Below are 40,680 nucleotides of genomic sequence, written 5' to 3'. Positions count from 1 at the left end.
CGGAATGCCGAAGACAACCGCTTTTCCTGCCGCGCCGCGACCGCGTCTGCCTTTACGCCGTCCGCCGAAATAGCTTCCGCCCGGCCCGGCGGGGCACTCGAAAACCTCATCGGCAGCCAAGGCCAAACGATGGTTGGTAACCGTGCGGATTTTACGGTAAAACAGTGCCGCCGAATCGGGATGGATACCCAAAATATCGGCTGCAGAACGGGCGGTAACTTCCGGTACAAAAGAACGGAGCGGTTCTTTTTGTACTTCTTTCTTTAATTTGCAGTGTGTTATCTTCATATTTCGAGGGTAACATATCTGCTAATCTAGTACAGACCCTTATCAAATCAATATCCCCCTTCCGACAATTAAAAACGGCTTCCGCAAGGAAAAAAGCGGCAAATCTGACAAACAGGTACAATTCCTGATAAAATCTAACACTTTGCTACATTAATTTATTCAATGCTTTTGATGCCACGCGACACGGTATCAAAAACACGCCGTTTTTACCTTAACCATCACAAGTAATGCAAATCTATGATTAAAATCAAAAAAGGTCTAAATCTGCCCATCGCGGGCAGACCGGAGCAAGTCATTTATGACGGCCCGGCCATTACCGAAGTCGCGTTGCTTGGCGAAGAATATGTCGGCATGCGCCCCTCGATGAAAATCAAGGAAGGTGAAGCCGTCAAAAAAGGCCAAGTGCTGTTTGAAGACAAAAAGAATCCGGGCGTAGTATTTACTGCGCCGGCTTCAGGCAAAATCGCCGCTATTCACCGTGGCGAAAAGCGCGTACTTCAGTCAGTCGTGATTGCCGTTGAAGGCAACGACGAAATCGAGTTCGAACGCTACGTACCTGAAGCGCTGGCAAAATTGAGCAGCGAAAAAGTGCGCCGCAACCTGATTCAATCAGGCTTATGGACTGCGCTTCGCACCCGTCCGTTCAGCAAAATCCCTGCCGTAGATGCCGAGCCGTTCGCCATCTTCGTCAATGCGATGGACACCAATCCGCTGGCTGCCGACCCTACGGTCATCATCAAAGAAGCCGCCGAAGACTTCAAACGCGGCCTGTTGGTATTGAGCCGCCTGACCGAACGTAAAATCCATGTGTGTAAAGCAGCAGGCGCAGACGTGCCGTCTGAAAATGCTGCCAATATCGAAACACATGAATTTGGCGGCCCGCATCCTGCCGGCTTGAGTGGCACGCACATTCATTTCATCGAGCCAGTCGGCGCGAATAAAACCGTGTGGACCATCAATTATCAAGACGTGATTGCCATCGGACGTTTGTTCGTAACAGGCCGTCTGAATACCGAGCGCGTGGTTGCCTTGGGCGGCCTGCAAGTCAACAAACCGCGCCTCTTGCGTACCGTTTTGGGTGCGAAGGTGTCTCAACTTACCGCCGGCGAATTGGTTGACGCGGACAACCGCGTGATTTCCGGTTCGGTATTGAACGGTGCGATTGCACAAGGCGCGCATGATTATTTGGGACGCTACCACAATCAGATTTCCGTTATCGAAGAAGGCCGCAGCAAAGAGCTGTTCGGCTGGGTTGCGCCGCAGCCGGACAAATACTCCATCACGCGCACCACTCTCGGCCATTTCCTAAAAAACAAACTCTTCAAGTTCACGACAGCCGTCAACGGCGGCGACCGCGCCATGGTACCGATCGGCACTTATGAGCGCGTAATGCCGTTGGACATCCTGCCTACCTTGCTTTTGCGCGATTTAATCGTCGGCGATACCGACAGCGCGCAGGCTTTGGGTTGCTTGGAATTGGACGAAGAAGACCTCGCTTTGTGCAGCTTCGTCTGCCCGGGCAAATACGAATACGGCCCGCTGTTGCGCAAAGTGCTGGAAACCATTGAGAAGGAAGGCTGATTATGGGCTTAAAACATTTTCTGGAAAAAATCGAACCGCACTTCCTGCCGGGCGGCAAACATGAAAAATGGTATGCCCTCTATGAAGCTGCGGCGACGATTTTCTATACATCCGGCGCGGTAACGCGCAAAGCGGCGCACGTCCGCGACGCGCTCGACTCCAAACGCATGATGATTTTGGTGTGGCTGGCTTTGTTCCCCGCCATGTTTTACGGCATGTACAACGTCGGCGCACAGGCATTCGGTGCCTTAACGCCCGATTTGCTGCAACAAAGCATCGCCAACGACTGGCATTACGCCCTTGCCAACGCTTTGGGCATCAATATGTCGCCTGAAGCGGGCGTGTTGGGCAAAATGCTGTTCGGCGCGATTTACTTCCTGCCGATTTACGCGACCGTATTTATTGTGGGCGGCTTCTGGGAAGTCTTGTTCGCATCCGTACGCAAACACGAAATCAACGAAGGTTTCTTCGTTACTTCGATTCTGTTTGCCTTAATCGTTCCGCCCACGCTGCCGCTGTGGCAGGCGGCTTTGGGTATTTCTTTCGGCGTTGTGGTTGCGAAAGAAGTATTCGGCGGTACAGGTAAAAACTTCATGAACCCTGCGCTGGCAGGCCGCGCCTTCCTGTTCTTCGCCTACCCCGCCAACTTGAGCGGCGATGCGGTTTGGACGGCGGTTGACGGCTATTCCGGCGCAACCGCGCTGGCGCAATGGGCGGCACACGGTGCAGACGGCCTGAAAAACGCCGTAACCGGTCAAACCATCACTTGGATGGACGCGTTTATCGGCAAACTGCCCGGCTCCATCGGCGAAGTCTCCACTTTGGCACTCTTAATCGGCGGCGCGTTTATCGTGTTTGCCCGCATCGCTTCTTGGCGCATTATTGCCGGCGTGATGATCGGTATGATTGCGATGTCTTCGCTGTTTAACTTCATCGGTTCTGACACCAACGCTATGTTTGCTATGCCTTGGTACTGGCACTTGGTGGTCGGCGGCTTCGCCATCGGTATGCTGTTTATGGCGACCGACCCCGTTTCCGCTTCCTTTACCAATGTCGGCAAATGGTGGTACGGCGCGCTTATCGGCGTAATGTGCGTGTTAATCCGCGTGGCCAATCCGGCTTACCCCGAAGGCATGATGTTGGCGATTCTGTTTGCCAACCTGTTTGCCCCGATTTTCGACTATTTCGTCGCACAAGCGAACATCAAACGCAGAAAGGCGCGCAGCAATGGCTAAGAAATTCGATAAAGACAGCTTCAGCGGCACGCTGATTGTCGTGTTGGCGGTCAGCCTGATTTGCTCGGTCATCGTTGCCGGTGCGGTCGTCGGCTTGAAACCCATCCAAGAAAAACAAAAACTCCAAGACAAACAAGGCTATATTTTGAGCGTGGCCGGTTTGATGGATAAGGACACCGACATCGGTAAAACCTTTGCCGAGCGTATCGAGCAACGCGTGGTCGATTTGGCGACCGGCGAATATGTGAAAGACGCGCCGAAAGACTTCAGCGCGCGCATCGCAGGCAAAGACCCCGCGCAAAGCATCCGCATCAAACCTGAAGACGATTTGGCAGGCATCAAAAGCCGCGCCAAATACACCGAGGTTTATTTGGTAAAAGGCGAAGACGGCAAAATCGGGCAAATCATCCTGCCGATGCACGGCAACGGTTTGTGGTCGGTGATGTACGGCTTCGTCGCCATCCGACCCGACGGCAACACCATCAACGGCATTACCTACTACGAACAAGGCGAAACCCCGGGCTTGGGCGGCGAAATCGGCAATCCTTTGTGGCAGCAAAAATTCGTCGGCAAAAAATTGTTTGACGGACAAGGCAAACTCGCCCTGCACGTGGGCAAAGGCGCGGGTTCGGACAAAGAACACGGCGTAGACGCCCTCTCCGGCGCGTCGCTGACTTCCAAAGGCGTGCAAGGTTCGTTCGCCTACTGGTTCGGCGAAAACGGCTATATCCCCTACCTGAACAAATTGAAATCAGCAGGAGTGCAATAATGGCTGATATGAAACGCTTGAAACATTTGATGTTCTCACCCTTTATCGACAACAACCCGATTGCCTTGCAGGTTTTGGGTATTTGTTCGGCTTTGGCGGTTACCACCAAACTTCAGACGGCCATCGTAATGGGTATTTCCGTAGCTTTGGTAACCGGTTTTTCCAGCTTCTTCATTTCGCTGGTGCGCAACTACATCCCCAACAGCATCCGCATCATCGTGCAAATGGCGATTATCGCGTCGCTGGTTACGCTGGTCGACCAACTGCTTCAGGCATTTGCCTACGAATTGTCCAAGCAGCTTTCCGTATTCGTCGGCCTGATTATTACCAACTGTATAGTGATGGGCCGTGCCGAAGCATTTGCGATGAAAGAGCCGCCGCTGGAAAGCCTGATCGACGGCATCGGCAACGGTGCGGGCTACGGGATGATGCTGCTTGTCGTCGCCACCGTCCGCGAACTGATCGGCTCAGGCAAACTTTTAGGTTATACCGTCTTTCAAACCGTACAGGACGGCGGCTGGTATCAGACCAACGGCCTCTTCCTACTCGCCCCCAGCGCGTTCTTCATCATCGGCTTTTTGATTTGGGGACTGCGTACTTGGAAACCCGAACAGGCGGAGGAATAAGCTATGGAACACTATTTGAGCCTCTTCATCAAATCCGTCTTCATTGAAAATATGGCGCTATCCTTCTTTTTGGGTATGTGTACGTTTTTGGCGGTATCCAAAAAAGTATCCACCGCATTCGGTTTGGGTGTGGCGGTAATTTTCGTACTCGGGCTGTCCGTCCCCGCCAACCAATTGGTTTACTCGCTGCTCAAAGACGGCGCGATTGTCGAAGGCGTGGATTTGACCTTTTTGAAATTCATCACCTTTATCGGCGTGATTGCCGCTTTGGTGCAGATTTTGGAAATGTTCTTGGACAAATTCGTCCCCGCCCTCTATAACGCGCTGGGCATCTACCTGCCTCTGATTACCGTAAACTGCGCGATTTTCGGCGCCGTATCGTTTATGGCGCAACGCGAATACGACTTCGGCGAGTCCGTCGTGTACGGCTTCGGCGCGGGTTTGGGCTGGATGTTGGCGATTGTCGCTTTGGCGGGCATTACCGAAAAAATGAAATATTCGGACGCTCCCAAAGGCCTCAAAGGCTTGGGCATTACCTTTATCGCCGCCGGCCTGATGGCAATGGCGTTTATGTCGTTCTCCGGCATCCAGTTATAAGAAAGGGACCGGTATGGAGATTATTTTAGGTATCGTGATGTTTACCGTCATCGTCTTAGCTTTGGCACTGATGATTCTGTTTGCCAAATCCAAGTTGGTCAGCGAAGGCGACATCACCATCAAAGTCAATGATGAAAAAGAACTGACTATGCCCGCCGGCGGCAAACTCTTGGGCGCGCTTGCCAGCCAAGGCATCTTTGTCCCCTCCGCCTGCGGTGGCGGCGGTTCGTGCGGACAATGCCGCGTTGTCGTGAAAAGCGGCGGCGGCGACATTCTGCCGACCGAGCTGTCCCACATCAGCAAACGCGAAGCACGCGAAGGCTGCCGTTTGTCCTGCCAAGTCAATGTCAAAACCGACATGGACATCGAAGTACCCGAAGAAGTGTTCGGCGTGAAAAAATGGGAATGCACCGTCATTTCCAACGACAACAAAGCAACGTTCATTAAAGAACTCAAGCTTGCCATTCCCGAAGGCGAAGAAGTTCCTTTCCGCGCCGGCGGCTACATTCAAATCGAAGCCCCGCCGCACACCGTTGCCTACAAAGACTTCGACATTCCCAAGGAATATCACGAAGACTGGGACAAATACAATCTGTGGCAATACGTTTCCAAAGTGGACGAGCCGATTTTGCGCGCCTACTCTATGGCTTCGTATCCTGAAGAAAAAGGCATCATTATGCTGAACGTGCGTATCGCCACGCCTCCCCCGCGCGTACCCGATGCGCCTCCGGGACAAATGTCGTCCTACATCTGGTCGCTCAAACCCGGCGACAAAGTTACGATTTCCGGCCCGTTCGGCGAATTTTTCGCCAAAGACACCGATGCCGAAATGGTATTTATCGGCGGCGGTGCGGGTATGGCCCCGATGCGTTCCCACATTTTCGACCAGTTGAAACGTTTGCACTCCAAACGCAAAATCACCTTCTGGTACGGCGCACGCTCCAAACGCGAAATGTTCTATGTCGAAGACTTCGACCAACTCGCGGCAGAATTCCCGAACTTCACTTGGCACGTCGCCCTGTCCGACCCATTGCCTGAAGACAACTGGGACGGCTACACGGGCTTCATCCACAACGTGGTTTACGAAAACCACCTGAAAAACCACGAAGCACCGGAAGACTGCGAATTTTATATGTGCGGCCCGCCGATTATGAACCAGTCCGTCATCAAAATGCTCAAAGACTTGGGCGTGGAAGACGAAAACATCCTCTTGGACGATTTCGGCGGTTAAATATTCGGCTTCAAACACAAAAGGAAGAAACCCCGGTTTCTTCCTTTTTTATCCGATGCCGTCCGAACACCCTTCAGACGGCATCCGCCCATACCCGTATCAATATCGTTTTTTTACCCTGCGGCGGATGTGCGGCTAAATATTTTGACGAAAAAACAAAGAAGTATACTTCTTTTTAGTTATGGTTGATTCCATAACTAAAAAAGTATCGATCAACCCATTTTACGAGGTACGGATAATGTCTGACAGCTTTGAAAACAGCCCCGAATACGATGATTGGATTGAATCGGGCGGTCGTGATGAAGATTACGAATACTACTACAACAAATGGCAACGCAGGACGCGCTGACCATTAAACCCTGACAAACCGGTTTGTAAAACACCGGTTTGTTTTTTATTACCGCCACCCAAACGACGGGCGATGCCGCCCGAACGCCCTTCAAACGGCATCGGCATAGAAACATACCGGCCGTTTTGCGATATAATTCAAGCCATTTGCCAAAACCGTCAAACACTATGCCGTCTGAAACACGCCTGCCGAACCTTATCCGCGCCTTGATATTTGCCCTGGGTTTCATCTTCCTGAACGCCTGTTCGGAACAAACCGCGCAAACCGTTACCCTGCAAGGCAAAACGATGGGTACGACCTATACCGTCAAATACCTTTCAAATAATCGGGACAAACTCCCCTCCCCTGCCAAAATACAAAAGCGCATTGATGATGCGCTTAAAGAAGTCAACCGGCAGATGTCCACCTACCAGACCGATTCCGAAATCAGCCGGTTCAACCAACACACAGCCGGCAAGCCCCTCCGCATTTCAAGCGATTTCGCACACGTTACCGCCGAAGCCGTCCGCCTGAACCGCCTGACTCACGGCGCACTGGACGTAACCGTCGGCCCTTTGGTCAACCTTTGGGGGTTCGGCCCCGACAAATCCGTTACCCGTGAACCGTCGCCGGAACAAATCAAACAGGCGGCATCTTATACGGGCATAGACAAAATCATTTTGCAACAAGGCAAAGATTACGCTTCCTTGAGCAAAACCCACCCCAAAGCCTATTTGGATTTATCTTCGATTGCCAAAGGCTTCGGCGTTGATAAAGTTGCGGGCGAACTGGAAAAATACGGCATTCAAAATTATCTGGTCGAAATCGGCGGCGAGTTGCACGGCAAAGGCAAAAATGCGCACGGCGAACCGTGGCGCATCGGTATAGAGCAACCCAATATCATCCAAGGCGGCAATACGCAGATTATCGTCCCGCTGAACAACCGTTCGCTTGCCACTTCCGGCGATTACCGTATTTTCCACGTCGATAAAAACGGCAAACGCCTCTCCCACATCATCAATCCCAACAACAAACGACCCATCAGCCACAACCTCGCCTCCATCAGCGTGGTCTCAGACAGTGCAATGACGGCGGACGGTTTATCCACAGGATTATTTGTTTTAGGCCAAACCGAAGCCTTAAGGCTGGCAGAACAAGAAAAACTCGCTGTTTTCCTAATTGTCCGGGATAAGGACGGCTACCGCACCGCCATGTCTTCCGAATTTGCCAAGCTGCTCCGCTAAACATACAAACCGATTAGGAAACACCATGAAAACCCTGCTCCTCACCTTCGGCATCTTCCTGACCGTCATCATCGGTATGGCGGTCGGCTATATTTTCTCCAAACGCACCATCAAAGGCAGTTGCGGCGGCATTACCGCTTTAGGTATGAAAAAAATGTGCGACTGCGACACACCTTGCGACACCCTGCAAAAAAAGCTGGATGAAGAAAAACAGGCAGGCGGCATACGGGTTGACCGTTAACGCCGAAACAAAATGCCGCCTGAAGCCCGGCCGGCGGGTTCAGACGGCATTGCCGCTTTACTTCGATCGGTTTATACGCAAAACGCGCTTCAGGAAATAAATCAGATTATTCCCCAGACGCCTTCAGGCTTCCTTCCGTGCCACCGTAACCATAGCCGGGCGCAACACACGGTCGGACAGGGTATAACCCTTCTTCATCACACCAACCACGGTATTGGGTTCCTGCTCACTGGCCACCGCCTGCATCGCCTGATGGATATTCGGATCGAGCTTATCGCCCGCTTTAGGATTGATTTCCTTGATTTGCGTGGCATCAAACGCCTTCTGCAACTCATTCAAAGTCATCTGCACACCCATTTTCAGCGCATCGAAATTACCGCTCTGATCCAAAAGCGCCATTTCCAGATAATCCTTGACCGGCAACATTTCCACGGCAAACTTCTGTCCGGCGAACTTGTGCGTATCGGCAATTTCCTGCTGGTGGCGGCGGCGCAGGTTTTGCTCGTTTGCCAAAGCGCGCAGTTGTTCGTCTTTCAACTGCGCTTCCAGCTCGGCAATCCGCGCCTGCAAATCCTCATAAGCCGGCTCGGCGGCAGCCTGTTCCTGTACACCGTCCGCATTTCCTACTGTCTCGACGGTTTCCACCGCCTCCACATTTTCAACCGCTTCTTCACTGTTTTGCTGCTGTGTCTGTTCGCTCATATCGTATCCCTCAAAACAAATTGGAAATCAAAATCCGGTTATTACCCGAGCAAGATAAGGACATTTTCAAGAAACTTCAAGCAAAGGCAGGAAATTTCACATCCGCCGCCGAATACCCTACCGCAAAAACCATATAAACGGTAAGATACCGCCGACCTTATGCTTTTCAGACGGCATCCATTATGAAAAAAAACCATTTGAACACAACCGGTTTCGACCTCTGGCACACCATCCGCGAAGAAACCGCGGCCGCTGCCGCCGCCGAACCGATGCTGGCAAGTTTTTTGCACCAAACCGTGTTGCGCCACGAGTCCCTCGGCTCCGTCCTTGCCTACCACCTTTCCAGCAAACTCGGCAGCCCGATTATGGACGTGCGCGCGCTGTTTGAAATTTACCAGCAGGCATTGGGCAGCGACACCCAAATCAGCAAATGTGTCGAAGCAGACTTAAAAGCCATCTACGAACGCGATCCCGCCTGCGACGAATATTCGCTGCCGCTTTTATATTTCAAAGGCTTCCACGCGATTCAGGCACACCGCATCAACCACCGGCTGTATCTCGACGGACGCAAAACGCTGGCGTATTTCCTACAAAACCGTATGTCCGAAGTATTCGGCGTGGACATCCATCCCGCCGCCCGTTTAGGATACGGGCTGATGCTCGACCACGCCACCGGCTTTGTTGCCGGAGAAACCGCCGTGTTGGGCAACAATATTTCGATTTTGCACGGCGTAACGCTCGGCGGTTCGGGCAAAGAAGGCGGCGACCGCCACCCCAAAATCGGCGACGGCGTGATGATCGGCGCAAACGCCTCGATATTGGGCAATATCCGCATCGGCAGCAATGCCAAAATCGGCGCGGGCAGCGTCGTGGTTTCAGACGTGCCGCCGTCCATCACGGTTGTCGGCGTACCCGCCAAACCCGTGGCGCGATCGCTCAAAACCCCGTCGGCGGATATGGATCAAAATATCCAGTTTGCCGAAATCGACTTTATGATTTGAATATCCGCACCAATGCCGTCTGAAACGCCAAACGGGCTTCAGACGGCATTGCCCGCTTCAAGCCTGCGCCTTAATATGCCGCCGATGCCGGCACTTATCAGTCGGACAAAATGCCTTTTATTCGATACGCCCGATTCCCACGCAACCGGAAATAACCGGTTTCCTTGTAAACGGGCGGAGTCGGGCAATGATTCGGACAAAGCCTATTTCAAAAGCAAAATCAGCAGCAAAACAACCGCTATCGCTGCCAGCCACAGGCTTTGCCGCTGCTGCACTTTGACCAAATGGATATAGGCATCGCGCATTTCCTGCCGGCGCGCCTCATCGACCAAGGCATTGATTTTGCGCGGCAGGGAAGGGATGATTTGCGCCCAGTCTGGGGCTTCGTTTTTGAGGTTGCGCCAAAGGGCTTTGGGACCGACCTGCCCGTTCATCCATTTTACCAAAAACGGTTTGGCGGTTTTCCACAAGTCCAAATCGGGATCGAGTTGGCGGCCCAAGCCTTCGATGTTGAGCAGCGTTTTTTGCAGCAATACCAGCTGCGGCTGGATTTCGACATTGAAGCGGCGGCTGACTTCAAACAGGCGCATCAGTACCAAGCCGAAGGAAATCTGCGAAATCGGTTTGTTGAACACAGGCTCGCACACGGCGCGAACCGCCGCTTCCAACTCTTCCGCACGCGTGTCGGCAGGCACCCAGCCCGATTCGACGTGGGCGGTGGCGACACGTCGGTAATCGCGGTTGAAAAAGGCGAGGAAATTGATGGCGAGATAGCGTTTGTCGTAATCGGTCAGCGTACCGACGATGCCGAAATCAAGGGCGATATAGCGGTTGTCGGCGGCAACCAAAATATTGCCGGGGTGCATATCCGCGTGGAAAAAGCCGTCGCGGAAAACTTGCGTGAAAAAGATTTCCACGCCGTAATCGGCAAGTTTGTGCAAATCGATGCCGTCTGCTTTGAGTTTGGCGATGTCGGAAACCGGCGTGCCGTCCATCCATTCAATCGTCAGCACGTCGCTTGTGCAGTAGTCGTAAAACACCTTGGGCACAATCAGCATATTGCTGTTTTGGAAATTGCGCCCGAGTTGTCCTGCATTGGCGGCTTCGCGCATCAAATCCAATTCGTCGTGCAGGTATTTGTCGAACTCCGCCACCACTTCGCGCGGCTTCAGACGCTTGCCGTCTGAAAACAAGCGTTCGACCCAAGCCGCGCCGAAACGCATCAGCGACAAGTCTTGTTCGATAAGGGGCAAGAGGTTGGGGCGCAAAACTTTGACCGCCACTCGTTCGCCCGAATGCAGGCGGGCTTTGTGTACTTGGGCGATGGACGCGCTGGCGACGGGCTCGGTTTCAAATTCCGCATACAGCTTTTCGATGGGCTGACCCAGCGATTTTTCGATTTGTTCACGCGAAAGCCGCGCGTCAAAAGGCGGCACTTTGTCTTGCAGCTTTGCCAGTTCGACGGCGTAATCGTGCGGAATCAAATCGGGGCGTGTGGACAAAACCTGCCCGAACTTGATGAAAATCGGCCCCAGGCTTTCCAAGGCAAGGCGCAGACGGACGGCAGGCGGTTCGTTTTTCAATTTGGACGACTGCGGCATCATTTTCAGCAGAGCGCATATCCAACCGCTACCCATCAGCGAAACGCACAGACCTGCCAGCCGATAGCGGTAAAAAGTCCCGACAATGACCGTCAGGCGTTTCAACCATTTCATATATAAAATCCCGAATACAGCATTTATCGGACAATCAAAAAATCTTACCGAGCAGATAGCCCAAAAAGGCAATCAGCAACCCGAAAACCAGCGGTTTGATATTGCGGGGCGGCGGCTCGGGTTGCGAAGATGCGGAAATATCATCTTCCCGCCCGCCGTGAAGTTCAAGATATTCGGGCATTTCCCCATCCGCGCCTCCTCCTTCGCCCTCCCCCTCCTCCGGCGGCACGACCGTTTCCAACTCCATATACGGGTAATAATATCCAAACCCAAATAGCTGAAATAATCATGCAACTCTTCCCGTTTCGCCCAAGTGCATTTTTCCTCAACCAGCACTTGCGGTTTGGAATCGAGCGATTCGATCAATCCTTCCGCCTTTTCTTCGCCGAGATTCTCCTTAAGGCACTCCCGGATAAGCCCGCGATCCACTTGGGGCGGGTAGGAAACATATACATCGTACAAATCGTTTCGGTAATCTTTACTCATCTCAATCATAAGGGAACAAATACGCCTGATACCGTTCCGCCCGTTCCTTTCGGGAAACCCGATTCATCTTCAAGCAATCGGATTATATGTAAATTCATCCCGATAATATATTTTCCAAAAGTAAAAATGCCGTCCGAACGTTCAGACGGCATAACACAAACCAGCCGGTCACACGGAAAACGACGATCCGCAACCGCAGGTTGTTTCCGCATTCGGATTGCGGATGACGAACTGCGAACCCTGCAGACTTTCCGTATAGTCGATTTCCGCACCGACCAGATATTGATAGCTCATCGGATCGACCAAAAAGACCAAACCGTTTTTCTCAATTTCAAAATCGTCGTCGTTTTTGATTTCGTCAAAAGTAAATCCGTACTGGAAACCCGAACAGCCGCCGCCGTTGACAAAAACCCGCAATTTCAAATCGGGATTGTTTTCTTCGGCAATCAAATCGGCAACTTTGGCACAGCAGCTGTCAGTAAAAATAATAGGGCTTTCGTCCGACATGGTGTTATTCCTTAATATAATATTTTCTGCATTCTCTCTCAACCCCCCTTCAAAGGCAAGCAGGGCTTCGCCTTTGAAAAAGGAATTGTCCCAATAGATAAGTTTGACCGCCTGCAATTTCAAGCCCCAAACTCAAACCGTCCTGCCGAACCACTCGACACGCCCGATAATCTCCACATCATCGGTCAAGTCGTTCAAATTGATTTCAAAAGCAGGATAAGCCTCGTTGGCGGAAATGACATTGATAATCCCGCCGGGGACGATTTGCAGGCGTTTGACCAACAGATTTTCATTAATCCGCAACACATACAGTCCGTCTCTCGGCGTATTTTCCCCATGATTGACCAAAATCGAATCTCCGTCATTCAAAACCCCCTCCATCGAATCCCCCTTGACGGAAATTACAGACAGGTTTTTCGTATCTCGGGTAACATAATTCTCAATCCAATGCCGTCTGAACGCCATTGTAAATACCGGTTCCTCATGACCGACAAACTGCCCGTATCCCGCAGCCGCCCGAATATCATATCTCGGCACAAAGACAAACTCGTCCGTATCAACTTCATTTCCCAAGGTATCGTAAGCAAGGGATTTTTTTGGGGCTTCATCCGGAAACGGATTACCCTCCCCTGTCAGCAGCCAATCGATACTACACCCCTTCAACTGCTTAATTTTTTTCAATGTTTCAGACTTCGGCAGACCGCCTTCATTCCATATTCTGCTGAAGCCCGCAATCGTCATTTCAATATCGGATGCGATTTTTGCCTGCCTCGCTTCACTTTTCCATAAAAAAACCAGTCTGTCTTTAAAGGTTTCCATAAATATCCTTCCGCTCCCCTTCATTCAATCATCTAAAGTAAACATGAAATATATTTTACATTAGCTATCCCAAAAACGGAATAACTATGATAAACTAAATTTAAATTATGATTTTTCTTATCCAATACATAATTTTTCAGATTTTCCATAGGTTTAATCCCGAATTGACAGAAAAAGGATAGAAAAATGAAGAAAACCAGCAAATATCTTATCTATACTGCGGCATTTACCTCATTCTGCTTTGCCTTCCAAGAAAACCGTTCTGAAGCCAAACAGCCCGACATCACTTTATCCGCATCCCTGTGCGAACAATTCAACATGCTGAACGCCAAAGATATGGATACAGAACAAGTCTCCCTTTCCAAAGAATGCGACATCATCGAGTCTTCACACGACTGGGAAAAAGAGTACGGCAACTTGAACGAACAGGAAATGCTCGCCGGCGTCGTCTATGAATAAACCTGCCTGCCATTTGAAACATTATGCTTGAATGCATTGGAGCCAAATGTATTAAATCAAATATAAAACCAATATATTCATAAAGTTATATACTTATAGCCATGCTGTAGCTTGAAACAGCCCGCCGCCCGCCCTATTTACAGCCCATCGGGACAAAATGTTCCAACATATTTCTCAAAATAAGCAAAATCAAATAGGAGTATCCACATGGCAAAAGTAATCGGTATCGACTTAGGTACAACCAACTCTTGTTTGGCCATTTCCGAAAACGGTCAAACCAAAGTCATCGAAAACGCAGAAGGCGCACGCACCACGCCGTCCATTATCGCTTATTTGGACGGCGGCGAAATCCTCGTCGGCGCGCCTGCCAAACGCCAAGCGGTAACCAACGCCAAAAACACTATTTACGCCGCCAAACGTTTGATCGGTCACAAATTTGAAGACAAAGAAGTCCAACGCGACATCGAATCTATGCCTTTCGAAATCATCAAAGCCGACAACGGCGACGCATGGGTAAAAGCACAAGGCAAAGAGCTGTCTCCTCCTCAAATTTCCGCAGAAGTCCTGCGTAAAATGAAAGAAGCCGCCGAAGCTTACTTGGGCGAAAAAGTAACCGAAGCCGTGATTACCGTCCCTGCCTACTTCAACGACAGCCAACGTCAAGCCACCAAAGACGCAGGCCGTATCGCCGGTTTGGACGTAAAACGCATCATCAACGAGCCGACCGCAGCCGCTTTGGCATTCGGTATGGACAAAGGCGACAACAAAGACCGCAAAATAGCCGTATATGACTTGGGCGGCGGTACCTTCGATATTTCCATCATCGAAATCGCCAACCTCGACGGCGACAAACAATTTGAAGTATTGGCTACCAACGGCGATACTTTCTTGGGCGGTGAAGACTTCGACCAACGCTTGATTGACTACATCATTGACGAGTTTAAAAAAGAACAAGGCATTGATTTGAAACAAGACGTAATGGCTCTGCAACGTCTGAAAGAAGCTGCCGAAAAAGCCAAAATCGAATTGTCCAGCGGCCAGCAAACCGAAATCAACCTGCCGTACATTACCATGGACGCAACCGGCCCGAAACACTTGGCAATGAAAATTACCCGCGCCAAATTCGAGAGCCTGGTTGAAGACCTGATTGCCCGCTCTATCGAGCCTTGCCGCACCGCATTGAAAGATGCCGGCTTGAGCACCGGCGACATCGACGACGTGATTTTGGTCGGCGGTCAGTCCCGTATGCCGAAAGTACAAGAAGCCGTTAAAGACTTCTTCGGCAAAGAACCGCGCAAAGACGTGAACCCTGACGAAGCCGTTGCCGTAGGTGCAGCGATTCAAGGCGAAGTATTGAGCGGCGGCCGCAGCGACGTATTGCTGCTGGACGTAACCCCTCTGTCCTTGGGTATCGAAACCATGGGTGGTGTGATGACCAAGCTGATTCAAAAGAACACTACTATTCCGACTAAAGCGTCTCAAGTGTTCTCTACTGCCGAAGACAACCAAAGCGCAGTAACCATCCACGTACTGCAAGGCGAACGCGAACGCGCTTCTGCCAACAAATCTTTAGGTCAATTCAACTTGGGCGACATCGCACCCGCACCACGCGGTATGCCGCAAATTGAAGTTACTTTCGACATCGACGCCAATGGTATCTTGCACGTTTCCGCCAAAGACAAAGGCACTGGCAAAGCGGCCAACATTACCATCCAAGGTTCTTCAGGTTTGAGCGAAGAAGAAATCGAACGTATGGTGAAAGATGCCGAAGCCAATGCCGAGGAAGATAAAAAGCTGACTGAATTGGTCGCTTCCCGCAACCAAGCCGAAGCCCTGATTCACTCCGTGAAAAAATCTTTGGCGGACTACGGCGACAAACTCGACGCTGCCGAGAAAGAAAAAATCGAAGCCGCGCTGAAAGAAGCCGAAGAAGCCGTGAAAGGCGACGACAAAACCGCCATCGATGCCAAAGCCGAAGCACTGGGCACAGCCAGCCAAAAACTGGGCGAAATGGTTTACGCGCAAGCGCAAGCCGAAGCCCAAGCCGGCGAGGGCGCACAAGCCAATGCTTCTGCAAAGAAAGACGATGATGTCGTAGATGCCGACTTTGAAGAAGTAAAAGACGACAAAAAATAATTGATGCCGTCTGAAAAAAACGCGAACCATTCGGTTCGCGTTTTTTTCAATTGAGATAAAAGACAATAGCATGACAGAGATTCCAAATTCATCTACCGTGATATTCCCAAGCCCAAGTTCCAACTGTTGCATCGGTTATCTGGAAATTTTTCATATCATTTTCTTATTTACTTAAATTTTTTAATAAGATAATAAATAATAATTATTATCATGAGCTAAGAAATGAAACTAAATACTCTCACATGGGCTTTGATGACCGTTTTTTCCGTTGCGCCATCTTGGGCAGAACAACCGGCAAATACTGAAGAAATACAACCCGTCAAAACCTTCTCCCCGCCCAAACCGATTGCACCGACCGCCGCACAAGGCTATTTCCCCGAAAACCAATTCGACCGCTCCGACCGCAGCGATTATTACTTTGTTACCGAAAACATAGACCAAGCCTTCCGTCCGCTGAAGGCAAACAGCAGTTTTTACGGCAAAAGCTTTTACAACTCCGTTACCGCGCAAGCACTCGGGGCGAAGGTATACGGCGTAGCCAACCTCAATCGCACCAAGGCAAACGGCTACAAAGATGGCGGTGGGCGCGACACCGATTGGAAATACAGCCGCTTCAATCAGGCTTTGGTACTCGGTTTCGTGCCGTCTGAAAATCAAGAATACCGCCTCACTTATCTGCACGACGACATCAACAACGACCGCCAGCCGCAGGTCGTCAACGACGCATTGGACACCGAACGCCACATCTCCAAACTCAACGTGCGTTGGGGCAATGCCGATTTGAGCAATACGGTCAGCGCGGAAGCAGGCGTCATCAAACTCAAACGCCATGCCGACAATTACTCCTTGCGACCAAACAACACGCCGCAGCAAGTGTTCGTAGAACTTGACCGCAAAGTGTATGATTTCTCGCTCAAACACGATGCGGATTTCGGCAAATTCCACAACACGGCAGCCGTCAGCTACCGCAACGACAGCCAAAACGGCGAACGCAACACCCACACTGCCATGTGCGATTTCCTCAACGGCTACCGTTTCGCCGATGTGCACATCGACCGCTGGTGCATTGCCGATACCTTATCTTACAAGTTTGACGACCGACACAAACTGGGCTTGGGCTTGGGCTTAAGCTACGAACTCAACGAAGCGGACATTCGCAAAAATACGGCACAGCCTGAAAACCCAATAAAACCCGGTTTCCCCTTCGCCTCATCACAACAAATCTGGAAAACCCATTACGGCTACGACTTCAACGGCAAAGTGCGCCGTCATGCTTTGTCGGGCGAACTCAAATACGATTTCACGCCGTCTGAAACGCAAAAATACAGCGTTTCCCTCGCGCATTTGGAACGCATCGGCGACAACACCGAACGCTTCAACTCGCTTGCTGCCATCGTGCAAAACCGTATGAGCGGCATGCTGATGAACCAAAATCCAGCCGCCGCCATTGCAGGCAATCCCCCTGCTGAAAACTGAAAAACACAACCGCATCAGGCTCACCGCCGACAGCCGCAACGACTACTACAACGGCTACATGAACTCGCTCGCAGGCGCGGGCTGGAACGTGGGCGGCACGCTTGTGGCGGACAAAGTCAAAGACCTGATTATTTTTGACCGCGCACACGGACAAAGCGGCACAGCTTCCAAAGACGGCGGCATCATCACACGCAACGTGGACGCACGATTGTTTACCGCGCAGGCCTACGCGCGTTACAACTTCAATCCACATTGGGCGGCAGGCATCAAAGCCGCCTACAACTACGGACACAACGAAACCGACGGCAGGCCGCCCTATCAAATCCGTCCGTTTGAAGCCGCCGTCCAAGCCGACTACAAAAACTACTTTGCCCACGGCAGCTACAACATCGGCGCGGCAACACGCTTTGTCGCCAAACAAACGCGCGGTGATTTTGATATGGCAAGCGGTCTGGGCATAGACAAACGCGAAGCCGCCAAAGGCTTTACCGTTGCCGACGTGTACGCAGGCGTAAACATCAAAGACAAATACGGCTTGCGCTTGGGCGTGAACAACGTATTCAACAAAAAATACGTCGAATACATCAGCGGCGACCACGTCCTCGCCCTATCCCCCAGCGTAGTGTATGCACCGGGCAGGACATATTGGTTGAGTTTGCATGCGGCATTTTAAAACCATGCCGTCTGAAAAATACCTGCATTGGCTTATTAAGAATTAGGAGATAAAAAATGGATATGAAAAGACGCGATTTCTTAAAAATGACCGCCGCGCTGGCAGCCGCAGGCGTTTCGCCTTCTCTGCTTACTGCCGGTAAAGAGCAATTTACCGTGTACGGCGCACCGGCAATGCCCAGCGTTACCATTGCCGTAACGGCGTTGCAAGGTAAACTGGCGAAACAGGCGGACGTGTCGCTGAAAATCTGGCGTTCGCCCGACCAACTGCGCGCGGGCGTGGCAAGCGGGCAATTTAAAGTGATGATGAGTCCGAGCAATGTCGGCGTAAACCTGCGCAACCAAGGGCAGAAAGTCGGCATGGTGAATATTTTGACCAACGGCATCACGCAGTTGGTCTGCAAAGGCAGCGCGATTGCCTCGCCGCAGGATTTGGTCGGCAAAAAAATCCTCGTGCCGTTTAAAAACGATATGCCCGACATCGTGCTGCAAGCCTTGTTGAAAAAACTGAAAATCGACGCACACAAAGTCAGCATTACCTACGCTGCCACACCGCCCGAAGCAGTCGGACTATTTCCAAGTAAAGGTTACCATGCCGTCATCCTGCCCGAACCGATGGCAACCGCCAGCCTACTGAAAGGCAAAACCATAGGTATAAACGTCGTGCACGGTTTTGATTTGGTAAAAGCATGGGGGCAGGCGTTTGACACCAAACCGCTGATTCCGATGGCAGGTATCATCGCCAACGAAGAATATTTCCACGCACACAAGGCGCAGTTCGACATCTTCCATCAAGATTTGAAAAACGCGCTCAACTGGATATTGGCCAACCGCCAAAACGCGGCGAAAATCGGCAAAAACTACCTACCCGCCCCCGAACCCGCCCTAGTCATGGGCTTGGACGGCGCACGGCTGACGGTAAGCAAAGGCAGCGAAGTGAAAAACGAGATTTTGAAGTTTTACGAAATCCTGATGCAGTTCAACCCGGAACTTTTGGGCGGCAAGCTGCCGGATAACGGGTTCTTCTTGGCTTAAAGGGAAAGAGGCCGTCTGAAAAGGGTAGGGTGGTTGTGAATACCTGATTTATCATTTTTCAGACGGCCTATTAAGGCATTGTCAGCGGCGTGGGTCGGATTCTTGAATCCGACATTTCGGCTAAACGGGGCTGTCGGATACAAGTATCCGACCTACTCTTTTCAGACGGCCTATCAGATAATAGTTCGAACAGTACACAAAGAGCCGTCGGATTGCCTGAAATGTTGGGTCATGACCCAACCTACGCTTACTGGGGAAACGGGATCGAAGTGTGAGGTATGTGGCGGGGTTGTTTAATAATGAAATTTTATAACTATTTGATAGGGTGGTAATGCTATGAATGAAGATAAATATAGGGAAAATATGACATGGGATGAAATTGAAAATGTAGTAGGAACTTTAGTTTCTGAAGAAAGAATGCTTAAATCCAATAGCTTTTTAAGTATTAAAAATAGTAAGAATAGGTTGGCTTAATCACAACCATAACCCAACGAAAATACTAAAATTCCAAGCTAAGGCTATCCTTTCCAAACCATCCCCATCAACCAAACCATGATTAAAACCGACAAAATCCGCAAACCGCAGCCTGCGCTGTTTTACATCATCGACTACCTTTGGAGCGGCTTTGCCGGTCTGAGCGTGGCGATGGTGGTGGTGGCGTTGTGGGCGTGGGGCAGTGCCGTGTTCGGCGAGTTTATGCTGCCTGCGCCGGTAGAGGTGTTTCAAAAATCTTTGGATTTATTGAAACATTTTCAGGAAAATGAAATCGGGATTTCGCTGTGGCGGTCGGTAGTGGGTATTTCGGTTGCTTTGATAGCAGGATTGGCGGCGGGGCTGGTGGCGGGCAGTTTTAAGACGGCGATGGCGTTGCTTAAGCCTGTGATTACGATTTTGTTAGCAATGCCGCCGATTATTTGGGTGGTGATGGCGTTGTTTTGGTTCGGGTTCGGCAATCCGAGCGTGTTGTTTACCATCATTGTGTTGGTTGCGCCGCTGACGTTTGCGAGTGCGGCGGTCGGAATGGCGAGCGTGAACAAGCAGCATGAGGAGTTGTTTGACGCTTATAAATTAGGCCGTCTGAAAAAAATCCGCTATCTGTATATCCCGCATCTGACGGGCTATGTGATTTCCAGCGTCGGCGTGGCGGTGGCGATGGGGGTGAAGGCGGTGATCATGGCGGAACTCTTAGGCGCGAGCAAAGGCGTGGGCGCGCGGATTGCGGACGCGAGGGCAATGCTGTAGACTTCGACGGTAATGGCTTATGTGGTGTTGGTCATGGTATTTGTGTCGCTGTTTGAATACCTGATTACCAAGCCTTTGTAAATTTTGTTTATGCCGTGGAGGAGATGATGCTCTGTCTTGAAAACGTGCGTTTTGAAATTCTCCGCGACCCCATCGTGCGCGATTTCAGTTTGAACCTGCAACAGGGCGAAGTGAAAGCCTTGTTCGGGCCGAGCGGCTGTGGCAAGACGACGGTTTTACGGCTGATTGCGGGCTTGGAAACGCCGAAATCGGGCACGATACGTAATACTTTCCACAAAACGGGTTTTCTGTTTCAGGAAAACCGCCTGCCGGAAAACCTGACCGCGATGCAGAATATCGCGATTTTTATGGACAACCCAGACGAAGGCGAAATCGTCGCGCTGGCGGCGAAAGTCGGGCTGACTGCGGGCGATTTGAACAAATATCCGACCGAATTGTCCGGCGGCATGGCGAAACGGGTGGCGTTTTTGCGCCTGCTGCTGTGCGGCTGCGACCTAGCCTTGCTGGACGAACCGTTTGTCGGTTTGGACCGCGATTTGCGCGATATTTTGGTTGCTATGCTGGTGGAAAAAATCGAGCGGCAGGGCATGGCGTGTATACTGGTAACGCACGACCGCTTCGAAGCCGCGCGCCTGAGCCATGAAATTATGCTGCTTTCCGCTAAGGGCATGAACGTGCAAAACGTGATAACCCTGCCCACGCCGCTGTCCGAACGCGATTCGGCTTTTGAAGAAGTCGTGGTGGCAAGGGAGTTTCAGGGGATTCATTATTATGAGTGATGAGGGGATTTGAGTGTCTGACAAACCTTACGGTTCGTTGCCCTCTCCCTAACCCTCTCCCACGGGGAGAGGGTTAGCAAGCCTCAGGCTTGCCTCTTTAGCGAAAGATACGAATCTGTTATCCGAACGCGATTCGGTTTTTGAAAAAGCCGTGGTGCCAAGGGGGCAGGGGATTCATTATGAGGTGCTTTATGTTTTCGACTGTGATTACTGCTGCTGTTTTATATATTGCTACAGCAGTAGATTTGTTGGTAATACTATTAATATTTTTTGCTAGAGCAAATACTAGAAAAGAATATCGAGATATTTATATCGGACAATATTTAGGTTCTGTAATTTTAATATTAGTTAGTTTATTTCTAGCTTTTGTTTTGAATTATGTTCCGGAAAAATGGGTGTTGGGTTTATTAGGTTTAATACCGATTTACTTAGGTATTAAAGTTGCTATTTACGACGATTGTGAGGGCGAAAAAAGAGCTAAAAAAGAATTGGATGAAAAAGGGTTGTCAAAATTAGTCGGTATTGTTGCTTTGGTTACAGTTGCTAGTTGTGGTGCAGATAATATTGGACTTTTTGTTCCTTACTTTGTGACTTTAGATCTTGTCGACTTATTAGTTACTCTTCTTGTATTTTTAATATTGATTTTTGTTTTAGTATATACAGCACAAAGATTGGCTAATATTTCAGGTGTTGGTGAAATTGTAGAGAAGTTTAGTCGTTGGATAATGGCTGTTATTTATATTGGTTTAGGGTTATTTATTATTATTGAAAATAATACAATTCGAACAATAATATCAATAATATGAATGACAAGGGCATTTCAGTATCTGACAAACCTTGCGGTTCGTTTCCCTCTCCCTAACCCTCTCCCACAGGAGAGGGGATCAGGTTGCTGAAAATCAGAGGGCGAAGGATTGGGGATCAAATGGAAGGTAAAACCTGAAAATGTTCGGGTTTGACAGCCCGATTCCCTCTCCCCGTGGGAGAGGGCTAGGGAGAGGGCAAGCAAGCCGCAGGCTTGCCTCTTTGGCGAAAAATACAACCCTGTCCGCCCAATAAATCCATACCCGAAAGCATCTTCATACAGAATCAAGCCAAGCGATGAATAAATTTTTTACCCACCCTATGCGCCCGTTTTTCGTCGGTGCGGCAGTACTTGCCATACTCGGTGCGTTGGTGTTTTTTCATCAACCCCGGCGCTATCATCCTGCACCGCCAAATTTTCTTGGAACTTATGCTGCCGGCTGCATACGGCGGTTTTTTGACTACCGCTTTGTTGGACCGGACGGGTTTTTCAGGCAACCTGAAACCTGCCGCTACTTTGATGGCGGTGTTGTTGCTTGTTGCGGCTGTTTTATTGCCGTTTTTACCGCAACTTGCCGCATTTTTCGTCGCCGCCTATTGGCTGGTGTTGCTGCTGTTCTGCGCCTGGCTGATTTGGCTCGACCGCAACACCGACAACTTCGCCCTCTTAATGCTGCTCGCCGCATTCACCGTTTTTCAGACGGCCTATGCCGTCAGCGGCGATTTGAACTTAACTGCGCGCGCAAGTGCATTTGAATATGGCGGCGGTCATGTTCGTATCCGTCCGCGTCAGCGTCCTTTTGGGCACGGAAACCCTGAAAGAATGCCGTCTGAAAGACCCCGTATTCATCCCCAACGTTATCTATAAAAACATCGCCATCACCCTGCTGCTGCACGCCGCCGCCGAACTTTGGCTGCCCGCGCAAACCGCCGGTTTTACTGCGCTTGCCGTCGGCTTCATCCTGCTCGCCAAGCTGCGCGAACTGCACCATCACGAACTCTTACGCAAACACTACGTCCGCACTTATTACCTGCTCCAGCTCTTTGCCGCCGCAGGTTATCTGTGGACAGGCGCGGCGAAACTGCAAAACCTGCCCGCCTCCGCGCCCCTGCACCTGATTACCCTCGGCGGCATGACGGGTGGCGTGATGATGGTGTGGCTGACTGCCGGACTGTGGCACAGCGGCTTTACCAAACTCGACTACCCGAAACTCTGCCGCATCGCCGTCTCCATCCTTTTCGCCTCCGCCGTTTCGCGCGCTGTTTTAATGAACGTGAATCCGATATTCTTCATCACCGTTCCCGAGATTCTGACCGCCGCCGTGTTCATGCTTTACCTGCTGACGTTCGTACCGATTTTTCGAGCGAACGCGTTTACAGACGATCCGGAATAAAAATGCCGTCTGAAACGGTTTTCAGACGGCATCGGATTGCCAATGATCAAGCCTCCTGCGGATCGACATCCACCGACCATCGGATTTTGCCGTCGCGGTTCTGCTGCAACACCTGCACCCACAAACTCACGGCGCGGTGCAAATCTTGTCGGGATGTTGATTCGAGGAAAACTTGCGCACGTTCGCGTTCGGCAAGGCGCACCATCAGCATCGGGGCGGCACCGAACCGGGAGACGCTTTCGGGCAAGAGCGGGGCGAGGGTTTCTTTGGCGGCGTTGAGAAATTCCATCGCATCGGCAACACGCGGCGCATCGGCACGGACGGCCGTCTGAAAACCGAAAGGCGGCATGGCGAACATTTGCCGTTCGTTCAATTCGTTTTCGGCAAACACGGCGTAGTCCTGCGCTTTGACGGCGGCGAAGACAGGGTGTTCGGGCAGTTGGGTCTGTATCAGCACCTTGCCGGGTTTGTCGGCGCGCCCCGCCCTGCCGGACACTTGCATCAGCTCGGCAAACAGCCTTTCCGGCGCACGGAAATCCGCGCTGTACAGGCTGCCGTCGGCGTTCAACACGATAACGAGGTTGAGCCGCGCGAAATCATGGCCTTTGGCAAGCATCTGCGTGCCGACCAGAATGTCGATTTCGTCGTTGGCGATGCGGCGGTACAAATCTGCCCAGTCGTTTTTGTGCGCCGTACTGTCCCTATCGACGCGGACGACGGCTGCCTTGGGCAGCAAGGCGCGCAGGGTTTCTTCGACGCGCTGCGTACCGTGTCCGACGGCGGTCAGGTCTTGGTTGCCGCAGTCGGGACATTTGAACGGGATGGGTTCGCGGTGGTCGCAGTGGTGGCAGCGCAGTTGGCGGGCGCGTTGGTGCAGCACCATTTTGGCGGAGCAGTTCGGGCAGCCGAAGGTATGGCCGCAGTCGCCGCAAAACAGCGCAGGCGCGAAGCCGCGCCGGTTAAGGTACACCAGCGACATACCGCCCGCTTCAAAGTTCTGTTTCAAAAGCTGCAAGGCTTGCGGTGAGAAGCCGTTATCGAGTTTCAGACGACCTATGTTGAGGATGTCCACTTGTGGCAGTTGCGCGGAAGCATGGGCGCGTTCGGTCAGTTGCAGCAGGCGGTACGCGCCGCTTTGCGCCTTGTGCCAACTCTCCAAGCTGGGCGTGGCACTGCCCAACACGACGGGACAGCCGCCCTGCTTCGCCCGCCACACCGCCAAATCGCGGGCGTGGTAGCGCAATTCGTTGTCTTGTTTGAACGAGCCGTCGTGTTCCTCATCGACCACAATCAGCCCGACATCAGGCAAAGGCGTAAACACCGCCAGCCGCGTGCCGATCACCAGCTTCGCCTGCCCCAACATCGCGCGCAGATAATCCTGCGTGCGCCTGCCTGCCGCCATCCGGCTGTGCAACACGGCGGTCGGCACGTCGGCAAAACGGTTTTCCACCCGCTTTAAAAGCTGCGGCGTGAGGTTGATTTCGGGCAACAGAAACAACACCTGTCGCCCCTGCGCCAACACTTTCGCCATCGCATCGAAATACACCTCGGTCTTGCCGCTGCCGGTAATGCCGTACAGCAGAAACGACCGGAAGCGTCCCAATGCCGTCTGAATTTCATCGGAAGCCTTCTGCTGGTCGGTATTTAATACAAATTCAGAGTGCGAAGCCTGCCCGCGGTACGGCCTTAAAACAGGTTTCGCCGCTTCCGTCGTTTCAATCCAGCCCTGCTCCGCCCAATCCTCAATCAATTTCGCCGCCTGCGCGTTTGCCTGTTTCAACGCCGCCATCGTCATTTCGCCCGACAGCAGCGCGTCCCACAAAGCCGCTTTTTTGTTGAACCGAGCCGGCGGCGGCGTTTGCGCCCTGCCCGTTTCGTTCAAAGCATAAAACAACGGCGGCTGCGGCATTTCCACCGCGCGCGTTTCCTTCAAACCCTGCGGCAATGCGGCAAATACAGCCTGCCCAGTCGGATAGTGGTAATAACGCGACGTAAACGCCAACAAATCACGCCAGCTTTGAGACAGCGGCTTTTCTTCCACAAAGACCGTCTGAACGCTCAAAATCCGCGCCGCATCCATATCGGGCGCAATATCCGTTTCCCACACCATCCCGACAACAGTTTTATTGCGAAAAGGCACAAGCACCCGCGTTCCCGGAGGAAGCGGCTCGGAATGCGAATAAGTCAAAAGGCCGTCTGAAAGCGGCACGTTTACAGCGATGCGATGGTAGATCATACAGGCAGGCAAATCATTTTTTTGCGTATTTTAACAGCCGGAAGCTATTTTCAGACGATAAATTGAGCCTCGGCGCAATGCAGGCGCAACAGAGGTTTGATACAATGCCACTTTTCCAACACGCTCAATCATCTTTGATATGAAAACCAAGTTAATCAAAATCTTGACCCCCTTTACCGTCCTGCCGCTGCTGGCTTGCGGGCAAACGCCCGTTTCCAATGCCAACGCCGAATCCGCCGTCAAAGCCGAATCCGCCGGCAAATCCGTTGCCGCTTCTTTGAAAGCGCGTTTGGAAAAAACCTATTCCGCCCAAGATTTGAAAGTGTTGAGCGTCAGCGAAACACCGGTCAAAGGCATTTACGAAGTCGTCGTCAGCGGCAGGCAGATTATCTACACCGATGCCGAAGGCGGCTATATGTTCGTCGGCGAACTCATCAACATCGACACGCGCAAAAACCTGACCGAAGAACGCGCCGCCGATTTGAACAAAATCGACTTCGCCTCCCTGCCTTTGGACAAAGCCATCAAAGAAGTACGCGGCAACGGCAAGCTGAAAGTCGCCGTCTTCTCCGACCCCGATTGTCCGTTCTGCAAACGCTTGGAACATGAGTTTGAAAAAATGACCGACGTGACGGTTTACAGCTTTATGATGCCCATTGCCGGCCTGCACCCAGATGCCGCGCGCAAGGCGCAAATCTTATGGTGTCAGCCCGACCGTGCCAAAGCGTGGACGGATTGGATGCGTAAAGGCAAATTCCCGGTCGGCGGCAGCATCTGCGACAATCCCGTCGCGGAAACCACTTCCTTGGGCGAACAGTTCGGCTTCAACGGCACACCGACCCTCGTCTTCCCCAACGGGCGCACCCAAAGCGGTTACAGCCCGATGCCCCAACTGGAGGAAATCATCCGCAAAAACCAGCAGTAAACCCGCAATGAAAAAGGCTTGGAACCATGTTCCAAGCCTTTTTCAAATGCCGTCTGAAGCCTGTCGCGGCAGCTTCAGACGGCATCTTTGTTCAAACCTCAATCCTGCGCCAATGCATCTATCGGATTGAGTTTGGCTGCCTTATTGGCAGGCATAAAGCCGAACGCGATGCCGATTCCGGTCGAACAGGCGACCGCCCCGATAACGGATGCCGCCGAAATGTCCATCGGGAAATCGGTTACAAAATGATTGAACACGAGGCTGACGGCGGCGGACAAACCTACGCCGACCAAGCCTCCGATGATGCAGATTAACACCGCCTCAATCAAAAACTGCTGCAAAATATTGCCGCGCCGCGCGCCGATTGCCATCCGTATGCCGATTTCTTTGGTGCGCTCGGTAACGGACACCAGCATAATGTTCATCACACCGATGCCGCCGACTACCAATGAAATCAGGGCGATGGAGGAAATCAGCAGCTTCATCGTACCGGTGGTGCTTTCGACCATCTGCCTGATGCTGTCGCTGTTGTTCATAAAGAAGTCTTCCGTGCCGTGCCGTGCTTTGAGCAGCTCGGCCAGCCCTTTTTCGGCAACCCGGGTATTGGCATTGTCTTTGATTTTGACGGTGATGGAGTTGGTGTGGCTCTCGCCTGTGATTTGGTGCATCACCGTCGTATAGGGCGACCAAAGCATCAGCACGTCGGAATTGCCGAAAGCGTTTTCGTCTTTTTTCATCACGCCGATGACGGTCAAGGGGCGTTTCCTGAACAAAATGGTTTTACCCAACGGATCCGAGTCCGCAAAGAGTTTGTCTTTGACATTTTGGTCGATGACGACGACTTGCGCGTCTTCTTTCACATCGTTCTCATCAAACAGCCGCCCCGTTTCCAGCTTCAGCCCGCGCACGTCGAAATATTGTTCGCCCACACCGTACAAAGAAGCGGTCAGGTCGGTATTGCGGTAAGTCAGCGTGCCGCCGCTCGAAGTCATGGGCGTGGCGGAAGCAACATAGCTTTGTTTGGCGATGATTTTTGCGTCGTCTATGGTCAGGGTTTTGATTTTGCCGCTGCGCCTGTCGCCGAAGCCGCGCCCGGGGAAGATGCTGATGGTGTTCGTCCCCATCGAACTGATGTCTTCGAGGATTTTTTTCTGCGAACCGTTGCCCAGCGCGACGACGGAGACAACCGAAGCGATACCGATGATGATGCCGAGCATGGTCAGAAGCGAACGCATTTTGTGCGCCAATACTGCTTGCACCGACATTCTGAAGGCTTCGACAAACTGGTCGTAATAAAACGACCACGAGGCTTTTTCCTGAATCCTCCCGACATTGCTTGCGGGGATTTCGGGATTTTTCGAGGTGTCGGAAATGATTTCGCCGTCCCGGATTTCGATGACGCGGTTGGCGTTGGCGGCAATGCCGGGGTCGTGCGTGACCATAATGACGGTATGCCCGGCTTCGTGCAGCCTGCGGATGATTTCCATCACATTTTTGCCGCTGGCGGTATCGAGTGCGCCGGTCGGCTCGTCGGCGAAGATGATTTCTCCGCCGTTCATCAGGGCGCGGGCGATGGAGACGCGCTGCTGCTGTCCGCCCGAGAGTTCGCCGGGCTTGTTGCCCTCTTTACTTGCCAAACCCAAATCCTGCAAGAGTTTGTCCGCCCGCGCGGAACGCTCTTTGCCGCCCATACCCATATACACGGCTGGCAGCGCGACGTTGTCCCTTGCGGTCAGCGAGCTTAAGAGGTTGTAGCGTTGGAAGATGAAACCGAAGCGTTCGCGGCGCAATGCCGCCAGTTCGTCAGGCTGCATTTTGGCAGTTTCGATGCCGTCGATTCGGTACGAACCGGAACCGGCGGTATCCAAACAGCCGAGTATGTTCATCAGCGTGGACTTGCCCGAACCGGACTGCCCGATGATGGCGACAAAATCACCCTTCTCTATCGACAGGCTGATGTCTTTCAAAATATGGACGCGGTTCTCGCCGCTGCCGAAGCAGCGGTTGATGTTTTTACATTCGATCAAGCTCATAATGTTCCGTAAATCAATAACAAATGCCGTCTGAAACCGTTTCCGTGTTCAGACGGCATATTCGTTTATCGGCGCGGCGGGCCGCCTAGGGCGCGTTCGCCGCTTTCCTGCTGCTCGGCGGCGGTTATTTCGGAGATGACCACTTTGTCCCCCTCTTTCAACCCGCTTTTTACTTCGGTATTCATACTGTCTTTCATACCGGTCCGGATTTCGCGTTCCACTGCCTTGCCGTCCGCACCCAACACGCGTACGAACGCCTTGCCGCCGCGATTTTTCACGGTCAGCGACGGAATAAGCAACACATTTTTCACACCGTCGATTTCAACCGTATTCTGCGTCGTCATCCCCGTGGCGAGTTTGCCGTCCGGATTCGGCACAAACGAACGGGCATAATAATAGACCGCATTGGAAGCCGTATCCGTACTGCTGTTGTAGCCGCCCGACGACATCGTGGTCAGCCCGGGGTCGACGCTGTCGAGCTTCGCCTTAATCGGCGTATCCGGTTCGGACAAAATCGTAAACGAAATATCCTGCCCCGCCTTCACCTTGGTAATATCGCCCTCGGCAATCTGCATTTTGTTCAACATCATATCCAGATTCGCCAATTGGACAATCGTCGGCGTAGACTGCGCCGCGTTCACAGTCTGCCCCTCTTCCACGGGAATCGCCACCACCGTGCCGTCCATCGTCGCGGTAATGCGCGTGTAGCCCAAATCCGACTCGGCGGTATTGATGGAAATTTTGCTCTGTCTGATTAAAGCCTTCAACTCGGCAACATTGGCTTTGGCGGCGGCAAGCGCATCCTGCGCGCTTTCCAAATCTTCTTTAGAGGTCGCATCATCCTTCCACAACGCCGCCTGACGCTTATATTTCTTCTCCGCGCTGCCCAATGCAATCTGTGCCGACACCAGCTTCGCCTGATACGTTTCCAATTTGGATTTTTCCATATCGAGCGTGTTGGTCTGCGTGGTCGAATTGATTTCCGCAATCAAATCTCCCTTTTTGACCTGTTGCCCGAGTTTGACATAAAGTTTCTTAATCTGCCCCGATGCCTGCGCGCCGACCGATACCAGGTTGGACGGCGAAATCTCCCCTGTTGCAGAAACCGTCCGGCTGATATCGCCGCGCCTGACCGCTTCCGTAATATAAGCAGCCTGCGGTTCGGGCTTCAGATAAGACCATCCGCCCCAAACCGCTGCCGCCGCGACCGCCGCAACAGCCGCCCATTTCATCATTTTTGCCATGTTTTCAATTCTCTGTATGCGTCAATCCCATAAACCGGAAGCGGATTCTACCGCAAGTCCCTGCCCCATCCAAGGCGGCAAACCGCCGACAATAAAAATAACCATTTGTTTTAAATGGCTTATACAATATGCTTTCCCGAAAATTTCAATCCGTTTACATATTCCGCCATTTCCGATACGGCGTTATAATGCCGCCCACAAACAACCAAATGGAAACACATTGCTATGAAAAACGTTCAAAAAGGCTTTACGCTGCTCGAGCTGATGATTGCCGTCGCCATCCTCGGCATCCTGACGCTCATCGCCTACCCTTCCTATAAAACCTACATCCGGCGCGCCCGCCTGTCGGAGGTCAAATCCACCCTGCTGGTGAACGCGCAAAACTTGGAGCGTTACTACCGCCAAAAAGGGACGTTTCAAACCTACGAAAAAAACAAACTGAAACAAAACAAATATTTCAACATTACCTTAAGCAAAGTCAGCCCCGACCACTTCACCCTTCAGGCCGCTCCCGATACGGCGACCAACGAAGGCGAAACCTGCACCGTTACGCTCAACGACGGCGGTACCATTGCCGCTTCCGGTACAAACCAATCCTGCCCCGGCTTCGACTGATTGGCTGTTGCAGTCGGCATTGTGCCTAAACCATCTATAAAAATGCCGTCTGAACGCTGTTCAGACGGCATTTTTGACATCCCGATACGCCTTTCAAACGGCTTCCGCCATTTCCAACGCCTGCTTGATGTCTACGGCGACGACGCGCGACACGCCTTTTTCCTGCATGGTTACGCCGACCAGCTGCTCCGCCATTTCCATGGTCAGGCGGTTGTGGGAGATGTAGAGGAACTGGGTTTGCACCGACATTTCTTTGACCAGCTTGCAGAAACGCGAGGTGTTGGCATCGTCCAGCGGGGCATCGACTTCGTCCAGAAGGCAGAAGGGGGCGGGGTTGAGGCTGAACAGGGCGAACACGAGGCTCATGGCGGTGAGGGCTTTTTCGCCGCCGGAGAGGAGGTGGATGGTGCTGTTTTTCTTGCCGGGCGGACGCGCCATGATGGACACGCCGGCGGTCAGGAGGTCGTCGCCTATCATTTTGAGGGTGGCTTCGCCGCCGCCGAACAGAGTCGGGAAGAAGGTTTGGACTTTGCCGTTGACGGCGTCGAAAGTTTCTTTGAAACGCGCTTTGGTTTTGTCGTCGATTTGGGCGATGGCTTCTTCCAAAAGCGCGATGGCGGCCTGCACGTCTTCGCTCTGGCTGCGGTAGTAGCCGTCGCGTTCGCGCGCTTCTTCGAGTTCTTGCAGGGCGGCGAGGTTGACGGCGCCGAGGGCTTCGATTTGCCGGGTAAGGCTGCCGATGCTGCTGTTCAATACTTTCGCCGATTCTTTCGCCAACGCTTCGAGCACGTCCAGATCGGCAGCGCGTTCGGTCAGGTTTTGATGGTAGCGTTTGGCGTTGATCAGGGCCTCCTGCTGCTGCAACAGGGCGGTTTGGGTGGCGGCCTGAAGCTGCGGCAGCTTGGTTTGCAGGGTTTGTACGCGGGCGTATTGCTCCCTGCCCTGTTCCTGAATCTGCGCGAGTTTTTCCTGCACGGCGATGTATTCTTCGTCCAGCGTGTGTACGGTTTCGGTCAACTCGTCGAGCTTGATGTGCTGCTCGTCGTTTTGGAACTCGGTTTCATAGGCGAGGGCAAGCTCTTGCCGGCGTTCCTGCCAGTCCAGGGTTTGCTGTTCGAGCCGGGCGATTTGCTGCCGGTAGTTTTGTTTTTGCTGGTTGAGTTTGTGGACGGCGACTTCGGCAAGCCCGTATTGGCGGTTGGCTTCCAACAGGGCAAGCTGCGCCTGTTTCAGACGGCCTTGCTGCTCTTGGCGGCTGTGCGCGGTGGTTTGCTGCTGGTGTTCGAGTTCGGCGGCGGCTTCCTGCAAAGTAGCGATGTCGTCTGAAAGCCCGTCGGACGTGTGTTGCAACACGGTCTGCTCTTCCGCCAACTGTGCCAGTTCGCGCTCGATGTGTTCGCGGCGGATTTGCCCTTGGTTGGTGCGCGCCAGAAGTTCGGCGGTGCGTTGCTGCGCTTGACTGTATTGGCGCGTGTGTTGCTGTTGCTGCTGCATCAGATTTTTGTGCTGCACTTCGGACGAGCGCACGGCAGCCTCCGCCTGTTTGAACGCGGCTTCGGCGGCGGAAAGTCCGGGGGCGAGGTTTTCCAGTTCGGACGCGATGCCGTCGAGGCGCGCTTTTTGGGCAATCAGGCTTTCCTGCGCGGGCTTGGCATAGAGCAGGACGCTGACTTTATCGACCTGATGGCCTTCGGGTGTGAGCCAGATTTGATGCGTGCCCAAATCGTTTTGATGCGCGAGGGCGTAGCTCAAATCGGGCGCGCACAATACGCCGTCGAGCCAGTGGTGCAATGCCGTCTGAAACGGCGGCTGCGCTTGGATTTGGTTCAGCAATGCCTGTACGGGCAGGGATTTTTTGATGCCGCCGGAGAGGCCGTCTGAAAGCCATGCCGCCTGCCCCTGCGGCAAAGGTGCGGGCGGTACGAAACTATTCGGCACGCTACGGGCGTGCAGGCGTTCGGCAAGGATGACGGACAGGGCGTGCTGCCACTCGGCGGGCGCGGTGATGTGTTGCCACAGTTGCGGCGCGGCGGCGTGGTCGGTTGCCTGCCAAAAGTCGGCGGCTTCCTGCTGTTGCGACAGGATTTGCGACAACGCCTGCTGCTGCGCCTGCAAGGTAATGTGTTGCTGCTTCAGGCTTTGGAAGCGGTTTGAGGCCGTCTGAAACGCCTCGCGGGCGGCGTGCAAGGCTTCTTCGGCGGCAATGATTTGTTCTTCGTAATGCTCTTGCCGGCTTTGCAACAAGGCGGCGGCTTCCTGAGCGGCGGCGGTTTCGGCCTCGTCGGGCAGGTTCAGGGCTTGGTTTTCCTGCTTCAGACGACCTTTGCGCTCTTCGTGCTTGGCAACGGTTTGTTCGGCATGGGCAAGCTGCTGCTGCTTCAACGCCAGTTCGCGGCGGATGCGGTTTGCCTCGTCCTGCTGGGTTTGGAAGGCAGCGTTGAGCGTGGCTTGGACTTCTTCCAATTCGGGCAGACGCTCTTCGTGTTCGGCAACCTGCATCGCCCATTCCGCCAATTCGGTTTGCTTTTCTTCGGCCTGCAACTCGTTTTCTTCAAGCTGCACGCGGATTTGCTGCTGCTCCTGCCGGATGCGTTGCAACTGCGCCTGCGCCGCCTGCTTGTCGCGTTCGATGCGTTGGTGCAGGTTTTGCCGGTGGCGGATTTGTTCTTCCAAACGGGCAATCTGCTCGCGCAACACGCCGCGTTTGTTGCTCAATTCGTGTACTGCCTGCTGCTGCGACTGTTCGGCAGTCTGCAAGGCGTGTACTTCGTTATTTAACGCCTGAACCTGTGCGGCGGTTTCATCCTGCTGCGCCTGCAAAGATTGATGCTGCGCGGTCGCCTTGTCGGCGGCGGCAAGCGATTGCTGCCATTGGGCGTAATCGAGCAAATCCTGTTGTTGATTCAACTGCGCGGTCAGGGATTTGTAGCGTTCGGCGGTTTCCGCCTGTTTTTCCAGCTTTTCCACCTGACGCGCCAACTCGTTCTGCAAATCGCCCAAACGCTGCAAATGCTCGCGCGTGTCTTTCAGACGGCCTTCCGTCTCCTTGCGGCGTTCCTTATATTTGGACACGCCCGCCGCCTCCTCGATATAGGCGCGCAACTCCTCCGGCCGCGCTTCGATGATGCGCGAAATCATCCCCTGCTCAATGACGGCATAACCGCGCGCGCCCACGCCCGTACCCAAGAACAAATCGGTAATATCGCGGCGGCGCACGGTCTGATTGTTGATGAAATAAGTCGATTCCCCCTGACGCGTCAGCTGCCGCTTGATGCTCACCTCGGCATACTGCCCCCACGCGCCCTGCAAACTGTGGTCGCTGTTGTCAAATACCAGCTCCACCGAAGCCCTCGGCGCAGGACGGCGCGTCGCCGCACCGTTAAAAATCACGTCCTGCATACTCTCGCCGCGAAGCTGCTTCGCCGAAGCCTCGCCCAACACCCAGCGCACCGCGTCAATCACATTCGACTTGCCGCAGCCGTTCGGCCCGATAACCGCGACAAGCTGCCCCGGAACATGAATCGTGGTCGGGTCGGTAAAAGATTTGAAGCCGGAGAGTTTGATGTGGGTCAGGCGCATAATGGTCGGAAAAAATAAAAAAGAAGCGTATTTTAACGGAAATCCCGCCGCACCACCCCATATCTTGCCGGCAAAACCTTACCGCATCCCGCCCCGGTGCGGCAGGATTTTGCACATCCCGGCCATCCGTATTAAAATCTTTGCGTTTCCCACACTTTCCTGACAAATATACGGAGGAGGATTCCATGAAAACAAAAACAGTCAAGCAAGCAAGCAAGCAAGCAAGCAAGCAAGCAAGCAAGCAAGCAAGCAAGCAAGCAAAATAGTCTAACCCGCCTTTCTTTAATCGCTCTACTTAATTTCCACTTCTTTTTATCCTGTTCGATCTTTTGCGGCTGCACCTCAAGAAATAAACTATTCGTTATCAGGCGGTAAAGTTTACGCAGATAAGTTCAGTATCGCCATTGGGGTTGAGGCAAAAGCTCAGGGGGATAATACCAAACTTAGCAACCTCAATCGGCACATCTGCCGAAGCAAATGCACCCGGGGCATTGGCTTTAGGGGGAAATTCTGAAGCATCGAAAAAATTTAGTATAGCAGAAGGCTATCTGGCATCTAGTGATGGCTATGGTGCAATAGCGATTGGTTCTGCCGCCAAGATCAAGCAATTGGAAAAAGGCACAATAAATCATATTGTGGGAAACGATAATAAAGGTCTTTATGTCGATGCAGACGGCAATGTAACAAAGATAACCGTAAGGACTGAGTCGGAAAAAGATATTCTCTCAAGATACGGTCAAACTTACGGTGCGATGGCACTAGGGTTTAGATCTTCTTCACATAATCTTTTTGCCAGTTCATTTGGAGCGTTTTCTACAGCCACAGCTATTGAAAGCTTGGCAGTCGGCGACAGCAGCCAATCAACGGGCTACCGCAGTGCTACTTTTGGCAGTCACAGCAGGGCTTTGGCAGAAGAAAGTTTGGCATTAGGTTATGAAACTCGGGCAAATGCTTATGGTTCTGTTGCTTTAGGTGCAGAATCTGTGGCGAATGAAGAAAATACCGTATCAGTGGGTTCCGATACATTGAAACGGAAAATCGTTAATGTCGCCGATGGCACGGAAGATTTATGATGCAGTAAATGTCCGCCAGTTGAACCGCTTAAGCAAACGTACAAACCGCGTCGGCGCAAGTGCTGCGGCGTTGGCTTCGTTAAAACCTGCACAATTAGGCAAAAACGACAAATTCGCCTTTTCTTTGGGCTTTGGAAGCTATAAAAATGCCCAAGCGGTGGCAATGGGGGCGGTGTTTAAGCCCGCTGAAAATGTGTTGCTTAATGTGGCGGGCAGTTTTGCCGGACCGGACCGGGCTTTCGGCGCGGGGGTTTCTTGGAAATTCGGCGGCAAACCGACACCTGCGGTTGCCGCACAAAACGCGGCGCATCCTGCAAAAGTTTTGCAATTGCGGCAGGAAGTGGCGGCGTTGCGCGCCCGGCAGGCAGAAACCGACCGCAAACTGCACAAACAGGCCGAAATGGAAAACGAGCTGCAACAGTTGCGCCGCGCGTTGTCCGAATTGAAAAAACATTGAAGCAATAAACGTAAGGCGGGACGGCGGCTCTGCCTTTTTCCGATGCCGCACCCGCGCGATGCCGTCTGAAGCCTTCAGACGGCATTTTTAACGCGCCCGAACCCCGGTTCCGCCAATGCCCGATGCTTGGCGCGGCATTTGCCGTATTGCCCCGCCGCCGGGCGCGTTATAATCCGCCACGACATCCGCCCGATTTGGAAACCTGCCTATGCGACCCTCCTATTTCATTTCCGACCTGCATTTGAGCGAAAAGCACCCCGAACTGACCGAACTGCTGCTGCGTTTTTTACGTTCTGCCGCCGCCGGGCAGGCGCGGGCGGTTTATATTTTGGGCGATTTGTTTGATTTTTGGGTGGGCGATGACGAAGTTTCCGAGTTGAATACTTCGGTTGCGCGGGAAATCAGGAAATTGTCCGACAAAGGCGTTGCCGTGTTCTTTGTCAGGGGCAACCGCGATTTCCTAATCGGTCGGGATTTTTGCCGGCAGGCGGGTATGACGCTGCTGCCGGATTACTCGGTTTTGGACTTGTTCGGCAGCAACACCCTGATTTGCCACGGCGACACATTGTGCACCGACGACAAGGCATACCTGCGTTTCCGCCGCATCGTGCATTGCAGGCGGCTGCAAAAACTGTTCCTGATGCTGCCCCTGAAGTGGCGCACGCGCCTTGCCGCCAAAATCAGGCGTGTCAGCAAAATGGAAAAACAGGTCAAGCCCGCCGATATTATGGATGTCAATGCCGCCTTTACCGCGCGGCAGGTTCGCGCCTTTAACGCGGAAAGGCTGATACACGGACACACCCACCGCGAGCATATCCATCACGAAAACGGCTTTACCCGCATCGTTTTGGGCGACTGGCATAACGACTATGCTTCAATCCTCCGCGTGGACGGGGACGGCGCGGTATTCGTGCCGCCGGAAGAATGCTGAAAATGCCGTCTGAAGCCTTTCGGGCGGCTTTTTCTACACGCCCCTTTCCCACACTCCCTCCGCCGCATCATCACCATCCTTAACCCGCATTAATAGCCATTATCGATAAAATGCTTGACCGATTACATAAGATTACGTAAAGTGTGCAAACGCATAATAATTGGTCTTACCAATTTATCTTTTAACCAAAATATCGGGTGTGCGGGATTTGAACGTCTTTCCAAACCTCGACGCGCCTTATGATGCAAATGCCTAAAAAGGATTCGTTATGGCACTTTTCCTCAGCATATTCCCCATCGTCCTGCTGATTTGGCTGATGGTGAAAAAAAACAGTATGCCTTCCTACGTCGCACTGCCGATTACCGCAGTGCTGATTTACGCCATCAAACTTTTCTACTTCGGCGATGCGGGAATGCTGCTCAACGCCACCGCCGCTTCCGGCCTCGTCAAAACGCTCACGCCGATTACCGTGATTTTCGGCGCGATTATGTTCAACCGTATGATGGAAACCACGGGCTGCATCGATGTCATCCGCAAATGGCTGGCGACCATCAGCCCGAACCCCGTAGCGCAACTGATGATTATCGGCTGGGCTTTTGCCTTTATGATTGAAGGCGCATCCGGCTTCGGCACGCCTGCCGCGATTGCCGCGCCGATTCTGATGAGCTTGGGCTTCAATCCGTTGAAAGTGGCGATTTTCACTTTGGTGATGAATTCCGTGCCGGTATCGTTCGGCGCGGTCGGTACGCCGACCTGGTTCGGTTTCGCACCGCTGAACCTGAGTGCCGAAGACATCCTCGCCATCGGCAGGCAGACCGGCGTGATGCACTTCTTCGCAGGTTTCGTCATCCCTGTCATCGGTTTGGGCTTCATCGTGCCTTGGTCTGAAATCCGCAAAAACTTGGGCTTCGTCGCCATTGCCGTCTTCTCCTGCACCATTCCTTATGCCGCATTGGCGATGGTCAACGAAGAATTCCCGTCGCTCGTCGCCGGCGCAATCGGCCTGATGGTGTCCGTATTCGCCGCCAACCAAGGCTGGGGCTTGAGCAAAGACCACGCCAAAGACCCGAATGCCGAAAAAGTGCCGTTCGCCCAAGTCGCCAAAGCACTCGCCCCTTTGGGTATGCTGATCGGCATGCTGGTGGTTACCCGCATCAAACAGCTCGGAATCAAAGGCATTTTGACCAGCAAAGAAGAATGGTTCAGCTTCCAACTGCCGTTTGATTTGTCCAAAATTACCGTCAGCGACTCCCTGACGATTACCTTCGGCAATATTTTCGGACAAGATGTCAGCGCGTCTTACCAAACGCTGTACGTCCCGGCTTGGATTCCGTTCGTGCTGACCGTTTGGATTTGCATCCTGCTGTATAAAACCAAATTCAAAGATGCCTGGACGATTTATGCCGTAACCTTCAATCAAACCAAAAAACCGCTGCTTGCCCTGATGGGTGCGCTGATTATGGTTCAGCTGATGCTGGTCGGCGGCGACAATTCGATGGTGAAAATCATCGGTAAGGAATTTGCCGCAATGGCGGGCGAACACTGGGTTTATTTTTCGCCGTATCTGGGCGCGATCGGTGCGTTCTTCTCCGGCTCCAACACCGTGTCCAACCTGACCTTCGGCCCGATTCAGCAGCAAATCGCCCTTGATACCGGCCTGTCCGTGACCCTGATTCTGGCGTTGCAGTCCGTCGGCGGCGCGATGGGCAATATGGTGTGCCTCAACAACATCATCGCCGTATGTACCGTATTGGACGTGAAAAATTCCGAAGGTGCGATTATCAAGAAAACCGTTATCCCGATGGCGATTTACGGCGTGATTGCCGTCGTCGCGGCAATGATTTTCTTCCTCTAGGCGAAACGCCGCCATCCATAGCGGCAGCACGCGGGGAACGGAAACCGCCGCTCGTCCGGGCGGCGCGTCGGGCAGAATACCCGTGCCGGAACAGCCCGCCCCGCCAAACAAATGCCGTCTGAAACCGGAAAAGGCTTCAGACGGCATTTTTATCGCCGTTTGCATTCAGGCGTAGTAATGATGCGGCATCTTGCCGTCAAGGCGGTAGCGCGTGCCGCAATACGGGCAGGCAACGCTGCCCGATTCTCCTTCGCCCAAAGGTAAAAACACCCTCGGATGCCCGTTCCACTGCTCGTTGTCCGGTCCCGAGCAATACAGCGGCAGATTTTCCGGCAACACGGAAATTTCCTGCGGATTCAGATTGTCCATTTGATTTTCCTTTGCGTGGTTGGCGTGCGCCCATTTTACGCCATCGGCAGGCTAAAGGATATTTTCGGCGCAAAGCCGCAATCCGCTATAATCCCCACTTTTCAGACGGCATACCATGACTGCGCTTACCCTTCCTGAAGACATCCGCCAACAAGAACCATCCGTTCTGCTCTATACCCTCGTTTCCGCCTACCTCGAACACACCGCCCAAACCGGCGACGAATCCCTCTCCTGCCTGTCCGACGACCAGCACACGCTGACCGCATTCTGCTACCTCGACAGCCAAGTCGAAGAAGGCGGCTTCGTACAGCTTATCGCCTCCGGCTACGGCGAATACATTTTCCGCAACCCGCTTGCCGACAGCCTGCGCCGCTGGAAAATCAAAGCCGTGCCGAAAGTCTTGGACAAAGCCAAAGCCCTCTACGAACAACACGGCGAAACCATCGAAACGCTCGCCGACGGAGGCGCAGACATCGAATCCCTGCGCAAACAGTTCCCCGACTTTGAAGAATGGGACGGCGCATACTACGAAGCCGCCGAACAAGACCTGCCCCTGCTTGCAGAACACATCCTGTCAAACCGGGCGGCATTCGCCCATATCGGGCAGGCGTGATTGCGTCTGTTTCCAGCCCGTGTAAAACAGCGTAAAATCGGCAAACCCGAATTATCTTCCGTCCCCATCAAGGAGCAAGCTATGTTCTTCAAGCACATCGAAGCCGCCCCCGCCGATCCGATTCTCGGTTTGGGCGAAGCGTTCAAAGCCGAAACCCGCCCCGAAAAAGTCAACCTCGGCATCGGCGTGTACAAAGACGCATCCGGCGCGACACCCATTGTCAAAGCCGTCAAAGAGGCTGAAAAACGCCTATTGGAAAGCGAAACCACCAAAAATTACCTGACCATCGACGGCGTTGCCGACTACAACGAGCAAACCCAAATCCTGCTGTTCGGCAAAGACCACGAAATCATCGCCAGCCGCCGCGCCAAAACAGCGCAAAGCCTTGGCGGTACAGGCGCATTGCGTATTGCGGCCGAATTTGCCAAACGTCAGTTGAACGCGCAAACCATCTGGATTTCCAATCCGACCTGGCCAAACCACAACGCCATTGCCAAAGCGGTCGGTATCCAAGACAAACCTTATCGCTACTATGATGCCGCCAAACACTGCTTGGATTGGGACGGCATGATTGAAGATTTGAACCAAGCGCAAAAAGGCGACATCGTCCTGCTGCACGGCTGCTGCCACAACCCTACCGGTATCGACCCTACGCCCGAACAATGGGAAACTCTGGCAAAACTTTCTGCCGAAAAAGGCTGGCTGCCATTGTTTGACTTTGCCTACCAAGGCTTCGGCAACGGTTTGGAAGAAGATGCCTATGGCTTGCGCGTGTTCTTGAAACACAATACAGAATTGCTGATTGCCAGCTCTTATTCCAAAAACTTCGGCATGTACAACGAGCGTGTCGGTGCATTCACTTTGGTGGCCGAAGATGAAGAAACAGCAGCCCGCGCCCACAGCCAAGTCAAAACCATCATCCGTACCTTGTATTCCAACCCGGCTTCACATGGTGCGAACACCATTGCACTGGTGTTGAAAAATGATGATTTGAAAGCACAATGGATTGCCGAACTCGATGAAATGCGCGGCCGCATCAAAGCCATGCGCCAAAAATTTGTCGAGTTGCTCAAGGCCAAAGGTTCAACCCAAGACTTTGATTTTATTATTGAACAAAACGGTATGTTCTCTTTCAGCGGCTTGACTCCCGAACAAGTTGACCGTTTGAAAAACGAGTTTGCCATTTATGCCGTCCGTTCCGGCCGCATCAACGTCGCCGGCATTACCGACGACAACATCGATTATCTGTGTGAAAGCATCGTGAAAGTATAGTCAATTAAAATCAAAATAGGACAGTAGTGCATCGTCAAATCGGGCGTAATCAGACAAAACGGTTCGCAGATACCGCTTAATATTCGCCCA

The 40,680-nt window shown here is 52.6% G+C and carries 33 protein-coding genes and 6 pseudogenes; 26 read left to right on the top strand and 13 right to left on the bottom strand.

All coding sequences use genetic code 11. The features are described from left to right. Positions 1-288: pseudogene (locus DFR77_RS07940) on the bottom strand (IS1595 family transposase); the annotation flags it as partial. Between the two features lie 237 nt (positions 289-525). Here DFR77_RS07940 and DFR77_RS07935 point away from each other — a divergent pair. The 8 genes from DFR77_RS07935 (at position 526) to nqrM (ending at position 8,140) form a co-directional block, all read left to right on the top strand. Beyond that, positions 526-1,869, top strand: a complete 1,344-nt coding sequence (locus tag DFR77_RS07935) for a Na(+)-translocating NADH-quinone reductase subunit A (protein ID WP_003689268.1) — start codon at positions 526-528, stop codon at positions 1,867-1,869. A gap of 2 nt (positions 1,870-1,871) precedes the next feature. Further along, positions 1,872-3,104 (top strand): NADH:ubiquinone reductase (Na(+)-transporting) subunit B, encoded by a 1,233-nt coding sequence (locus DFR77_RS07930; RefSeq protein ID WP_003689269.1) that lies wholly within the window; start codon positions 1,872-1,874, stop codon positions 3,102-3,104. Then, a complete protein-coding gene (locus tag DFR77_RS07925; protein ID WP_003689271.1) occupies positions 3,097-3,873 on the top strand; it encodes a Na(+)-translocating NADH-quinone reductase subunit C in 777 nt (258 codons plus the stop codon). Before DFR77_RS07930 ends, DFR77_RS07925 begins: the two co-directional genes overlap by 8 nt. Beyond that, positions 3,873-4,499 carry an NADH:ubiquinone reductase (Na(+)-transporting) subunit D gene (locus tag DFR77_RS07920; RefSeq protein ID WP_002214361.1) on the top strand — a complete coding sequence of 209 codons (627 nt, stop codon included), beginning with the start codon at positions 3,873-3,875 and terminating at the stop codon, positions 4,497-4,499. Before DFR77_RS07925 ends, DFR77_RS07920 begins: the two co-directional genes overlap by 1 nt. A 3-nt stretch (positions 4,500-4,502) precedes the next feature. After that, entirely contained in the window at positions 4,503-5,096 is a 594-nt protein-coding gene (nqrE, locus tag DFR77_RS07915) for an NADH:ubiquinone reductase (Na(+)-transporting) subunit E (RefSeq protein ID WP_003689273.1), read from the top strand. Between the two features lie 13 nt (positions 5,097-5,109). Further along, positions 5,110-6,327 (top strand): NADH:ubiquinone reductase (Na(+)-transporting) subunit F, encoded by a 1,218-nt coding sequence (gene nqrF, locus DFR77_RS07910; protein ID WP_003693696.1) that lies wholly within the window; start codon positions 5,110-5,112, stop codon positions 6,325-6,327. A 516-nt stretch (positions 6,328-6,843) separates the two neighbouring features. Then, a complete protein-coding gene (locus DFR77_RS07905) occupies positions 6,844-7,899 on the top strand; it encodes an FAD:protein FMN transferase (RefSeq protein ID WP_113852088.1) in 1,056 nt (351 codons plus the stop codon). A gap of 25 nt (positions 7,900-7,924) precedes the next feature. Continuing rightward, a complete protein-coding gene (gene nqrM / locus DFR77_RS07900; RefSeq protein ID WP_002214367.1) occupies positions 7,925-8,140 on the top strand; it encodes a (Na+)-NQR maturation NqrM in 216 nt (71 codons plus the stop codon). Positions 8,141-8,263: 123 nt separating this feature from the next. Here nqrM and grpE read toward each other — a convergent pair whose 3' ends face one another. Beyond that, on the bottom strand, positions 8,264-8,842 hold the full coding sequence (gene grpE, locus DFR77_RS07895) for a nucleotide exchange factor GrpE (RefSeq protein WP_003689277.1): 579 nt from the start codon (positions 8,840-8,842) through the stop codon (positions 8,264-8,266). Positions 8,843-9,024: 182 nt separating this feature from the next. Here grpE and cysE point away from each other — a divergent pair, with 182 nt between their 5' ends. Next, on the top strand, positions 9,025-9,843 hold the full coding sequence (gene cysE, locus DFR77_RS07885) for a serine O-acetyltransferase (RefSeq protein ID WP_003689278.1): 819 nt from the start codon (positions 9,025-9,027) through the stop codon (positions 9,841-9,843). 203 nt (positions 9,844-10,046) lie between these two features. Here the strand turns inward: cysE and ubiB are convergent, their stop codons facing one another. From ubiB to DFR77_RS07860, 5 genes and pseudogenes are all read right to left on the bottom strand, one after another. Next, complete coding sequence (gene ubiB / locus DFR77_RS07880; protein WP_003689279.1) at positions 10,047-11,558, bottom strand: ubiquinone biosynthesis regulatory protein kinase UbiB; 1,512 nt, start codon at positions 11,556-11,558, stop codon at positions 10,047-10,049. A gap of 34 nt (positions 11,559-11,592) precedes the next feature. Further along, a pseudogene (locus DFR77_RS14140) lies at positions 11,593-12,053 on the bottom strand (peptidase). Next, positions 12,050-12,196, bottom strand: a complete 147-nt coding sequence (locus tag DFR77_RS13380; RefSeq protein WP_003703690.1) for a hypothetical protein — start codon at positions 12,194-12,196, stop codon at positions 12,050-12,052. The pseudogene DFR77_RS14140 and the gene DFR77_RS13380 overlap by 4 nt, the downstream one beginning before the upstream one ends. A gap of 16 nt (positions 12,197-12,212) precedes the next feature. Further along, the gene (gene erpA, locus DFR77_RS07865) at positions 12,213-12,551 is read right to left on the bottom strand and encodes an iron-sulfur cluster insertion protein ErpA (protein WP_002219692.1); all 339 of its coding nucleotides are present in this window, start codon (positions 12,549-12,551) and stop codon (positions 12,213-12,215) included. Positions 12,552-12,683: 132 nt separating this feature from the next. Continuing rightward, positions 12,684-13,370 (bottom strand): S24 family peptidase, encoded by a 687-nt coding sequence (locus tag DFR77_RS07860; protein ID WP_003689281.1) that lies wholly within the window; start codon positions 13,368-13,370, stop codon positions 12,684-12,686. Between the two features lie 186 nt (positions 13,371-13,556). On the opposite strand from DFR77_RS07860, the gene DFR77_RS07855 reads away from it, so the two are divergent. The 9 genes and pseudogenes from DFR77_RS07855 to DFR77_RS13800 all read left to right on the top strand — a co-directional run bounded on the left by DFR77_RS07855 (position 13,557) and on the right by DFR77_RS13800 (position 23,388). Continuing rightward, on the top strand, positions 13,557-13,829 hold the full coding sequence (locus DFR77_RS07855) for a hypothetical protein (protein ID WP_003689282.1): 273 nt from the start codon (positions 13,557-13,559) through the stop codon (positions 13,827-13,829). A 207-nt stretch (positions 13,830-14,036) separates the two neighbouring features. Next, complete coding sequence (gene dnaK, locus DFR77_RS07850) at positions 14,037-15,965, top strand: molecular chaperone DnaK (RefSeq protein ID WP_003689283.1); 1,929 nt, start codon at positions 14,037-14,039, stop codon at positions 15,963-15,965. 222 nt (positions 15,966-16,187) lie between these two features. After that, a pseudogene (locus DFR77_RS07845) lies at positions 16,188-18,114 on the top strand (TonB-dependent receptor). A 56-nt stretch (positions 18,115-18,170) separates the two neighbouring features. Further along, positions 18,171-19,148, top strand: coding sequence for an ABC transporter substrate-binding protein (locus DFR77_RS07840; RefSeq protein ID WP_003698799.1), 978 nt, complete (start codon positions 18,171-18,173; stop codon positions 19,146-19,148). 336 nt (positions 19,149-19,484) lie between these two features. Then, entirely contained in the window at positions 19,485-19,622 is a 138-nt protein-coding gene (locus tag DFR77_RS13375; protein ID WP_153707873.1) for a hypothetical protein, read from the top strand. 78 nt (positions 19,623-19,700) lie between these two features. Continuing rightward, positions 19,701-20,471, top strand: a pseudogene (locus DFR77_RS07835) (ABC transporter permease). Positions 20,472-20,497: 26 nt separating this feature from the next. Then, positions 20,498-21,190: an ATP-binding cassette domain-containing protein gene (locus DFR77_RS07830; RefSeq protein ID WP_003689290.1), complete on the top strand. Its 693-nt coding sequence runs from the start codon at positions 20,498-20,500 to the stop codon at positions 21,188-21,190. 191 nt (positions 21,191-21,381) lie between these two features. Further along, on the top strand, positions 21,382-21,996 hold the full coding sequence (locus DFR77_RS07825) for a CadD family cadmium resistance transporter (RefSeq protein WP_003703682.1): 615 nt from the start codon (positions 21,382-21,384) through the stop codon (positions 21,994-21,996). A 295-nt stretch (positions 21,997-22,291) separates the two neighbouring features. After that, positions 22,292-23,388 (top strand): annotated as a pseudogene (locus DFR77_RS13800) (NnrS family protein). A gap of 46 nt (positions 23,389-23,434) precedes the next feature. Here DFR77_RS13800 and DFR77_RS07815 read toward each other — a convergent pair. Next, positions 23,435-25,624, bottom strand: coding sequence for a primosomal protein N' (locus tag DFR77_RS07815; protein ID WP_003698802.1), 2,190 nt, complete (start codon positions 25,622-25,624; stop codon positions 23,435-23,437). Positions 25,625-25,763: 139 nt separating this feature from the next. Here DFR77_RS07815 and DFR77_RS07810 point away from each other — a divergent pair, with 139 nt between their 5' ends. Next, the gene (locus DFR77_RS07810) at positions 25,764-26,549 is read left to right on the top strand and encodes a DsbC family protein (protein ID WP_003689299.1); all 786 of its coding nucleotides are present in this window, start codon (positions 25,764-25,766) and stop codon (positions 26,547-26,549) included. A 98-nt stretch (positions 26,550-26,647) separates the two neighbouring features. Here DFR77_RS07810 and DFR77_RS07805 read toward each other — a convergent pair whose 3' ends face one another. After that, positions 26,648-28,582, bottom strand: a complete 1,935-nt coding sequence (locus DFR77_RS07805) for a MacB family efflux pump subunit (RefSeq protein WP_003695602.1) — start codon at positions 28,580-28,582, stop codon at positions 26,648-26,650. A gap of 65 nt (positions 28,583-28,647) precedes the next feature. After that, positions 28,648-29,826: a MacA family efflux pump subunit gene (locus DFR77_RS07800; RefSeq protein ID WP_113852087.1), complete on the bottom strand. Its 1,179-nt coding sequence runs from the start codon at positions 29,824-29,826 to the stop codon at positions 28,648-28,650. 225 nt (positions 29,827-30,051) lie between these two features. Between DFR77_RS07800 and DFR77_RS07795 the strand changes: the two genes are divergently transcribed. After that, on the top strand, positions 30,052-30,441 hold the full coding sequence (locus tag DFR77_RS07795; protein WP_082277493.1) for a type IV pilin protein: 390 nt from the start codon (positions 30,052-30,054) through the stop codon (positions 30,439-30,441). 93 nt (positions 30,442-30,534) lie between these two features. On the opposite strand, the gene smc is transcribed toward DFR77_RS07795, so the two are convergent. Next, entirely contained in the window at positions 30,535-34,020 is a 3,486-nt protein-coding gene (smc, locus tag DFR77_RS07790) for a chromosome segregation protein SMC (protein ID WP_113852086.1), read from the bottom strand. Positions 34,021-34,424: 404 nt separating this feature from the next. On the opposite strand from smc, the gene DFR77_RS14130 reads away from it, so the two are divergent. The 4 genes from DFR77_RS14130 to DFR77_RS07765 all read left to right on the top strand — a co-directional run bounded on the left by DFR77_RS14130 (position 34,425) and on the right by DFR77_RS07765 (position 38,336). Then, on the top strand, positions 34,425-35,093 hold the full coding sequence (locus tag DFR77_RS14130) for a hypothetical protein (protein WP_003693669.1): 669 nt from the start codon (positions 34,425-34,427) through the stop codon (positions 35,091-35,093). Further along, on the top strand, positions 35,065-35,550 hold the full coding sequence (locus DFR77_RS14125; RefSeq protein WP_020997380.1) for a YadA C-terminal domain-containing protein: 486 nt from the start codon (positions 35,065-35,067) through the stop codon (positions 35,548-35,550). Before DFR77_RS14130 ends, DFR77_RS14125 begins: the two co-directional genes overlap by 29 nt. A 208-nt stretch (positions 35,551-35,758) precedes the next feature. Then, entirely contained in the window at positions 35,759-36,481 is a 723-nt protein-coding gene (gene lpxH / locus DFR77_RS07770) for a UDP-2,3-diacylglucosamine diphosphatase (RefSeq protein ID WP_003689323.1), read from the top strand. A 268-nt stretch (positions 36,482-36,749) separates the two neighbouring features. After that, positions 36,750-38,336 (top strand): L-lactate permease, encoded by a 1,587-nt coding sequence (locus DFR77_RS07765; RefSeq protein WP_003689325.1) that lies wholly within the window; start codon positions 36,750-36,752, stop codon positions 38,334-38,336. Positions 38,337-38,501: 165 nt separating this feature from the next. On the opposite strand, the gene DFR77_RS07760 is transcribed toward DFR77_RS07765, so the two are convergent. Then, positions 38,502-38,705 (bottom strand): zinc-finger domain-containing protein, encoded by a 204-nt coding sequence (locus DFR77_RS07760; protein ID WP_003689327.1) that lies wholly within the window; start codon positions 38,703-38,705, stop codon positions 38,502-38,504. A 115-nt stretch (positions 38,706-38,820) separates the two neighbouring features. Here DFR77_RS07760 and DFR77_RS07750 point away from each other — a divergent pair, with 115 nt between their 5' ends. Both DFR77_RS07750 and DFR77_RS07745 read left to right on the top strand, forming a co-directional pair. Beyond that, entirely contained in the window at positions 38,821-39,318 is a 498-nt protein-coding gene (locus DFR77_RS07750) for a DNA-mimic protein DMP19 (protein WP_003689329.1), read from the top strand. A gap of 81 nt (positions 39,319-39,399) precedes the next feature. After that, positions 39,400-40,590, top strand: a complete 1,191-nt coding sequence (locus tag DFR77_RS07745) for an amino acid aminotransferase (RefSeq protein WP_041421449.1) — start codon at positions 39,400-39,402, stop codon at positions 40,588-40,590. Here DFR77_RS07745 and DFR77_RS14420 read toward each other — a convergent pair. After that, positions 40,591-40,680: pseudogene (locus DFR77_RS14420) on the bottom strand (IS630 family transposase); the annotation flags it as partial.

Origin of the sequence: Neisseria gonorrhoeae, from assembly GCF_003315235.1 — a bacterium.
Classification (GTDB): domain Bacteria; phylum Pseudomonadota; class Gammaproteobacteria; order Burkholderiales; family Neisseriaceae; genus Neisseria; species Neisseria gonorrhoeae.
This window is presented reverse-complemented; position numbering and strand designations above follow the sequence as displayed.

What these genes read in the sequence shown, in the direction of transcription:
- DFR77_RS07930 (WP_003689269.1), top strand. Translation starts at nt 1,872, where the DNA reads ATGGGCTTAAAACATTTTCTGGAAAAAATCGAACCGCACTTCCTGCCG.
- DFR77_RS07935 (WP_003689268.1), top strand. Translation starts at nt 526, where the DNA reads ATGATTAAAATCAAAAAAGGTCTAAATCTGCCCATCGCGGGCAGACCG.
- dnaK (WP_003689283.1), top strand. Translation starts at nt 14,037, where the DNA reads ATGGCAAAAGTAATCGGTATCGACTTAGGTACAACCAACTCTTGTTTG.
- grpE (WP_003689277.1), bottom strand. Translation starts at nt 8,842, where the DNA reads ATGAGCGAACAGACACAGCAGCAAAACAGTGAAGAAGCGGTTGAAAAT.
- DFR77_RS13375 (WP_153707873.1), top strand. Translation starts at nt 19,485, where the DNA reads ATGAATGAAGATAAATATAGGGAAAATATGACATGGGATGAAATTGAA.
- DFR77_RS07745 (WP_041421449.1), top strand. Translation starts at nt 39,400, where the DNA reads ATGTTCTTCAAGCACATCGAAGCCGCCCCCGCCGATCCGATTCTCGGT.
- DFR77_RS07795 (WP_082277493.1), top strand. Translation starts at nt 30,052, where the DNA reads ATGAAAAACGTTCAAAAAGGCTTTACGCTGCTCGAGCTGATGATTGCC.
- erpA (WP_002219692.1), bottom strand. Translation starts at nt 12,551, where the DNA reads ATGTCGGACGAAAGCCCTATTATTTTTACTGACAGCTGCTGTGCCAAA.
- lpxH (WP_003689323.1), top strand. Translation starts at nt 35,759, where the DNA reads ATGCGACCCTCCTATTTCATTTCCGACCTGCATTTGAGCGAAAAGCAC.
- DFR77_RS07805 (WP_003695602.1), bottom strand. Translation starts at nt 28,582, where the DNA reads ATGAGCTTGATCGAATGTAAAAACATCAACCGCTGCTTCGGCAGCGGC.
- ubiB (WP_003689279.1), bottom strand. Translation starts at nt 11,558, where the DNA reads ATGAAATGGTTGAAACGCCTGACGGTCATTGTCGGGACTTTTTACCGC.
- DFR77_RS07905 (WP_113852088.1), top strand. Translation starts at nt 6,844, where the DNA reads ATGCCGTCTGAAACACGCCTGCCGAACCTTATCCGCGCCTTGATATTT.
- cysE (WP_003689278.1), top strand. Translation starts at nt 9,025, where the DNA reads ATGAAAAAAAACCATTTGAACACAACCGGTTTCGACCTCTGGCACACC.
- DFR77_RS07815 (WP_003698802.1), bottom strand. Translation starts at nt 25,624, where the DNA reads ATGATCTACCATCGCATCGCTGTAAACGTGCCGCTTTCAGACGGCCTT.
- nqrE (WP_003689273.1), top strand. Translation starts at nt 4,503, where the DNA reads ATGGAACACTATTTGAGCCTCTTCATCAAATCCGTCTTCATTGAAAAT.
- DFR77_RS07840 (WP_003698799.1), top strand. Translation starts at nt 18,171, where the DNA reads ATGGATATGAAAAGACGCGATTTCTTAAAAATGACCGCCGCGCTGGCA.
- smc (WP_113852086.1), bottom strand. Translation starts at nt 34,020, where the DNA reads ATGCGCCTGACCCACATCAAACTCTCCGGCTTCAAATCTTTTACCGAC.
- DFR77_RS07765 (WP_003689325.1), top strand. Translation starts at nt 36,750, where the DNA reads ATGGCACTTTTCCTCAGCATATTCCCCATCGTCCTGCTGATTTGGCTG.
- DFR77_RS07825 (WP_003703682.1), top strand. Translation starts at nt 21,382, where the DNA reads ATGTTTTCGACTGTGATTACTGCTGCTGTTTTATATATTGCTACAGCA.
- DFR77_RS07920 (WP_002214361.1), top strand. Translation starts at nt 3,873, where the DNA reads ATGGCTGATATGAAACGCTTGAAACATTTGATGTTCTCACCCTTTATC.
- DFR77_RS07860 (WP_003689281.1), bottom strand. Translation starts at nt 13,370, where the DNA reads ATGGAAACCTTTAAAGACAGACTGGTTTTTTTATGGAAAAGTGAAGCG.
- nqrM (WP_002214367.1), top strand. Translation starts at nt 7,925, where the DNA reads ATGAAAACCCTGCTCCTCACCTTCGGCATCTTCCTGACCGTCATCATC.
- DFR77_RS07760 (WP_003689327.1), bottom strand. Translation starts at nt 38,705, where the DNA reads ATGGACAATCTGAATCCGCAGGAAATTTCCGTGTTGCCGGAAAATCTG.
- DFR77_RS07810 (WP_003689299.1), top strand. Translation starts at nt 25,764, where the DNA reads ATGAAAACCAAGTTAATCAAAATCTTGACCCCCTTTACCGTCCTGCCG.
- DFR77_RS14125 (WP_020997380.1), top strand. Translation starts at nt 35,065, where the DNA reads ATGTCGCCGATGGCACGGAAGATTTATGATGCAGTAAATGTCCGCCAG.
- nqrF (WP_003693696.1), top strand. Translation starts at nt 5,110, where the DNA reads ATGGAGATTATTTTAGGTATCGTGATGTTTACCGTCATCGTCTTAGCT.
- DFR77_RS13380 (WP_003703690.1), bottom strand. Translation starts at nt 12,196, where the DNA reads ATGCCGTCTGAACGTTCGGACGGCATTTTTACTTTTGGAAAATATATT.
- DFR77_RS07925 (WP_003689271.1), top strand. Translation starts at nt 3,097, where the DNA reads ATGGCTAAGAAATTCGATAAAGACAGCTTCAGCGGCACGCTGATTGTC.
- DFR77_RS07800 (WP_113852087.1), bottom strand. Translation starts at nt 29,826, where the DNA reads ATGGCAAAAATGATGAAATGGGCGGCTGTTGCGGCGGTCGCGGCGGCA.
- DFR77_RS07830 (WP_003689290.1), top strand. Translation starts at nt 20,498, where the DNA reads ATGCTCTGTCTTGAAAACGTGCGTTTTGAAATTCTCCGCGACCCCATC.
- DFR77_RS07855 (WP_003689282.1), top strand. Translation starts at nt 13,557, where the DNA reads ATGAAGAAAACCAGCAAATATCTTATCTATACTGCGGCATTTACCTCA.
- DFR77_RS07750 (WP_003689329.1), top strand. Translation starts at nt 38,821, where the DNA reads ATGACTGCGCTTACCCTTCCTGAAGACATCCGCCAACAAGAACCATCC.